Source organism: Synechococcus sp. CC9616, from assembly GCF_000515235.1.
Classification (GTDB): domain Bacteria; phylum Cyanobacteriota; class Cyanobacteriia; order PCC-6307; family Cyanobiaceae; genus Parasynechococcus.
The window spans coordinates 2,557,853-2,614,328 of record NZ_KI911558.1; the positions used below are offsets into that span (position 1 = coordinate 2,557,853).

The following is a 56,476-nucleotide window of genomic DNA, read 5'->3' on the forward strand; positions in this document are numbered from 1 at the left end:
CCGAAGTGTCCGTATGCGGCGGTGTTTTGGTAGAACCGTCCTCCCCGTTGCTGGGGAAGTGTTCGCAGCCCGAAGCTCTCGATAATCGCGCCAGGGCGCAGGTCGAAGTGTTCCTGAACCAGTTCGGTGAGTTCCGCATTGGAGACCTTCCCTGTGCCGAAGGACTCGACCAGGATCGAGACGGGTTGTGCCACTCCAATCGCGTAACTCAACTGCACTTCCGCACGCTCGGCCAGGCCGGAGGCCACCAGGCACTTCGCGACATAACGAGCGGCATAGGCCGCTGAACGGTCAACTTTGGTGGGGTCTTTGCCGGAGAAGGCACCACCGCCATGACGGGCATAGCCCCCGTAGGTGTCGACGATGATCTTGCGGCCTGTCAGGCCTGCGTCGCCCTGAGGCCCACCCACCACAAATTTTCCGGTGGGATTCACGAGGTATTTGGTGGCAGTCCTGTTGGGCTTGAGGGTCAGATCTGCAGTGGCTGGTTCCACCACATGGGTCCAAAGATCCTCTGTAATGCGATCCCTGATTCCTTTCTCGTCAGTGATGCCGGCCACCTCAGCGGTGTGTTGGGTGGAGATCAGGATGGTGTCGATGGCGACGGGTCGGTCGTCCTCGTAGACGACGCTGACCTGGGTTTTTCCGTCCGGCAGCAGATACTCGAGGGTGCCGTCATGGCGGACCTCGGCCAGACGTTTTGAGAGCCTGTGAGCGAGGCTGATCGGCAGCGGCATCAGCTCCGGCGTCTCATTGCAGGCATAGCCGAACATGATCCCCTGGTCTCCAGCACCAACCAGATCGAGGGGATCACCCTCGTGATCATCGGCTTCATCGACCCCCTGGGCAATGTCCGGGGATTGCTGATCAAGGGCCACCAGCACTGCACAACTATTGGCGTCGAACCCGCCTGCTCTGGCGCCGCTGTAGCCAATCTCCCGGATCACATTGCGAACCAGATGGATGAAATCCACCTGGGCTTTGGAGGTCACCTCGCCAGTGATCATGCAGAGACCTGTGTTCACAACGGTCTCGCAGGCGACCCGGCTCGCTGGATCCTGAGCCAGCAGTGCATCCAGCACGGCATCACTGACCTGGTCACAAATCTTGTCCGGATGTCCCTCCGTGACCGACTCAGACGTGAACACGAAGCGGCTCATGGACCAGCAGGAACAGTTCGGCGGACTTTACGCGCAGGGTCTCACGCTCAGATCTGCCCATCGATCAACCAGATGATGGGCGCTTGGCAGTTGTGGAGTCACAGCCCAGCCGCCACGGAACCCGATGACAACGCCGATCCCTGCGGAGCGGGCCATCGTTAGATCCGTTTCCGCATCGCCAACTAGGGCACAGTCGTTTGCTTGGAGCTCAAGCTGCTCGCAGAGGGCATGAACGGCGCCGGGATCAGGTTTCGGCGGGGTGTTGTCGGCACTCCAGAACCCGTTCATCCGCTTGTGAAGGTCGTGGTGAGATAAGAACTGCTCGATCCCATCAGCAGTGTCATTGCTGATCACGGCCATCGTCACCGCTGCGCGATCTAGGGATTTCATCAAGGTATCGACGCCTGGCAGCAGAGCGCTGATCGTGGAAAGCCCTGCAGGGCCTTGATCGCTGGCATCAAAGCTGGCTGAAGCGATCTCGCAGGCTTCCGGCCAGCTGCACCCCTGAAGACAAAACACGGTGGCCATAGACGTGAGATTGTCACGCCGGGCGGCAACTGCCAGGGTGCCAGCTGGATCGAGACCGTTTTCTCGTCGTCCGAAGGCATTTCGCAGTTGTTGGTGAAGCTCAGCTTCAGAGGAAACAGAACGTCCCTGCTCTCTCCAGGTCTGTAGAGCTTGCTCAATCCGTTCGTCAGCGAGCCGCAACAGGTGCGGCTCGCTGTGAGAAAGGGTGCCGTCCTTGTCGAACAGCACCCCCTTCACACGTCCGATGGGCTGCCCCCTCAACAGCAGCTCCGCCATCGACTGATTCTGGTTTGCTCAGACCATCATCGTGCCCAGGGCTTCTTCGCCTTCTTCAGCCTGCTCGAGCAGCATCTTCTTGTAGCGAGCAGCCATTTCCTCGGCGTTGTCGAAGACCTTCTGCGGGTCCGTGAGCATGTCACCTGGTTCGGGTTCCAGTGCTTTGGTGGACAGCGAAATTCGTCCACGTTCCGCATCGAGATCAATGATCATCACCTTCATTTGATCGTTCACATTCAGCACCGAATGAGGTGTTTCGATGTGTTCATGGCTGATCTCAGAGATGTGGAGCAGACCGCTGACGCCGCCGATATCAATGAATGCGCCGTAAGGCTTGATGCCTCGAACGGTGCCGATGACAACTTCTCCAACCTCGAGGCGATTCATCTTGCGTTCAACCAGCGCCCTGCGATGGCTGAGCACCAGGCGGTTGCGCTCTTCGTCCACTTCCAGGAACTTCAGCGGAAGGAAGTCAGCAACCAGTTCTTCTTTGGGCTTTCGGGTGCTGATATGAGAGCCGGGAATGAAGCCTCGAAGTCCTTCAACCCGAACCAGAGCTCCACCTCGGTTGGTGGCGAAGACCTCTGAATAAATGGTGGCGTCCTCCTTCTGAAGTTGTCGTACCCGCTCCCAGGCACGTTGGTATTCGATTCGACGAACCGACAGGGCTAGCTGCCCATCCTCGTTCTCCTCACTCATGATGAAGAACTCACGGATTTCACCTGGCTGCAGCACGTCGCTAAGACCCTCGACGCGATTGATCGACACTTCCTGCAGGGGCATGAAAGCCGCGGTTTTTGCGCCGATGTCGATCATGGCGCCCTTGGATTCAAGGGCAAACACGGTGCCATTGACGATGTCGCCCGGCTTGAAGTTGTAGTCGTACTTGCTCAGAAGAGCAGCAAATTCATCCAGGGTGAAGCCAGCATCATCAAGGCTTCGGCTCGTGGCTCTGCTGCTCGGGTCATCCGCGCTGGGGACGTCCTCCGGGATGCTCAGATCGTCCTCGGCGAATGCATGTTCAGCCTCTTCAACGGCAGAGCTCTGATCCGCAGTTGTCTCAGCGGTCACTGGGGCGCTGCTGGCTTCAGCTGTTGGAGTTTCCTGAACCTGCTCTTCGGTAGGAGTCGCGGACATGGGGGTATGGCGGTCTGCCTCGGGGGGGCAGTACGAGAATTTCCATGGTCCGCCCGCCGACGATCCACGGAGAATTCACGATCTTACAGAGTGGGCTTCAGCCGACGGCTGCGAGGTGTGTCTCGTCCCGATTCATGGTTTCGAGAGTTGAGATGAAATCGCTGATGCCGCGGAACTGTCGATAAACCGAGGCAAAACGGATGTAGGCCACCTCACTCATGACTTTGAGCTGGGCAAGAACAAGTTCGCCAATTTCGGCGCTGCTCACTTCGCGTCCGCTCCGCTGTTGCAGCTGCAGTTCCAGTTCCTCAACCATGGATTCCAGGCGGGAGGCGTCGAGGCCTGTTTTTTCGCAGGCACGGTTCAGGCCATGCAGAAGTTTGCTGCGACTGAAGATCTCTCGGCTGCCATTGCGTTTGACCACGGTGATTGGAACGGTTTCCACCCGCTCATAGGTCGTGAAACGGAATTCGCAGTTGAGACATTCTCTGCGTCGGCGCACACTGCGTCCGGAGTCAGCCGCGCGTGATTCGAGAACACGGCTATCTGTGTTTTGGCAGGAGGGGCACTGCACGCCCAGTAGATCCTTAAAAGTGCACCAACTGTAGACAGTGTTTTGAGTCTTGAGAAGGGCCTGCACGACATCAGTCTCAGCTTCGATTCGCCGGGATCCTCTCTGCTGTCATGAGACTGGCCGTTTTACGGATCCAGATCGAGATCAATCTGCGACGCAATGTCGGCGAGGCAATCAAAAAGCCCTGCCGTAGCAGGGCTTTTGGTGAAACTCACTTGCCGATCTTTGGGGGATCGCGGAAAGCGATTGCAAAAAACAGAGTGGCAATCGCGAGGGTGAGGATGAGGATGTAAGCGAGGCTATCCATCGGAAGAATCCTGTAGGGAGACTATTTGAGGGGAGTTCCCGCTGGGGGAACGTAACCATCGGGGAGACGGCGTGTGGACTTGTCACCGAGCTTGGCGAAGAGACCGAATTCAACCTGGTCGCCAAGATCCGGATCGATACCCGCGAACACATCTCTGTAAAGGGTGCGAGCACCGTGCCAGATGTGGCCGAAGAAGAACAGCAGCGCGAAAGTGGCGTGTCCAAAGGTGAACCAACCCCTTGGAGAACTCCGGAAGACACCGTCAGAGTTGTAGGTCTCTCTGTCGAAGTCAAATCCTTCGCCAAGCTGGGACTTGCGTGCAAGACGCTTCACGTCTGCAGGGTCACTAAAGGACTGTCCGTTGAGAGCGCCCCCAAACACCTTGGCTGTTACGCCTTGTTGTTCGAAGGAATACTTCGCTTCAGCACGGCGGAAGGGGATGTCTGCGCGAACAATGCCCTGCTCGTCTTCGAGAACAACGGGGAAGTTCTCAAAGAAGTTGGGAAGACGACGAACCTGAAGCTCTCTGCCTTCTCCATCGGTGAACACGATGTGGCCCACCCATGAGGTTGCCAGACCATCGCCGTTCACCATTGGACCTACTCGGAACAAACCACCTTTGGCGGGGCTGTTGCCGACGTAGTCATAGAAGGCAAGTTTTTCAGGAATCGTTGCGTAAGCCTCTTCACGGGTGGCGCCGTCATCCATTGCCGTTTGAACACGGCGATTGATCTCTGTCTTGAAGTAGCTCTGATCCCACTGATAACGAGTGGGGCCAAACAACTCAACAGGGGTGGCTGCCGAGCCGTACCACATCGTTCCAGCAACGATGAAGGCTGCAAAGAAAACAGCCGCAATTGCACTCGCCAGAACAGTCTCGATATTTCCCATTCGAAGTGCTTTGTAGAGCCGTTCCGGAGGACGTGTCGTGATGTGAAAAATGCCGGCAATGATGCCAACGATGCCGGCTGCAATGTGGTGGGCAACAATTCCGCCTGGATTGAATGGATTGAACCCTTCAGGTCCCCAGGACGGTTGTACGGCTTCGAGATGGCCCGTAATTCCGTATGGGTCAGATATCCACATACCTGGACCGAACACACCTGTGAGGTGAAACGCTCCAAATCCGAAGCAACCCAGACCCGCAAGAAGCAAGTGGATTCCAAAAATCTTGGGTAGATCCAGTGCAGGCTCACCAGTACGAGGGTCCTGCCAGATTTCAAGATCCCAGTAGGTCCAGTGCCAGATCGCCGCGAGCATCAAAAGGCCGCTGAAGATGATGTGGGCAGCGGCGACTCCTTCAAAGCTCCAGAAGCCTGGGTCAACACCCGTTTCTCCGGTGATGCTCCAGCCTCCCCAGCTACCGGTGACCCCAAGGCGAGACATGAAGGGCATCACAAACATCCCCTGACGCCACATCGGGTTCAGAACCGGATCAGAGGGGTCGAAAATGGCCAGTTCGTAGAGAGCCATGGAGCCGGCCCAGCCGGCAACCAGGGCTGTATGCATGAGGTGCACGGCCAGGAGTCGACCTGGATCGTTAATAACGACTGTGTGCACCCGATACCAGGGCAATCCCATGGGACAGGTTCGAGGAACAAGGCTGCATCGGCAGCCAGACTCGGCGATGGTAAGGGTTATCAGCTGTGCTTCGTCGGCTTAGGCAAAGGGACGAAACGTGCCGTGACACGGATCCCAGCAGGCTGTATTCACAAAACGCAATCCTTCCTCCCATAGTGGTGCCCCTTTCGCGAATCCTTTATGCCCGTCATTCGATTTGTGCGTGAGGGTCGCGATGTTGATTGCTACCCGGGAGAGAACCTCAGGGACGTTGCGCTGCGGGAAGGGATTCAGCTGTACGGGCTGAAAGGTCAACTGGGCAACTGCGGGGGTTGCGGACAATGCGTTACCTGCTTTGTGTCCGTTGTCGATGAGGGCGACTCCGATGCCCTAACGGCCCGGACGGGTGTTGAAGAAACCAGGCTGCGTCGTCGACCCCAGGACTGGCGTTTGGCTTGTCAGGCCCTCGTTGAGCGCTCGTTGTTGATCCTCACCCGTCCGCAGGTCCGTCTTCCCAATGCAGATGCGCGATTGACAGCAGCGCGTCAAGCCGCTCTCCCCGAGGGGCCGACGGCCTGGCCAGCTGTGGCTGTCGCTGATCAGGATGAAGATGCTGAAGCTGCTACTGCCGATGAAGAGGACTGACCCCGGTGGGCTGATCGACACGTGTCGGTGATACCTTCTCGAGGCTCGTCCCAGCGGCCATGGAAACCAACGATCTCGGATTCGTCGCCAGCCTTTTGTTCATTCTGGTCCCAGGGATCTTTTTGCTGATTCTCTATATTCAGACCAACAGCAAGCAGCAGGGCTGATTTCAGCCCTTTTCTGCCTCGCGAACAAGAAGAACGGGAGCCGGGGCATGGACTCTGATGTAATCGCTCACCGACCCCCCCAGTAACTTGTCGAGGTCGACAAGACCTCTGGCAACGAGTGGGCGACGGTCTTGAGATGCGATTACGACCAGATCAGCCTGTGTCTGCTTCGCTGCTTGGCAGACCTCACGGCCGATGTCAGCACCGGTTGCATGCAGCGGTTTCAGGTCGATTCCATAGCTCCGAGCCCGTTGCACGGCGGAATCAAGCACGTCGTCTGCCTTGGTTCGCCCCCCGCGTGTTGGTGTGATGTCCTGACGACTGACGTGGACGCCGGTCAAGGTTCCTCCTGGGATGTCCCGAACCAGTTCACAGGCCGTACGCACGGCCTCATCGCCAACACCCGTTCCGTCGACGGTGACCATGACTCGATTGACGTGGCGGACATAAAGGTCATCCCGCACTAGCAGCATCGGTCGTGTGGACAGCTGAAACACGTACTGACTGGTGCTGTTGGAGAGGATGGATTGGAGTCTGCCCAGCCCTCGTGAACCCATCACGATGAGATCGCAGCTGAGTTCTTCGGCAACTTTCAGCACGGTCTGCTTGGGATCTCCCTCGCGAACCAACGTGTTCACCCCGTCTGGATTCAGGGCCATCTTTTGGATGGCGGCTTTCAGCAGCTGTTCAGCATTGCTGCGGTGGTCATCCGCCTGTGATTTGTTCTGTTCCTGCACGACGTGCAGGAGATTCACCTTGGCTCGTCCAAAGCTCGGGATGTCTTGAAGCATTCGGACCATTTCCTCGACATGCCCTGTCCCTGAGTCGGCGATCAACAGGTTTCTGAACACGGTGGTGCGGCAGTCTTTGCGAAAGCCTATGGGCGTGATCCCCAATGAACAGCAAGCTGAGGGAGAGCGTTACGCCCCAGCCCTGGCGCCTCCAGAAACGTGTTTTGCCGCAGCACACGGATCATGCTGGCGTGGTTTGGCATGGCACCTACATCGCCTGGCTTGAGGAAGCACGTGTTGAAGCCCTGGCCTTGGCCGGAGCCCGTTATGACCAGATCGCTGCGGCTGGAATTGAGATGCCGGTGGTGTCGCTCCAGATCGATTACAGACGCAGCCTCAAACATGGCGACGTTGTAGAGCTTGAAAGTGTTTGTGGCCCTCAGCGCGGTGTCCGCTGGCCCTGGTCCTTCCATCTGTTTCACAACCGCGACTTGGTCGCGGTTGCGGTCGTTGAGCTGGTGATGCTGGCTGCCGAGGGTCGCGTTCTCAGGCGAGCCCCAGACGAGTTGATGCCGGTGATGGAGCGATTGATCCTTGGCCCGCAGAGAGAGGCGTTAAGTTAGTTGGTACATTTGTACTGATTCGATGCGAGCCTGGTGGTGGCTGTGGAGTCGTTGCCCGGGCATCGGTGCGGCGCGAATGCGGATGCTTGAGGCCGTGGCTGTTGAGCATGGCGTCGGTCTCGAGGATCTCTGGGCGTGGCCGATCGATCGGTTGCAGCGGGCACTGGCCTGGCCAAATTCACTGGTGCAGCAGGTCGATTACTTTCGCCGGATCTCTGGGGCTGCTCCTGATCTCAACGTTCCTGGCGACGTCATCCTTCCGGGGGATCCAAGCTGGCCAGTGCTGCTGAATGAATTACAGAGGCCGCCTCTGGCCCTGTTCCATCGGGGTCGTTCGGAGCTCCTGGCGGTCATTGCCCAGCAACGCTGTGTTGCCGTGGTCGGCACCCGATCGGCATCCCCCCATGGCCTTCACGCAGCTGCTGAACTCAGTAGCGCGCTGGCGCTGGCGGGCTGGCCTGTACTGAGTGGCCTTGCCGAGGGCATCGATGCTGCGGCCCTTCGCGCCTGTCTGAACGCAGGCGGGTCTCCCATCGCGGTGCTTGGAACCCCCCTCAACCGTGCGTATCCCAGCCATCACCGCAGGCTGCAAGCAGCGATTGGTGAGAAGGGCTTGCTGCTGACTGAGCAGGCCCATGCGGCACCGGTCCGTCGAGGTCATTTCGCAGCTCGTAACCGTTTGCTTGTTATCCTGTCCTGTGCCGTGGTGGTGGTGGAGTGCCCTGAGCGAAGCGGTGCCCTGATCACGGCTCGCTGCGCTGTTGATCAGCAATGTCCTGTCTGGGTTGTTCCCGGTGATGCCGGACGCGGGTCCGCAAGGGGGAGCAACGCATTGCTTCTCGACAAGGCGGCTCCGCTGCTCTCGCCACAGCAGCTCATTCACCATCTCGGTGAAGGCCCCTTGCCGGCCCAATCGCCAGTGGTATCGGTCCGAACGGAGTGGAGCCACTCTGATCAGAGGCTCCTTGAGGCCCTGGAACATGGAGCATCGCTCGAGGAGCTCAGTCGTGTTCTGAACCGGCCATCGGCACGTCTGGCCAAGGACTTGCTGGCCCTGGAATTGCAAGGACGTGTGCTGTGTGAATCTGGACATCGCTGGCGTCCGATCCCGGGATGAGGGCTGTCCAGACCACAGAGGGCGGGCAGCTTCTCGCATGGCGACGTCGTCAGCTCCAGCGAGGTGGACAGCCAGTCGATCTCGACTGGCTGCTCGATCTTGCCGGAGGCCTGGCCTGGTCGGATCTGCAAAAACTGCTTGTGGACAGTGAGCGGTCTGTTGCTTTGCGGGTCCCCCTTTCGCAGCTGGAGGCGATTTGGCAACGTCACCTCAGCGAACAGGTACCACTGCAATATCTGGTGGGTCTCTGTCCATGGAGGGATTTGCTTCTGGAGGTGAGCGCGGCTGCTCTTATCCCCCGGCAAGAGACGGAACAATTGCTGGATCTCGCCATCAGCCTCTGCGGGGAGGGGGCGGTCAAGCGTTGGGCGGACCTTGGCACCGGGTCCGGTGCCATCGCCGTCAGCTTGTCCCGTGCCTATCCAACTGCGGTAGGACATGCCGTTGATGCCAGCGATGCGGCACTGGGTTTGGCTCGTCGCAACCTGATGCGCCTTTCTCCAGAACACATCTGCCACTTGCACCACGGCCAGTGGTGGGATCCGCTGAAGCCCTGGTGGGGTCGCTTCGATCTGGTGTTGAGCAACCCCCCGTATATCCCCAACAGCGTCATCGACACCCTTTCCCCAACGGTGCGCGACCAAGAGCCCAGGTTGGCTCTGGATGGAGGTGCGGATGGCCTGGACTGCATCCGCAGCATTGTTGGTTCGGCCGAAGACGCTCTGGCCCCTGGCGGTTGGTTGCTGCTCGAACATCACCATGACCAAAGCGAGGCAGTGCTCCAGCTGATGCGGAATGCCGGTCTTGAGCGGCTTTCCGCATCAGCAGATCTTGGAGGCATCCAGCGCTTTGCCATCGGTCAACGTTCATGTCAGGAGGGATTGGGATGACACCATCCCCCCCAGTGCTGGATGCTGTTTCGCTGGCGTCGCTGCTTCGGAACGGACAAGCTGCCGCGATTCCAACCGACACGGTTGTAGGCCTGGCCGTGCGGCCGGAACATTCACGTCAGATCTGGTTGTTGAAGCGGCGTCCTGCCGACAAGCCCTTGATCCTGATGGGAGGTGATGTGGATGTCTTGCTCGAGGGTGTGGAGGAGTGTTGTCATGTCGACGCAAGGTCGCTGGCCGAGCGCTTTTGGCCCGGGGCCCTCACGCTCGTACTGCCTGCCAGGGGTCCCATCGTCGACCTGTTGAATCCAGGGGGCTGCAGCCTGGGCATCAGGATTCCCGCTTGTCCGCCCACCTGCGCTCTGCTGAAGACCGTTGGTCCGCTCGCCACCAGCAGTGCCAACCTCTCCGGCCAGCCGGCCGCAGGATCAGCGAAGGAGGCAGCTTTGATGTTTCCGGCCCTTCCGCAACTGGGTCCTCAGCCCTGGCCAAAGCCGTCCGGTCTGGCCAGCACGGTGGCGCAATGGTGTGGATCAGGTTCCTGGCAGGTCTTACGGCAGGGTGCTGTGATGCTTCCAGAACGGTTCTGAAGCGTGATCACCCTTATCGGTCTCTGTCTTCTCTTTATGACCCTTCTTCACTGGATCGTTAAACCACTGGAGATGTTGCTCACTCCGTTTCTGGAGCTGCAGCACATCGGTGTGGCTGGCCTTCTGCTCCTGGCATGGATCTTCGCCACCTCAACGGGGGAGAGATCTGGTGTCTGATTCATCAAGCCGGCTAACGGATTTGAACCGATGACCTTCGCTTTACAAAAGCGCTGCTCTACCGCTGAGCTAAGCCGGCGTTGAACGCATCGTAAGCATCCACAGCGCCAGCTCCACCCTGTTTTTGCAGCCTGTCTTGGCCAGGGCTCTGCTGATGTGAGTCTCCACCGTGCGATGGCTTATTACCAGTCGAGTCGCGATCGAACGGTTGGTCAAACCTTCCAGCAGAAGTGCGCTGACACGTTCCTCAGCCGCCGTGAGTGGAAAACTTGAAGGCATCTCTGAACATCGACTGCTCAGAGTGTTCCCCTTAGGAGGAGCTGCCGATCGTTCGGCGAATCGGAAGGTTGGCGACAAGAGCTGTCACCCGGTCCTCAGTTTCCAGGCTCACGTCCCCTTCCTGAACGTCGATCTCCACATAGCGGGCGACCACCTCAAGAATCTCCTTCCTCATCTGCTCCAGCAGTTCGGGGTTGAGATCACTTCGGTCGTGAGCCAGCACCAGCTGGAGGCGCTCCTTGGCAGTGCTGGCACTGCTGGGCTGGCGGCCGAGCACTTTGTCGATCAGATCCTTCAACGTCATCGGTTCAGAAGATCTTGGTTTGCATCAGCTGGCGCACCTTGGCACGCAGTCCACGACGGGCTTTGGCCGGATCCATGAGTGGGATGTCTTCCCCCTGAAGCCGCCTGGCAACGTTGTTGTAGGCCTGCGCAGCCGGTGATGAGCTACCCCCAAGTGTGAGAGGTTCCCCCCGGTTGGTGCTCACGATCACCTGCTCATCTTCAAACACCAGGCCCAGAAGAGGCAGCGCGAGGATGTCCGTGACGTCGTCCACGGAGAGCATCTCCTGAGTGGACATCATCTTGGGCCGAACGCGGTTGAGCACCAGCTGAACCGGGGTGACCCCTTGCGTGTTCAGCAAGCCGATCACACGGTCAGCGTCTCGGACAGCAGCCACCTCCGGCGTTGTGACAACCACGGCTTCTTTGGCTGCGGAGGCTGCGTTCTTGAAGCCATCCTCAATTCCTGCCGGGCAGTCGATCAGCACGTAGTCGAATTTCGACTCAAGAAGCGAGACGATCGCTTGCATGTCCTTGGGTGTCAGCCACTCGAGCATGCGGGGGTTTCCAGCTGGCAGGAGAGCGAGATTCGGCTCCTGTTTGTGCTTCACGAGAGCTTGTTCGAGTCGGCAGGATTCAGCCAGGACCTCCTGAGCTGTGTAGACGATTCGATTCTCGAGACCAAGCAAGAGATCGAGGTTGCGAAGGCCGAAGTCGGCATCAAGAACCACCGTGCTGCAGCCGAGTCGCGCCAGAGCGATGCCGAGATTGGCTGTGGTGGTGGTTTTGCCGACGCCGCCCTTGCCGGAACAGATCAGGATTGTTCGGGACGTCGACAACGGAGTCTCACCTCGGTCTGGCCAGAATAATCAGACCCTTTCCACTGACAAGCACGGAGATAGCCGTCTCGAATGCCGTACTCAGTGGTCGCAGAGTCGATCAGCCGGTGCCGGCTCGATCACGATGGCATCACCTTCGAGGCGGGCTTGTTCCGCCAATCCCACCTGGGGAAGGTCGTTCGGCCCTCGGGCGACGACATCAGCAATGCGCAGCTGGAGTGGGCGCAGCTGGAGCGCAACAATTCTTGCCTTGCGGTCGCCTTCCCTGCCGGCATGGGCAACCCCCCTAAGGCGACCCCACACCATCACATGCCCTGTGGCGGAGATCGTGGCGCCAGGATTCACATCTCCCAGCACCATCACATTGCCATCACTCTGCACGTGATCCCCGGATCGCAGGGTGCCTTGATGAAACAGCAGCCCCTGGGGCAACGCGCCCTCGTTATTCCGTGTCGTCGGGGGCAGAGACGACACACTGTTCAACCGGGCCGGCAACCCCAGGGCATTGGCGCTGACGACAGTCTCCGGAACCAGGCCCGAGAGCAGTTCCAGGCTGATCCCATGGTCGGACAGGGCCGTGAGAAGACGTTGAACATCACTGCAGGTCAGCCGCCAGTCACCACAGTCGATGTGAATTGTTCCCGATTCGAGGTTCTGCAACAGTCCTGGCAGGGCGTCGAGCCAGTGCTGAACGTGCCGATCAGGCAGTCGGAGGATCTGCATCGGCCTCGTCAACAGTGCACTCCATTGAAGGGTCAGAGACCCTCACGGTCCATTGCAAGCAGCAGGTCCCCATGGATCTCGCCGGGATGAATCAGCCATGAGGTTTCCGCTGGCGTCACAAGACTGCTCACGAGGGGTGAGACTTTCTCTAAGGCCAGGAGATGGCGGCCATCCCAAATTCTGAGGCCACCGCGATAGGGGTGGTAGCCCCTCAGTTCTTGATGCCGCAGGCCGCAGCAGAGGGTTGCGTCGTAACCGATGGTCTCGGCCAGCCGGCTGGCGATGGCCAGAGCTGCGAGCTGTTTTTCGCGACTGAGGTGCTCCACGGCGATGGCTTTCAACAGGCGGCGATCCAGGAAGCGGCTGCAGAGATCAGCCAGTGGTTCCGGCCCCTCCTCCTGCCAGCGTTGGAGGTGATAGCCCGTGCGCAAATCATCGTTGGCCAGAAAGACGTTCAACGTCATCTCAGCTGGCGCCCAAAGCCACTGATGCATGACGTCATCCGTCCAGACCTGTCCCGGTCCGAGATTGCGGGCCGTCTGCACCAGGCGTTCAAGGAGCCAGTTGCACACCACGTTGAGTCGGTGGTTGTAGACGCTCCGATACATCAGGTTGCGCACGACCAGGTAATGCTCCACGGCCATCAGACCTTTGGGGTGAATGGCCAGATCGCCGTCGGGCGCCAGGGTGATGCCGGCAAGGATCCGGTCGAGGTCCAGCTGCCCGTAGCGAGTCCCGGTGCTGTAGCTGTCCCGAACCAGGTAATCGAGTCGGTCACAGTCCAACTGGCTGCTCACCAGCCTCTTGATCACTGGGCGATCGGTCAGTCCGTGCTCGAGCAGATCCGCGACGCGATCTGCCGTTCCTTCGGCGTAGTCCTCCAGAGGGTCCCGAATGCTTGGCTGCTCACGGATCACCCGGGCTGACCAGGCTTCATGGTGATAGCCGAACATGTCCTCCCCGGTATGGCTGAGAGGGCCATGGCCGATGTCATGGAGCAGGGCCGCGGCGTAAAGAATCCCTCGGTGTTGCGCCAGGTCAGGATCACCGCTGTGCAGGTGCCGGAAGGCACGCCTGGCGAGATGGAACACCCCCAGGGAATGGGTGAAGCGACTGGATTCGGCTCCATGAAAGGTGAGGAAGGCTGGGCCGAGTTGACGGATTCGCCGCAGTCGTTGGAAGGCGGCTGAATCCACGAGGGCAATCACCATGCACTCCGCCGGGTCCTCGGCGTTCATGCCGATTCCGCCGTGGAGTGGATCGTGATACGTGCGCTGGCTCATGCCTCGCTGGTGTTTTGCTCCGTCTCCAGCAGCGACTCCATCTCCAGCTGCGAACCCATCCAGTTCATGGCTTCCGTGATCCAGCGATCGCCCTCGGCTCCTGGGTTGAGTGGCTCTGGTCCATCGAGAATGCGCTCCGGCTCAATTCCCTCGCCCTGGATATCCCGGCCACTGGGTGTGACATACCCAGCCACAGTGACGGCAAGACCACTGCCATCGCTGAGGTTTGTCAGGGTCTGGATCAGCCCTTTCCCAAAGGTGCGGCTGCCCATCAGCGACGAGCGATCGTTGTCCTGAAGGGCACCAGCAAGGATTTCACTGGCGCTTGCTGTCCCACCGTTGACAAGGGTCAGCATCGGACCGTCGAAAACAGTTCCGACGTTGGCTCGGATGGTGTCGTTGATGCCCTCCCGATCACGGGTTTCGACGATCGCCGCACCACTCAGGAAGTCATCGGCCACCGCCAGCCCTGAGCTGACAAGCCCACCGGAATTGTTGCGGAGATCTAGGACGAGCCCCTCGACGTCTTTTGCCTGAAGCTCCTGGAGAGCTTCCAGGACCTGCTCTGGAACCCCTTCGGTGAATTGGGTGATCCGGATGTAACCCAGTGTGTGCGAGTCATTGCGCAAGCGTCTCGTGCGGACCGGTCGCAGATCGACATGGCGGCGTTCGAGATCAAGCTCCCGTTCCAGTCCATCGGCTCCCTGGATCGTCAGCACGACCTGTGTGCCGACATCACCGCGCAGGGCCTCAGCTGTTCCCTCAAGGCCCAACGGTTCCACCGATTGGTGGTCCACCGCAAGGATCTTGGTCCCGCTGCTCATATCCGCGTCGGCTGCCGGTGAGCCATCGAGGGCGGAAATCACAACCACCTCCCCTGTCTCCTCTCCAGGACCCAGCTGCAAGCCAACCCCGCTGAGGTTGCCGCTGGTGCTGTCCTTCAGCGCTGCGTAGTCCTCAGGTCTGAGCAGGCGTGTGTATGGGTCGTCCAGGACGGCGAGCATCGTTTCAATGGCTCCGTAGGCGTCATCACTGCTGACGATCGTTTTCTCGAGAGCTTTCTGTCGTTGTCGCCGCCAGCGCACGCGATCCAGTTGCTCCGGATCGAAATACCCCTGGTTGACCAAACGCCAACTGTCGACCACAAGTTGCTGGGCATCGCTGAGGGCGTCGACGGACTGGACCCCAGGCGTGAGGCTGACGATCAGAAGCAATGTGATCGCAACGAGCGTTCGGCCAGCCGCACACCCCAGGCGGCGCAGTGGATTTGAATATTCGTTAATAAACGGATACATAGCGTTCCTCCTGGCGCGGTGTCAGAAACGTGCTCAGTAGACTTTCGCAACTCGAGCCCGCTTGTGCATGGCGAACTCATCTCCGGTTTACGACTGGTTTCAGGAACGTCTTGAAATTCAAGACATTGCTGACGACATCAGCTCCAAATACGTGCCCCCCCACGTCAACATTTTCTATTGCTTGGGAGGAATCACGCTTGTTTGCTTCCTGATCCAGTTCGCGACCGGGTTCGCGATGACCTTCTACTACAAACCGACGGTGGCTGAGGCCTACACGTCGGTTCAGTACCTGATGACCGATGTCAGCTTCGGCTGGCTGATCCGTTCTGTGCACCGCTGGAGTGCATCGATGATGGTGTTGATGCTGATCCTGCATGTGTTCAGGGTCTATCTCACGGGTGGTTTCAAGCGTCCGCGTGAGCTCACCTGGGTAACAGGCGTCACCATGGCCGTGATCACGGTTTCTTTCGGGGTGACCGGTTATTCCCTCCCCTGGGACCAGGTTGGCTATTGGGCTGTGAAAATCGTGTCTGGAGTCCCCGCCGCCATCCCTGTTGTCGGCGATTTCATGGTTGAACTCCTTCGTGGTGGTGAAAGCGTTGGACAGTCCACCCTCACTCGCTTCTACAGCCTCCACACCTTCGTGATGCCTTGGTTGCTCGCGGTGTTCATGCTCATGCACTTCCTGATGATCCGGAAGCAAGGCATTTCTGGCCCGTTGTGATCAGCGCTTCTACTGTTCTTTCAACACCCGATTAACCGATGCACATCCTTAAAAAGCCAGATCTGTCCGATCCCAAGATGCGGGCCAAGCTCGCCAAGGGCATGGGTCACAACTATTACGGTGAACCCGCTTGGCCTAACGATCTTCTTTACATTTTCCCTGTCGTCATTCTCGGCACGATTGCTTGCATCGTTGGACTTGCAGTTCTTGATCCGGCCATGCTGGGTGATAAGGCCGATCCCTTTGCAACTCCTCTGGAAATTCTCCCTGAGTGGTACCTCTATCCCGTTTTCCAGATTCTGAGGGTCGTTCCCAACAAGCTTCTCGGTATTGCTCTGCAGACCCTTGTGCCTCTTGGTTTGATGTTGGTTCCCTTCATCGAAAGCTTCAACAAGTTCCAGAATCCGTTCCGTCGTCCTGTCGCCATGGTCGTGTTTCTGTTCGGAACCATCACCACCATTTACCTGGGAATTGGAGCTGCCCTTCCCATCGACAAATCTCTAACCCTCGGACTGTTTTGATCGCCTAGTTTTCAACGTCTGAAGTTGATCAAATTAAGCTTCCTGCAGACCTTCGGGCTTTGAGTCCGAGGGTTTTTTATGTCAGATCAATGAATCGCTTCCCGGATCAAGATGCAACATCAGCACATCATCCGGATTGACCCTCAGAAAATGATGCATCAGCAGAAAACCGACGATCGTCCAGGTTTGATAAGTCCTTGACTGCTGTCCCACCCAGGTGCCTGTTGGCCCATCGAAATATTCGGCCCACTGCTGACGGGGCAATTGGTTGAGATGGCTCCAGTAGCACTCCTCGATCAATGTGTTCATCTGGCTCATCAGGAGAACATCGGCATTTGGATTCAGCCGTTCATGCAGCAGGACTGAGGCCCCAAAGAACCAGAGCAGGCTCGGCCAGTGGCCTCCGTTGTGATAACTCCATGGCCAGTTTTTTGGGTCGGAGCCTGTTTTGTTCTGCCATTCAATGTTGTCCATCGGTGGGTGACAGATCCGCATCGGCATTTCAGCCATGAGGTCGTCGCGGTTGTGTTGAACGAGGCGAAAGAGAGCCCTCTGCTGGGGAGCGGTGAGTAAACCGAACAGGGAGGCCAAAGAGTTCCCCAGGCTGTAGAAGCGGAAGTCAGGCCGACCAGTTCGCATGTTGCCGATCATGTAACCGCCTCGGTTGTCCAACCAGTCCTGAAGCCAGTCGGGAATCACCTGGGGTTGGACGTTGAATTCGTTTTGGTACTGGTTGTCTCCGTACTGTTCCGTCGGTCGTCGCCTCAGCACCTGCATGGTCTTACTGGTAACCCAGTAGTGCTTGAGCAGGTACTGGCGCAGGTCGTGCATCCACTGGCGGCTGAGTCTGAGACGCTGATCGAGCAGGGCACTGTTCTCCTGGCGGCGATGCAGTTCCATAAGTTCGATGCAACTGCGCAGCGCGGCGAAGAGGAGAACCTCCACTTCCAAAGGCGCCCCCCAGACGTCCATCGGGCGATCGATCATGAAGGCGCAGTCCGGCACAAACAGCACCGGAGTGCCTTCAAAGCTGGGGTTCAAGACAAGATCCAGCAGGAGCTGTAAGCCCCGCTGAACCCGCTGACTGCTGCCGAACGCTTTATCCCCGCTGCGTTTGACGTAGATCCAGCAGAGGATCGGCCACCACAGGCTGGCGTCCACAGAGGTGATCCGTCCAATGGAGCGTTGGCCATAGTCCGCGATCAGTTCGCCTTCCTCTTCCACGAAGCTGGTTGGGAACACACCTCTCGTCTGAACGGTGGTGCTCTGAAGATCGAGGCAAACACTGAGAAACTGCTTCACCACCGGGAAGCGGTTCTGCAGAAGCAAATAGATCATGACGGGAACGTTGTCCCGCAGAAAGATTTCGCCGTAATTGAGGGCTTCGTCGTGGTTGGGATGCTCAAGCGCTGCGACGCTGCCGGCTAACTCGCCTCGGATCGCAACAAGGGTTCGTTCGAAGTGTTCCTTCGCCTTGTCCACCACCTGGTCTTCCTTGGAACTGGGGCGGAACCTCTGGTTGTGCTGCGTGAACCGTGCCGGCATGCACCCCTTCCAAGGCCTGATCTGCCGAACCTAGTCATGGCAATGGTTTTCGCCAGTGGAAGCAAGTCTTCAGGTTTGGCAATCGCTGCACCAGTGGGTGCTTCGTCCGGAGAGCTTGTCCCTTCGCAACGGCGTACCGCAGCGACGGCAGGGCTCTCCACCGCGGCGGTAAACCCATGCCTGGCCGCCGTAGTTGCCGTTGACGCCCTCAAGATCACGGAAATCGCTGAAGGTTGTCCCTCCGGCACCAATGCTGGCGTTCAGCACCTCAACAAGGCACTGCTTGAGGGTCTCGAGCCGTGCCAGAGAGAGGCGACCGGCAGGGGTAAGCGGGCGGATTCCAGCCATGAAAAGGCTTTCGTCGGCGTAGATGTTGCCGACACCGGCCACCAGGCTTTGATCCAGAAGTGCACTTTTGATCGGCCGAACCGATCCCTTCAGTTTTCGTTTGAGATAAGGGGCGGTGAACGCCTCACTGAAGGGTTCCGGCCCCAGTTGTTTCAGGCCCTTGATCACGGTTTCGACGGCTTCCCCTGGCGGTACCCACCACATCTCACCAAAACTTCGAACGTCCACGAAACGCAGTTCGGCTCCATCGGGATTCCAGAAGCGCACGCGGGTATGCGGACAGGCTTCGCGCGCTTGCTCGTGCCATTGGAACTGACCGGTCATCCTGAGATGCACGCCCCAGACGCCGCGATCCGGCTGAAGTTCTGCCATTAAATATTTGCCCCGTCGGGTCCAGTCCCCGATCACGGACCCTTTAAGGGCATGCCTGAAGTGTTCGGGGTCATCCGGACTGGCGATCGCTCGCGCCCTGCAGATCTCAACCTCGGAAACAACAAAGGATTGGAGACGGTCCGCCAGTCCCCGGCGGACCGTCTCGACTTCAGGAAGTTCGGGCAAAAGCCTCAGGCCTGCTCCAGCTCGGCTTCGGCGAAGTTGTTGGTGTTGACACCACCATCTGTACCGTCGAGGCCGTTGTAGTTGACTTTCTCGAATCGCACGACCACCGGATAGCGGATGCCGGAGGTGTCGACGGAAGCCACTGTTCCGACTTCGTTGAACCAGTAGGACTCAGGGCGCTTGATGCGCACCTTGGCGCCGCGGGAGATCGCCATTGCTGGGCAAGGAAGGTTGCAATTGGGAGCGTATCGCTCCGCCATCGCCAGAAACAGACAGCGTCACAGAATGTCGTCCCTGTCCTTGCCGTTAAGCCTGTTGACCAGCTCTGTTGCACCAGACCAACCCACGTTGCAGCTGGATCTGCCCGATCCGGAACGGGATGACATCAGCACGATGGAATTCCTGGCCAGGCTGGAACAGGCCTGGGCCGTGTGCGACCGCTTCGATCTCCAGACTGAGATCTGGCGGGGTCGCATTCTCCGAGCGGTTCGTGATCGCGAAAAACGCGGCGGTGAAGGGCGTGGCGCAGGGTTCCTGCAGTGGTTGCGGGAACGTGAGATCAGCAAAACCCGCGCCTATGGGCTGATTCAGCTGGCGGAGTCCGCTGATGATTTGGTGGGTGGCGGCATGCTTGAGGAGAGCAGCGTCAATCACTTCTCGAAGCGAGCTTTCCTGGAAACGGCTCAGGCTGCGCCGGAAGTTCAGGTGATGATTTCCGAGGCAGCCAATGAGGGACAGGAGATCACCCGTAAACAGGTGCGTCGTCTCTCCGACGAATTCACCGCTGCAACAAGTCCGCTGCTGCCGGAGGAGATTCGTCAGCGCACCCAGGAGAATCTGCTGCCGCCTCGGGCCGTGGCCCCGTTGGTCCGGGAGCTGGCGAAACTGCCCGAACCCCAGCAGGACGACTTCCGCAAGTTGCTGAAGGAGGAGCCGGAGCTGGATCGGATCAAAGATGTCACCAGCACGGCACGTTGGATCACAAAGGCCACTGAGGCCGGAGTGGCCGTTCGTGCCTTCCAGCAAGGGGAGCTGGACCTGGAGAAGGCGATGCAAGAAGCGCAGCGACTGGATGCTCTCGGACTCCTGGCGGATGCGGTGGGTCAGGCCCAGGCTCTGGAGGCCGCCGTGCTCAAGCTGCACACGTCCTGGCGACGGCTTGGGGGCCTGCAGGAACGGTTGTGGGTGGAGAGCGGGAGCAGCACGCCCTATCTGCGCGATGTTCTGGATGCGTTGCAGTCACTCAGCGGATCCACGATGCGGGTGTCCCTCGGTGAATTGGCTGGAGGCAAGCGGGTGCGGCTGCAACTTGTCGAGGAATCTCCCGACCAGCTGGAACCACCCCCCTTGCCCTGACTCCACATCTGGTGTTCGGTAGGATCACTCCGCTAGTGGTGGTGGATCGTGGATCCCCTCGAACAGTCCCTCCATCGCCATTTCGGCTGGTCTGAATTTCGTCCGGGTCAGCGTCCGGTTGTTGAGGCTGTTCTCAGCGGCCGTGATGCCCTTGCCGTTTTGCCGACGGGTGGAGGCAAGTCCCTCTGCTATCAGCTCCCCGCCTTGATCCGAGAGGGTCTGGTTGTGGTGATCTCACCTTTGGTGGCTCTGATGGAAGATCAGGTCATGCAGCTGCAGCGCCGCGGCATTGCCGCCGCCTGTCTTCATTCAGGGCTGGATCCGCAACGCCGTCAGCAGGCCCGGAGGGACCTTCAGGAAGACCGTCTGCGCCTTCTCTATCTGGCACCGGAGCGCTTGCAGGGTGAAGCGACCCGCGGAGTTCTCGAAGATCGCGCCCGTTCAGGCCGGTTGGTGGCTCTTGCTGTGGATGAAGCCCACTGCATCAGCGCCTGGGGACATGATTTCAGGCCCGACTACCGCCGCCTTGGGCAGATCCGGGGCCTCTGTCCAGGCGTGCCGATGCTCGCCCTCAGTGCGACCGCTGCTCCACGGGTTCGGGCCGACATCATTCGATTACTCGATCTGCGGGCTCCTCTGGTTCAGGTCAGTTCCGCACGGCGGAACAACCTCACCTATTCCATGCGTCGGCGTCCACGGGATCCGATGCCCGCTGTTCTCGAGGCCCTCGAATCCTCACGGGGAGCCTCTCTCATCTATGCCCGAACCCGTCGATCTGTGGAGCGCTGGGCGGAGCGTCTGCAGGAGCTCAAGGTCCCGGCCACGCCGTATCACGCCGGTCTGGAACCCGCGGAACGTCAGTCGGCACTTACCCATTTCCTGGAGGAGGACCGCCCTGTCTTGGTGGCCACGGTGGCTTTCGGGATGGGGGTTGATCGCGGAGATGTCGGGCTTGTTCTGCACCTGGATCTTCCGGCAACACCTGAGGGCTACCTGCAGGAATCAGGTCGAGCTGGACGTGATGGACACCCGGCGTCTTGCCTGGTGCTCTTCTCACCCGGCGATCGCACCAGCCTGGGATGGGCCATGCAGGCGGCCAGTCGCCGTTGTGATTCCACAGATGAACGTCGACGTCTGGATTTGTCTCAACAGCAATTGCGCCGCATGGAAGCGGTCGCGGAAGGGGAGATGTGTCGCGAACAAGCGTTGCTTCTGGCCGTGGGAGAACTGGTCGGTCCTTGCGGCCGTTGTGATCGCTGCCTGACAAGCCCCAAGCGCCGTGATTGGTCGGCGCAGGTTCATACCTTGCTCTCCCATCTGGCTGACCAGGATGGAACGGACATCCGCCGCCTCGGAGAACAGCTGCAGATCACAGAACCTGGCCGAAGCGATCGCTGGACCTGGTTGGCTCGGCGTCTTGTTCAGGACGAGCTGATCAGGGAAAGCAATGACGGCGTCCAGCGGTTGTACCTGCGGGACAGCGGACGTCGCTACATCGATGATCCATGGCCCCTTGATTACGCCGCCTGATGCTCAGGCTTTGGCCTGACAGCGATCCTTCATCAGGTCTTTTTCAAAGCCGGACTGCGGCGCTGACCAGCTCTTCCAAGCTCCGTCCGCTCCTGTGGCATTCATCTTTCCCGCCGAACAGTTGATGGCGACGTACAGAGCCTGGCCCTGCGCGTTGAGTGTGGGTGCAACATGGGCGCCATCCATCGAAAGCCAGTTCGCCCAGTCGATTTGGAGGGGCCCATATGACCTCCAATCGGCTTTTTTGGCGATCACGGTCACGGAAGAGCCAGAGGATGCCTTGGTCTTTGGAGTCGCTTTGGGCTCGGATGTCGGCTCGGCTTTCACCACCGCCTTCACGTCGGCTTTGGGCTTGGTTTGCGCTGCCGGTGCGCTGGCGGTGGTCTGGGCAGGCTCAACGGGTGCGCTGGTTGCGCTGGCAGGCGCTTTCAGATACAGCCGAGTGCCGATCTCGACTTTGTTCGGGTCCACCAGCTGATTGATGCTGATCAGGCTGGTGACCGGGATTTTGTAGGCGCGTGCGATTTGCGTCAGCGTCTGACCTTTGGCCACCGTGTGCTCACTGGCACCGGTTACCACGGTGATCGGTGCGGCTTTGGGGCGCTTTGTCGGTTGAACAGCGCTGGATGGCAATTTCAGGGTTTGACCAAGCTCCACATGGTCGGCATCAGCCAAACCGTTCAGTGCCATCAGATCCCGGGGGCTGACGTTGTATTGGCTTGCAATGCCGGAGAGGGTTTCCCCCGAGGCCACCTGATGGCGGCCGGAACCGGCCTGAACGTTGGAACCGGGGACGGTGAGCCGGCTGCCGATTTCCACATGGTCTGGATTGCTGATGTCGTTCATCCGCATCAGCTTCGTCAGGGAAATGTTGTATCTCGCGGCGATATCAGAAAGCGTTTCACCCGGTTTGACGGTGATGCTTCCAGCAACGCTTTGAAGCGGGAACAGAGCCGTCAGAGCAAGGACGGCGAGACTGGGTAGACGCATTCTTGTCCGATTGCTATGTCGAATGTAAGGCCTATTTCAGGATGTGCCAGTGATCTAGACCGCCTGCTGCGGCAGGGAAGTAATGGGTCTTGATGAATTCAGCCCGCCAGGCGCCGCAGAACATTCAGATCAAGTTTGTAAGGGGGATATCTCACTTTGAAATCAAATCGGAAAGGACGTCGCAGCACGGCTTTGCGATGGCTGAACGTGTCAAAGCCACTCCGACCGTGATAACTCCCCATTCCGCTGCCACCGACTCCTCCGAAGGGCATGTCGGGGATTCCCGCTTGCATCACCACATCGTTGATGCAAACACCACCCGAGCTGGTGCATCCCAGAACCCTCCGCTGCTGGTCATCATTTCCTCCGAAAACGTAAAGGGCAAGGGGTTTCGGATCTTTCCGGATCGCAGCGAGGGCATCATCGAGTTGACCGAGGTTCAACAGCGGCAACAGCGGCCCAAACAGCTCATCTGACATCAGTGGATCATCTCGATCATCGACCTGAATCACGGTGGGGGCGATACGCCGCTGTTCACGATCGAGCTCGCCACCGAGCAGGATCCTCCCCTGAGACCGTGCTCCCTCGAGCAATGCCTCCAGCCTTGAGAACTGGCGGTCGTTCACGATCTTGCCCAGCTGATCCGACTTCAGCGGCTCGTTGCCGTACATCTCCGTACGTGCTGCTTGCAGAGCTGTCAGCAACCCCTCGCGTTGATCTGAAGAAACGAGCAGGTGGTCGGGGGCAATGCAGGTTTGGCCGGCATTGAGACCCTTCCCCCAGATCAAGCGTCTGGCGGTCACCGCCAGGTCGGCTCCCGACAGAACGATTGCGGGACTTTTGCCCCCCAGTTCCAGGGTGACTGGTGTGAGATTGGCGGCGGCCCCTTCAAGAACTTTGCGGCCGATGGCACCGCCGCCTGTGAAGAAGATGTGGTCAAAGGGCATGGACACCAGCTCGGATGCCACCCGGCCATCTCCAAGCTCCACGCTCACCACATCCGACGCGAAGTGAAGCGGTATCAGCTTGGCGATCAATGCCGCCACTGCAGGGGCATGTTCGGAGGGTTTGAGAACCGCCGTGTTGCCTGCTGCCAAAGCGCTGATCAGTGGTTGCAGCGTTAAGGAGAAGGGATAGTTCCACGGTCCGATGATCAGCACACAGCCCAGGGGCTCTGGAACAACGGAGGCTTGCCCCGGCCTCTGTGCCAGGGGCACTGGAACGGATGTTGGACGCATCCAGCGGCGCAGGTTCTTGTCGGTCAGCTTCAGCTCCTGAAGCAGGGCCACCACCTCGAAGAAGGCTTCTGTGGAGGGCTTGCCAAGGTCCGATGCAAGGGCTTCGAGAACGTCCTGCTCATGGGATTCCACCAGCTCTCTCAGCCGCTTCAGCTGCTCGACACGCCAGGCGTGTGAGCGGGTCTGACCACGACCAACCAGATCACGCATCTGCTCCAGATGGGAGGCGGACAGGGACACAGGGCTGACGAAAAGGTCTGACGGGTCTAGCAGTGGTGCAGCAGTCTCCGGGTGATGGCCGCTGCCCAGCCCTGGTGGTCAGGAACAGTTATCTACCAGCTGATCGTGCGCAGCTACGCCGACGGCAATGGAGATGGTGTCGGCGATTTCAAGGGTCTCAGCGGACGTTTGCCCTATCTGCGCTGGCTGGGGGTGAAGACGATTTGGCTGACGCCGGTTTACCCATCGCCACTGCGGGATGGGGGATATGACATCACCGATTTCACAGGTATTCATCCGGATCTTGGTGATCTGGCATCGTTCCATCGCTTCCTGACGGCTGCTCACGGCCAGGGGATGCGCGTCATCCTCGATCTGGTGCTGAACCACACCAGTGACCTTCATCCATGGTTTCAGCGAGCACGCTGGGCCCCGAAGGACAGCCCTGAGCGCAATGTCTATGTCTGGAGTGATGATCCCCAGCGCTATGGCGATGCTCCAGTTCTGTTCCGCCATTTCGAGTCGTCCAACTGGGAGTGGGATCCGGTTGCGGAGCAGTACTACCTGCACCGTTTTCTGCGTCATCAACCCGATCTCAATTACGCCAATCAGTGGGTGCAGGAGACGATGCTGGAGGTTGTCGACTTCTGGCTGGACCGTGGGGTGGACGGCTTCCGACTTGATGCTGTTCCCTTCCTCTGCGAACAGGAGGGGACCCGCTGTGAGGGGTTACCGGACACCCATGCCTTCCTGAAACGTCTGCGCCAGCGGGTTGATGCCCATGGTCGAGACGTGTTGCTGCTTGGGGAGGCGATTCAGCCGGTGCAGGAGGCAGCGCCCTATCTGGCGGAGGATGAATTGCATGGGGCCTTCAATTTCGTGCTCACCGCCCACTTGTTTGCGGCGGTGGCCAGCGGCAGTGCACGCGGCCTTGGTCACTGTCTGCAGGACGCGCAGGAAGCCGTTGAGGGCTGCGGTTGGGCGCTACCGCTTCGCAACCATGACGAGCTCTGGCTTGGTGATGGACACCTGATCCCGCAGGAGGTGATTCAGACCATTCGGGTTGGCCTGCCTCAGGGTCAGGGGCACTGGCTGAACTGGGGAATCAATCGCCGGCTCGCGCCTTTGCTCAACGGCGATCCCCGCGCCAACCGGCTTCTGCATGGTCTTCTCTACAGCTTGCCGGGGATGCCATGTCTGTATTACGGCGACGAACTCGGGATGGGGGACTGGCCTGGACTTCGGGATCGCGACCCCAACCGCACCCCCATGGCTTGGACGCCGGCTCGTAACGGCGGTTTCTCCACAGCCCCCGACCCGTTGCTGGTGCTGCCGCCGATCACAGCCCCGGGATACGACTACCGCGTGCTCAACGTTGAAGTGCAGAAGCAGTTGCCCGGTTCATTGCTCAACTGGCATCGCCGCATGCTCATTTGCCGGAGACTGCTGCCGGCCCTGCAGTCCGGCAGTTTCCGGTTGCTTTCCTGCTCGCATCCCGGGGTGATCGTTTATGTGCGTTCCACCGAGGCGATGACCGTGCTCGTAGCAGGAAATTTCACAGCGGCGGGCGCCGCAGTCAGCCTTGACTTATCGGATTGGCATGGCAAGCGCACCCGAGAAGTGATGTGGGGCTGCGAATTCCCCATTGCCAATGACGACTGGTACGTGTATCTGCAGCCCTATGGCTTCAACTGGTGGTTGATCGGCGAGGTGGAGGTGGAGGGTTCGGAGACGTCTGCTCAGTCGCCGGCGGCAACGGCCGTGGATCCATCCGCCTGATCGAGAACCTGATCAACAAGCGGTTGCAGTCGCCTCGCCTCATCGGTATCGACCATGGCGAGCCGGCAACGACGGGCGAGCACGTCCTCCCAGCTGCGGGCATGCTCGTGCTGCACGGCATGACGCACCTCTGCCAAGCAAACAGGAATCACGTCGCTAAGAGGTTCGCGCTCCGATGCAGGAGATGATGCGATCAGAGACAGGGCATTCAGACCGTGATTGCCCTGGAGATGCTGGATCTGCTGGTCTTGAAGCTGGCCATCCGGAAGCACCTCTTTGAGTTGTTGGCGTTGCTCCTCCAGTCCGGCAACCGTGCCGGCGTGATCGCTGGCAGCGCCCTGAAGCGGCAATGCACGGGGCGCTGGCAGGGGGCGACCGAGTTGTGCTTCAACAGCGGAGAGTGTGTCGAGTGCCATCGGACGGCAGGTGGTCCATTTGCCTCCCATCACGCTGACCAGGCCACAGGGCAGGGTCTCCACGTCGTGTTCCCGCACCACGCGGCTGCTGTCGAGTCCCTCACCGGCTGGCTTCAGCAAGGGGCGCCCGCCTGCCCATCGACTCGTCACGCTGACGGGTGAAGCGTTGGGAAACCATCGCTTCACGTAAGCGAGCAGGTAGCTCTCCTCGCTCTCCGATGGCGTGGTGGCTTCCTGTTGCGCGCAGGCTTCATCCGTTGTCCCCACAAGAGTTCTGCCGAAGAAGGGCAGCATGAAGAGCACCCGGCCGTCATCGGTGGAGGGCACCAGCAAACCAAGACCACCGGGGCAGAGTTGCTCCTTCACCACGAGGTGACTGCCACGGCTGGTGAGCATCCTTGGCGTGACGGCGGGATCCGCCATCTGACGGATGTCATCGGCGTGGATGCCGGTGGCATTGACAATCACCCGTGCCGCCCAGCGGCGTTGCTGACCGCTTTGGTCTTCGCTCACGGCAGCGCACAGACGTCCCTCTGGGGTCGTCTCAAGGCCGACAACACGGCAGTGGTTCTGCAGAACAACCCCAGCCCGCTCGGCGGTCAGCGCCAACAGCAGATTGAGTCTTGCGTCGTTGAACTGTCCATCGCTGTAGGCGACGGCGCCAGAACAGGGTCGCAGCTGCGGCATGACCTGCTGCAACTTGGCCTGCGACAGCAGGCGGCTCGAGCCGATGCCCTGGCGTCCGGAGAGGGCGTCATAAAGGCCGAGCCCAAGGCGGTAGTAGGCCTGCCCCAAAACATTGTCTGTGGGCAAGGCCAGTTCCAGGCGATGGGCCAGAAATGGAGCCTGCTGCAGCCAATGACCACGTTCCAGCAGCGCTTCTCGCACCAGCTTGAGCTGCGCCAGGTCCAGGGTCTTGAAGGCCAGTTCCAGGTAGCGGACCCCGCCGTGCAGCAGCTTCGTGCTCCTGCAGCTGGTCCCACCACTGATGTCACCTCCCTCCAGCAGGGCCACCGAAAGACCTCGACGAGACGCTTCGTAGGCCACGCTGGCGCCGCTGGCTCCAGCGCCGATCACCAGCAGATCAAATGGTTGCTCAGCCATGCCATCCCAGACTGCGGGTCACGGCGTCATTCCAGCGATTACGCCAACGTGCGCGATGGCTTGTGTCGATCTGCGGCTCAAACAGGCTTGCGCCATCGCCCCGCCGCCGCACCAGATCATCGATATCTGTCACCACACCAGCCTGAACGCCGGCGAAGAGGGCGACGCCGCGGGCGGTGCTTTCCAGATTGGCCGCTCGTCTGACGGTCAGCCCTGTGCAGTCGGCCTGAGCCTGCAGGAGAGGGTCTGAGGCCGCAGCACCGCCATCGACCGCCAGCTCACCGAGCTCTGCTCCGATCGCACTCTCCGCCAGCTCAACCAGTGTTGCCACCGAGAGCGCGATCCCCTCCAGGGCTGCCCTGGCGATGTGGCTGCTGCTGCTGTCCCGGGTCAAACCAATCATCATTCCGCGGGCCAGCGGATCCCAGTGAGGCGTGCCCCAACCGGTGAACGCGGGCACCAGCATCACGCCGCCGGAATCCGATACCTGCCCTGCCAGGCGATTCACGTCATCGGCCGTGTCGATGATTCCCAGTCCATCCCGCAGCCATTGCACGACGGTGCCGGCATTGAACAAGCTGCCCTCGAGGCAATAGGTGGGCGTGCCCCGCTCATCGGTCCAACCGAGTGTGCTGAGCAGCCCTGAATCGCATCGGCGGATGTTGTCGCCGGTGTTGATCACAAGAAAGGCTCCGGTGCCGTAGGTGCACTTCGCTTCGCCTGGTTTCAGGCAAAGCTGCCCGAGGGTTGCGGCCTGCTGGTCACCCAGCAGTGCCTGGATCGGCAAGCCGGCGAAGGGAAGTCCCTCGCTGATCCGGCCGAAATCACCGCGACACGGCAGCAACTCCGGCAGTGCACTGACCGGGAGCCCGGTCCGGTCGCAGAACGTCTCCACCCAGCAGCGCTGCTCGAGATCCATCAGCAAGGTGCGGCTTGCATTGCTCACGTCCGATCCATGACGTTGCCCTCCTGTGAGCTGCCACAGCAACCAGCTCTCCACCGTTCCGAAGCAGAGGTCGTCAACGGCTGCCGCGGCGGCAGCATCGTCGTAGTGCGACAGCATCCAGTGGATCTTGCTGGCGCTGAAGTAGGGGTCGAGCAGCAGGCCGGTGCGCTCCCGCCAGTCCTTTTCGAATCCCGCCTCCTTCCATTGGCGGCAGATCTCGGTGGTGCGCCCGTCCTGCCAGACCAATGCCGGACCGCAGGGCCGACCGTTGCTGCGTCTCCACAGCACCGTCGTCTCGCGTTGATTCGTGATGCCACAGCTCACAACCGCCCGTCGTTGGTCGTTGTTCAGGCCGTTGTGTAGATCGATCAGAGCCTGGCGTTGGCTGTTCCAGATCGCTTCCGGTTGCTGTTCCACCCAGCCGTCCGCCGGGTACTGGATCGGCAGCGGGGAACAAGCGCTGGCCACAAGCTCGCCAGCCGCAGTGAAGACAGCGGCTCGGGAACTGCTGGTTCCCTGGTCGAGTGCGAGGAGGAGAGGCTGATCCGCCATGGCCGGTTGTTTTCTTCCCTGCTAGCGAGAGGGCTGCAGAGTGGAAAGGTGTATTGGCGATGACGGCCTTCAGCGATCCGCCGACCTGGGTGTCGGAAGCTGTGATTTATCAGATCTTCCCGGACCGTTTTCGCCGCAGCGGAAAGGTGTCCGCTCAGCGCGATCTCCCGCTTCAGCCCTGGGGCAGTGATCCACGCGAAGAAGGCTTTCAAGGGGGGGATCTTTACGGGGTGATCGAGGCGCTGGAATCTCTGCAGGAGATGGGAGTGAACTGCCTTTACCTCACTCCGATCTTCAGTTCAGCTGCGAACCATCGCTACCACGCCTACGACTACTTCGAGGTGGATCCGCTGCTTGGAGGCAATGCAGCACTGGATGCCTTGATCGCCGCCGTTCATGAACGGGGAATGCGACTTGTGCTGGATGGCGTCTTCAATCACTGTGGCCGCGGCTTCTGGGCGTTCCACCATCTGGTTGAAAACGGTGCCCTTTCGCCCTATCGGGATTGGTTTCATGTCAATCAGCTTCCGCTGAAGCCCTATCCAGCTGAGGGAGAGGCCTGCGGCTACGAGTGTTGGTGGTCGCTGCCGGATCTGCCGAAGTTCAACCATGCCAATCCCGCCGTCCGTGAGCATCTGCTGTCGGTGGGCCGCCATTGGTTGGAACGGGGAATTGATGGTTGGCGTCTCGATGTGCCAGCCGAGGTACCCGCAGATTTTTGGGTGGCATTCAGGGAGGTGGTTCGGGAGGTCAACCCTGATGCCTGGATCGTTGGAGAGATCTGGGGAGACGCCCGTGCCTGGCTCAACGGAGAGCACTTTGACGGTGTGATGAACTACCGACTCGGTTGGAGCAGCTTGTGCTGGGCCGCTGGTGAGCGCTTACGTCAGGGATATCGCAATCGTGAATATCCCCTGAACCCTCTTGCCAGCGAGGAGCTGATTTCAATCTGGAACACCACGGCGGGCTGGTATCGGCCGCAGGTGAACAAGGCCCAGATGAATCTGCTGGACAGCCACGACGTCCCCAGGGCGCTGCATACCCTCAATGGCGACGTCGAGGCACTCAAGCTGGCGCTCCTGATGCTGTTTCTGCAACCCGGTGCGCCCTGTGTTTATTACGGCACGGAAACGGGCTTGGCCGGAGGTCCGATGAGCGAGCAGTCCAGTGGACCGGAACCTGGCTGCCGCGAGGCCTATCCGTGGGGTCAGCCCTGGGCAGCGGACCTGCGCTCATACCTGAGCGGTCTGGCAGCACTCCGACGGGACCATCCATCGCTATGCGATGGGTCCATGCAGTGGGAGAGCCGCGGGGACGACGGAATGCTTGGTCGTTCCGGTTCCTTTCAGGTGTGGATCAACCGCAGCCGCAATCAAGACCTTCCAATCGACTTGAGCGATACCCAAACCCGGGTTTTTTGGTCATCGGCATCACCCCTGTCGCCCTCTGGGGCTGTTGGAACTCAATCTGCGGTGCTGCTGATGAGTGATGAAGCCCTTGACGAGAATTGAACTCGTGACCTCTCCCTTACCAAGGGAGTGCTCTACCGCTGAGCTACAAGGGCATGTGGAGGATGGGCCGGGTTGGATTTGAACCAACGTAGGCAGAGCCAGCGGATTTACAGTCCGCCCCCATTAACCACTCGGGCACCGACCCGAACCACACCGCAAGAACTTACCAGCCGACGAGAACAGAATGATTGAGACGACAATTGATGTGATCCGGGAAACGGTCCGTGCAACTGCTGCTTCTCAATGGCCCCAATCTGAATCTGTTGGGGCAACGGGAACCTGACATCTACGGACAGACCACCCTGGCCTCGATTGAGTCGGCCCTGCAGGCAGAGGCGGAGCGTGAAGGGGCTCAGCTGGACTGTTTTCAGAGCAACTTCGAGGGTGCTCTCGTGGAACGGCTCCAGGCGGCGATGGGGGTGACCCAGGGAATCCTGATCAATGCAGGGGCCTACACCCACACCTCCATTGCCCTGCGTGATGCCCTCTCAGGGGTGGCGATTCCCTATGTGGAGCTGCACCTGAGCAACACCCATGCCCGAGAAACCTTTCGCCATCAATCGTTTTTGGCTGCCGGTGCTGTCGGGGTGGTGAGCGGTTTCGGCGCCCAGAGTTATTCCCTGGCTCTGCAGGGGCTGTTGAACCATCTCCGCTGCGGCAGATCATGACAACCACAACAGCGCCAGAGAAGTCCACTGCCTCCATTCGCTGGCTTGCATCCGCCACAAGTCAGACCTGGCTGGATCAGGCCAACGCCCATCCCATGGAAGTGCTGATTGATCATGCTCATTGCGAGCGCAAAGCAGCCGGGGCAGCTGTTCAGATGATGTTTCGCTATCTCTGCGAACCCGGGCTGGGCGAAGCACTCAGCCCCCTTGCGCGTGAGGAATTGGAGCATTTCGAGCAGGTTTTAGCGGTGCTTCAATCCAAAGGCCGCTACCTGGAGCCCCTCCCGGCGCCGGCTTATGGAGGAGAACTGGCGCGCCGAATCCGCAAAGGAGAACCGGAGCGGATGCTCGATTCTTTTCTCGTTTCCGGCCTAATTGAAGCGCGCAGTCATGAGCGCATGGCCTTGTTGGCGGAACACAGTTCTGATCCGGAACTCAGAGCGCTCTACGGCAATCTTCTGGCCAGCGAAGCTCGACATTTCGGGCTCTATTGGACGTTGGCGGAAAACCGTTGGCCGCGAGATCAGATTGTTAGTCGCTTAAAAGAACTTGCCGAGCTTGAGACATGGGCGTTGACCGGGGAGCTCAACAGACCTGAAGATGTCAGGATGCATTCGGTAGGAATCGTCGTTCCAGACTGATTTCTTATTAAGAACTTTGGCAAGGTTGTGAATCATCTCGATCCCGATTTCAAAACTCTGACGTTCAGGCAGAGAGAGCTAGTCCTTAGAAGCCTTTATCTTCTTACCCGGCATTCGGATTTAGAACGTCCTTCCGGGTTGACTCAATTGGCGTTGATCCATGCCATTGGCAGCTCATTGCTTGGCATCGAAATGCAACTTGATGATGCCCATATTGACGAGTCTTCACTCGAGTCTCTTCAGGGTGAGATTCGGGATGTACCGGTTTCAATCCGTCAACGTTTATTTCAGCTTTTCACCTTGGTTGAGCTGGTTTTAGACCCGTTACCTCCGAAAGCAACGGCGACACTGCGTTTTGCAGCAGCAGTTTTAAATGTTGAGGATAAATTCATACAAATTGCCAGGGATTACAGCCAAGGGGCGTATGCAATTGCGGCTTCAGATCTTCACCGTAAGGGTTATCTCGGCAATCCAGCGTTGGTTCGTAAGGGTGGTGAAATGATGCGCTGCAACAAATCGTTGTTAGACCCTTTTGAAGAAAACAACGACGATCCACAGCTCTTGGCCCAATGGCAGGGTTTAGAGCACTGCTCAGCAGGAACGTTGGGACGTGAAATCTGGGAGTACTACATGGGTCGCGGCTTCGTGTTCACTGGGCAGCAGGGCAGTGTGAATCCCACCATCGCTCAGCACGATTGGATTCATCTTCTGGCGGACTACAGCACAACGATCGAGGGAGAGCTGGAGGTCTTTTCCTTCATCGGCTCAGCCATCCCAGATGTCAATGGTTTTTCTTTCCTTGTGGCCATTGTCAGCCTGTTTGAAACAGGACGGCTGGAGTCTTGGGGTGGTGGGGTGCTGAATGCAGATTGTGGGCACCTCGAGATCCCTGGAATGCCAGAGCGTCTTGCTGATGCGATTCGTCGTGGACGAATTTGCAATCGCGATGTGATGTATGGCATTGATTATTTCGATTACAAGGATCTCCCGATCGATGAAGTTCGTGAGTTAATGAATATTCCAGTCAAAGACAAAAAACTGGATTCCCCTGGGGTCTGGCATCCTGAAGGCATTACTTCTTACCAGAGAGAACATGGCAATCCAAAGTTTCAACCGGCGTTTAACTGAATACCCCGTTCATATGTATAGAAAGTGCGTCTGATTCTCCAGGGATGCTGCCCTGTTCAGTTTCGGCAGGATGGTCTAGATTGAATCAACAACAATGATTCTGATGGATCTGCACGAAAACGCTGTTACCGGAGATCGTGATCTTATTGATGCCTTGTCCGGTGTTAACCCTGCGTTCGGAGATTTTTGCGTTCGTGTCGCGGCTGAGGCATGGGGGAAGCCTTTAATTGATCAAAAAACAAAGGCTTTGCTTGCAGTCGCTTTGGATGTTGACAATCAATCATTCCATGGCGCGGGCGTTCCTTTTGAGGCCCATGTCACCATGGCGCTCAAACAGGGAACCACGTTTGCAGAGCTTGAAGAACTGTTGCTTTGGACATGTGTCTACTGCGGTTTCAATAAAGCTGCCGGAGCCTTTGGGAGGCTGAATGAACTCAAGGAAAAGTACAAAGATACATTCCCTTCTGCATAAGTTCATTCAGCCGATACGCTAAATCAGGATTTTTCAATCTCCTTAAGGTAAATATCAATCAGCTCGTCTGTAAAAGCAGGATGTTTGGCGCTGATGAGGTCGCCATCTACCACACTACCAACCGTGCCGTCATCACCATACTGAACAAGGCCACCTGCGTTTTCAACATCGCAGAGAATGTTGTGAGCGCAAGTGACCTTCTTGCCTTCCAATAAGGTACGGTCGGCACATAACAGCCAGAGCGAGTGGCAAATTGTTCCAACCTTCACGCCTGGCGTCGCAAAGATCTTTCTCATCAATTCAACAGCAGGAGCATCATTTGGTTTGCCCTTCTCTGGTTTAACGGTGTAACGAAGACGATCGGTGGCATAGGCCCCAATTAATAAAAATCCAACATATTCACTGGGGGTTACATCTTTTACGTCTTTGGATACGGTCAAATGTTCTTCAACCCAACCATTGTCTGGATTGGAACCAAATTGAAGTGTGGGATTTCCCCAAAGGTTAGATATATATTGAACATCGTATCCGGCAGCAGGGAATCTCCTGTTGAAAAGTCGATATTCAGTCATATCGAAGTGGTCTTCAATGAAGACGCCGATTTTTCCCTTCGAATTACCGTGTGCGCTGAGCAACATGAGAGTCGAATTGCGAGAGATGCTGCATCGGCCTTTGAATGACAAGACCCCTGCCTAAGAATGCTAAAGCGACCTGATATGAGTTCCAGATTAGGTCGTCTTTTTTTTATTTTCTCGTCAATTTTTTTGTTTTCTCCTGCCGGATTCTTAGGGCTCTTTTTTATGGCTTCTTAATTGGTATTCCGGCAGCTGTGGCTACGCTGTTTAAGACGAGGTTCTTGGTAGCAAATGTTGCCTTGACCGACGTTCTGTCAACGCTTCGATCACGGCCAAGGTTGTTGGCTGTTCAATTTGCACCTTTTCTCAACGCACAATGGCACGTCAAAACTACTACGAAGGGCTGTCGGCGGATTATTCCCGGCCCGGTCTTGTCGAAAAAGATCACCAGGTCAAACTAATCCAGCAGTCTGAAGAGATTGGCAATCTCCAAGAAGCTGAACTGCCAGCCATTGGCCCGGATTACACATTGGAACAGATCGAAGCTGAGAACCGTGAATTCTGGCCAACCCACTGCGAAGCCCTTCGCCAGGGACGAGGCGATCTTCTAACAAAAGAATATCGCCCTGATCTGGTGTATCACTGCCAGGATGGTCCATACCATGGTATTAAAGAGCAGGCCCAGCGCGAAAAACATTGGTGGGCCATCATTGCGCAGCCTGGTGTCACGATGTGTTGGCCAATTGTTCAATTCTGGGGTGAGTTCACTCACTTCGAGTGGATCTGCTTCGATGATGCGACCCATGAGCAGATTGCGAAGGGTAGTGTTTGCTGGGTGCGTCGTGGACATCGCGGTGGTTGCTATTACAAGAGCGAGCAACTCACCTTTACTCGTGATGTATTCGCATCAGATGAACTGTTGAAACTAATCCTAACCAACACCTGAACTCAAGACAGACTAAATTAAATGGTTTAAAATACCAAGAAAATATGATTTCAAGGGGCCTCATAGAAAAAGGCTCCTTGTCATATTATGTCAGGAAAAATTAAAAGCGATACAGATGCGTTCTTCAGATGCACTGGTCTGGGGAATCGTTTCGTGGGGAAGAAAGCTCGGAAACAACACAACCCTGCCAGCCTTCGGCGTGATCTTCAATGGAGATGGTGTTGAGAACATCAGGTTGCCATCAGGACAGTCATCCGATGATGTGATCTTGTCGACGCAGAGATAAAGCACACCACTGATCTTGGCTTCCGGGTGGATATGGCGTTTCTGATATCCCCCTTGTTTCAGGATCACAGCCCAGCCACTGATCGATTCAGGATCCGGTTCGAGTGGGATTGGTAAGGACAGCTGTTTTGACAAATAGCCGTCAAGAGCCATTTTCAAGGTTTTGTTCAGTGTCAGTACGCACGCGGTTTGAGAGCCGGCAAGCATTTCGTGGGTTTGAAACCCGTCTCGGGTTGGTTTCCCTGCCCGGTTCCAAACCAAGCTGTCGAGTGTTCGGATCTCTTCGACCAAGGTTTTCAACACCACATCATGCTGATCGAAAAGTTGTGATGTTTGAACCAAATGGGTTGGGCTAAAGCCTGCTGGATCACCAAATTCAGCTTGCCATTTTGACGGCAATTCACAGATGGCTGCCGTCCAACGAATGTGATCAATCTTGTTTCGATGTTGCTTCAGTCGATCAGAGGCGAGCTGCCAATGCTGGGATTCGATCGCCGCGTAGCAGGCCTCCAAAGGATTCAGGGTTGCTGACGCGCCATGTTGAGAACTGGCATCGAGTTCTTGCAGTGCCTTTTTTGCCTCTGGCGCGTGGGGTACAAGTTGCTGGCAGACAAGAAAGGCTTGGCGTGCTTCATCAACTCGCCCCAGGGTTTGAAAAAAGCGCCCGAGGTTGTAGTGACCCAGAAATTGCTGAGGATGTTGTTGGATCACTCGTTGATACAGCGTTTCGGCTGCTTCGTAATCGCCCTGCTCCATCTGCACAATGGCCAGATTTGTGATCAGGGATGGGTCATTGGGGTTGGCAAGAAGCGCTTGCTGAAGCAGTGTTTTGGCATCCGAGAGTTTCCCTGCCCGGAGGTAGGCCTCGCTGAGGGGAAGCGAGACGTCGGGCCGTTGCAATTGGCTGGTTTCGAGATCCTTCAGCAATCGAATCACCAAGCGGTAATCATAGATCCGGAAGGCTGATTGAGCCAACATGCATTTCAACGGATCAGGGAGAATCGCTGGATCGCGTTTCGAAAAACTTGTTTCAAACAGCTGGATCAATTCACGGTGGCGTTTCTGCATCTGCAGAAGCCTGGTGAGATTGAGAAAAACACCAGGATTGTTCGGTGCCTGCTGAAGAGCACGACGAAAGGCTTGTTCCGCAGCGCCAAGATCTCCTCTCATGGCCGCTTCGACGCCTGCGCGGTTGTGGTCTCGATCAGGCGTTGACATTCCCGAATGGCAAAAAAATGGGCCAACTACCGGAGGTAGCTGGCCCTGAGCAGTTGCTGTAAATCAGCCAATCACACCAAACTCTTCGTCGAGCTCAGCATCTTTGAGCCCCTGGCTGATCTCAGGGTTCAGTCCCTTGAGTTGCAGGCTGAAATCGGCACCCCGTTGCTGCTTGGTAAACAGCAGATAGTTCCAGCCGGTGTCATCAACGGACTTGAGATTCGACATGTCCAGGATCATGCCCTTCATGCCAGGAACTCTTTCAACCGCACGCTTCAGGAAGTGAAGCTTGCACTTGGTGAGATCGCCATCCAAGGTGAAAGTACCAATGGCGTTATCGAAGTTGGTGAGTCCGGCACTGAATCCAAGCCCTGCTGGTTCAATTCGAACGCGCACTCTGACGGCTTTGTCAGATTCGGGCAGGTTGACGATGAGCTTTTCACGATCGAAATCGGTGTAATTCTTGTCGTCAATCCAAACTTCAGCCAGCTCAATGCTGCCCGGGGGCAGCAGGTCTGGAGCCACGCGCAACTTGTTGTCAGGCCAGGCATGGGGCTCGGGCTTGAAGAAGAAGTCCATTGGAATCTTGTTCACCAGCAGATTCGAGTAAATCGCTGCGAGGAAACAGAGTTCAAAGGAGTGATAACCAGCCATGGAGTGGCTGCCTTTGCCGCGCTCAGATCCCAAGGCATAGGGCTGACCGTTGGCAAGAACGTTGAAATAAACGCCACCTTGCTCATAGTCAAGGAACCAGCCGTTATAGAAAGCGCTGCCTTCACGGGCGAAGCGCAGATACTCAGGCTTGTCGTCATAAACGCCAGCCATGATGTAGTAAGCCAGGATGCCTTGTTCCTGCTGCCACCAGGCCTTGCGGTCGTGCCAAACGCGGCGATAGTGCTCTTCGCCATCCTTCAGCGTCCGCTCCATCATGTCGTACCAGCCACCACGCTGGTTATCACATCCGGCAGGGGGAATGGCGTCAGCGATCTGGTGGGCGAAGGTCTTATAGCTCTCCTTTGGCGTCAGGCTCTGCATCCGCGTCAGGTTCCAGGCAACTTTGAGGTTGTGGCCGACGACGCAACGGGCCTGGTGAATGCCCCACTTCAAATCACGGGACCAGTCGTCGAAGAACTTCTCGTTCATGAACGGGCTGTATCCGTAATCCGGGAAGTGATCACAGATGGTGTCGAAGGTGTCTTCGAGGAACGTGGCGTAGCCCTGCTCGCCTGTCGCCAGATAGAGGTTGATCAGATAGGCAGGGGCGTGATCTCCTACAGAGTTCCAGTTCTTCTTGGCCTTGTTCACTCCCAGTGAATCTGCTTTCGGGTCGAAGGTGACCGGATCCACGTGAGAGTAGTAACCGCCGTAGGGACCGTGGTCCTTGTAGAAGCGGTTCAGGAAGGTAATGGTGTCATCAATATCGGTTCGGATTGTTGGTGATCCGGTCAGGCGATAAGTCTGTGTGGGACCAGCCAGTGCATAAATCTGCTCGTAACAGGGGATGGCGTTACCTCCTTCATCACCACCAGCGGTGGAGCCCATGTACTTACGAAGTGAACCGTCACTCTGAACATCAATTTGGCTGTACCAGTAGCAGATTCCTTCGGATTTATTCTGATGACGGAAATGGCGCTGCATGTATTCCGTGCCGTTGATGGATGCCTCTAGAGCACGCTCATCACCTGTGACCATGTAGGCCGTTGCAAAGCCATAAATCAGGCGTGAAATGGTATCCAGGTTCTGGACACCATCCTGGTGCATGCCTTCGGCGCTGAGATCGGTGCGGAAATTTTTGAAGTCGATCTTTTCCCCTTCCTCAACACTGAACTGAGATTCAAGGTAGAAATTGAGCAGTTGCTGGATCTGGTGAGTCCACCAATTCTGATCCTCAAAACGCAGGTCGTTCGATGTACGACCAAAAAGAAGGAGATGCTTGGCTTCAAATTTCAGGCCAGTGTCTTCTGGATAGAAGATTCCGTAGGCATGCATAAAACGACCCTCAGAGAGGATCTGGCTCATGTCTGGAGCAACCTGGAAAGGTTCGCCGAGGTTCCTGACGATCTCGGCGTAGCAAGCATCCGTGATCTTGACCGTGTAGGTTCGCCCGTCGGATGTCTCCAACTCGACCATACCTTTGCAATCAAAGATCTCTGGATAAGAGACGCTGCGGATATAACCAGCGACGAGATCTGAGAAAGGAAAGTTGAGCTGATTAGAGGAGGTCATTGGATGTGGTGAGGAATGAGAGAAATATCAGAGAAAAGTTTTTGAAAATCAGGATGAAGTCATGTGGTTTCTCGGGACAGGAGAACCACAATGCTTCGACCAGTAACAACATAACGTTGATCGTTGATTTTGACCTGCTGGTCATAGTCAACGATGTCTTCTGGTGAACGTAATGATGTATCGATTGACCGATACCAGTCGAGTCCATCGAATTGAGGAATCTCAAAGTCGATGGCGTCCCAATACATATTCATCATCACGTGAATGTTATTGACGCCGTCAGTGTCGTCGGCTGTATCTCCAAGTGTGAAGGCAAGGCAGCGGGCTTGGGGATCATCCCAGCCTGGTTGATTAACTATAGGACCATGCCAGTGAATATCACTGATGTTAAACCTGTTGGTTCTGCCAGCAAAATAACGACCACTGAAATGATTCTTAAATTTCAAACGTTTGTTGATGAGCTTCGACCAGAAGCGAATCATCTCCTGGCTATCTGAGGAGTTGATCTTATCCCAGTTAAACCAGTTGATTTCATTGTCGTGGCAGTAAGTATTGTTGTTGCCGCCTTGGCTTCGTTTGAATTCATCCCCTGCAACAATCATTGGCACACCCATCGAAATCATCATGATGGTGGCAAAGTTTTTGACTTGCCGTGCTCTTAGATCATTAATCCATTGATCGTCGGTTTCACCTTCAACGCCGCAATTCCAACTCACATTGTCGTTGATTCCGTCATTATTTCCTTCGCCATTGGCCCAGTTATGTTTTTCGTTGTAAGCGGTTAGGTCGTAGAGAGTGAAGCCATCATGGGCTGTGATGAAGTTAATGCTGTTCACCGGCTCTTCACGGTGCCATTGATAGAGATCAGAGCTTCCAGTGATTCTTGACGCCACTTCACTGATCAGACCAGGATCACCTTTGATGAAACCGCGAATCGCGTCGCGATATTTTCCATTCCACTCTGCCCAGCGTGCTCCAGGGAAGTAACCAATCTGATAGAGCCCTGCTGCGTCCCAGGCTTCAGCGATCACTTTGCTTTTTGCCAGCACATCATCCAGCTCGATGGCCCAGACCACCGGTGGATGCTCCATGGGTGCGCCCGACTCTCCACGGCTAAGAACGGATCCTTCATCAAAACGGAAGCCATCGACATGCATCTCTTCAACCCAGAAGCGAAGAGAGTCCAGAATCAGTTTTTCGCCAACAGGATGATTGCAATTAAAGGTGTTTCCGCAGCCTGTGTAGTCGTAATAAAATTCTTTTGAGCCATCGGCTCCAGTTAGATAGTAATAAGTTGAATTGTCAATTCCTTTGAAACAGAAGGTTGGGCCTTGATGGTTCCCTTCGTCGGTGTGATTGAAGACCACATCCAGAATGACTTCAATACCCTCTTTGTGCAGGGCTTTGACCATATCTCTGAATTCTCTGATGTGTTGTCCGTCGTTGTCGGAGACGCAGTAGGCCTGGTGAGGGGCGAAATAACCAACTGTGCTGTAGCCCCAGTAATTCACCAGTTTTTTACCGTCATGCTCGCGCAGCACATCAGTGTGGTCGAAGCAGAGAGGCGGAAGCAGTTCAACTGCCGTAACACCCAATTGCTTGAGATAGGGGATTTTTTCAATCAGCCCTAGAAATGTTCCTGGGTTTTTAACGCCGCTGGTTGGACTTTTGGTGAACCCACCCACGTGCATCTCGTAGATCACCGACTGCGCCATGGGCGTTTGCAGTGGTCGATCACCTTCCCAGTCGTAGTCATCGGTATCGATGATCACGCTGCGCATGCTGGTGTGCAGGTTGTCTCCTGGGAAGCAGGCGTCACCTCGCTTCCAACGCGACAGGTTGTTGGCTTTGGCGTATGGATCGATCAGAACCTTGTCTGGGTCAAACCGATGTCCATTCCATGGTTCGTGCGGTCCATCAACGCGATAGGCGTAACCCATGCCATGGCGGACACCTTCGATGAACACGTGCCAGATATTGAAGCTGCGATTTTTCTGGGAATCGAGTTCTATCACTCGAACCGGGTCAGCATCTTCTGGACTGTTGAACAGCAATAAGGTCACTGCCGTTGCGTTTGCGCTGTAAAGCGCAAAGTTCACCCCCGATTCCGTCACTGATGCTCCAAACGGATGGGAGGAGCCAGACCAACGCCGCAACGCCGTTCCAGTCGGTTCGAGTGGATATCCGCTCAACGTCTTTGAAAGAGGTGCGGTCGCAAGTGACGTCATTTCTGATCAAGAATTGTTTGAGCTGTGGCAGTCTTTGGCTGGTTAGTCAAGTTGTTGCTTAACAGTGCGCTACGCAAAATATTAGCAACTCTAAATTTTTAATAGCACTGAAATGACATAGAAGGTTTTAAAAAATCTTCTCTGTCACGGTTCCCTGACGAGTCGTCTGATTCAGCTGACTTGGATCGCTTCGCTGCTCTCTAATGTTTCGGAATCAATGCCAACGATTAAAGTTGTTTCACCGGATTTCAATGTTAAAAGACTGTCGTTTCCTTGAGTAATAATTGTGAACTGGTCATTGGGCACTTCAATAACATCGCGGTCAATATTTAAGTCAACAATCGTATTACGTCCTCCTTTTACAACAAACGTGTCATGACCGCCACCTCCTTTGAGAGTGTTCTCACCAGCTCGTCCGATAAGACGGTCATCATCTTTCCCTCCGAGTAGCTCATCATCGCCAGAGCCTCCAAACAGTTGATCATCGCCTTGGCGACCCTTCAGTTTGTCGTTAGCTTGATAGCCAGTCATGGTGTCATTACCAAGAGTTCCAGTTAAGTCATCTGATTTTTTAGTTCCTAAAACTTCATCGCCAGGAGTGAGCGACTTGCGACGATGTTTAAAGATTTTATTATCGCCTTTTTGTATCGTATCGGTCTCAATGTAAAAAGCAAATTCCCGTCCATCTTTCATATTTCCGTAAAGTGTTCCGTACCCTCTGTCTTCAGGATTTTTTGTAAGGTCAAAGAATGTTCCGTTTATATTTGAAGTCTTCTGCTTGATATTAAGAGAGGATTCAAGTGTTGGGATATCAGCCTCTGTCTTCATCTCCGGCATGTGGTGTTGGTGATTGCCAGTATGAGATTCGTGACCACTGCCCCCTGTGTAATAGTAGCTTTTAATTGAAGGATCTTTTCTTCTCGATTTAGTGTTTACCTTCAATGCAATTAAATTCGCGAAGCTGGATTGAATAACTTGCTCAAGTTCGTCTTTGGTTTGTTGATATTCAGGCCTTGGATTAATGTAGCCAGACGCCACATCAACTGCGCCAGAGTAATCTCCGAAAGGTTGGAAATCATCTGTGAACAGTTCCGTCGCTTTTCTCATCACATTCCCGTCCAAAGGATTCAAGCTTTGAATTGATTCGAAAATAGATCGTCCATCAAATGCATGAACAAGCCCTTGGCCACCTTCGCCTTGGCCAACAAGAATATCGACAAAGTTATCACTATTGATGTCACCAGCTGCGAGGTTGATGCTGGTTTTATCATTCCCTTGGAAAGGATTGATTTTTGCCATCAGTGAGTAATCTGACCCGCTATAAACCTCAATGACTGGCTTTAAATTTCCTCCGCCAAGTCCTGCAATGATGTCGGAATAGCCGTCGCCGTCGATATCGCCAACGGCTATGGAGCTCTCACTATCACTTGTAAAATCAACATCCTTGAATGGGGTAATGTCCTTCAGGATGTAACTGTCGTCAGTGCCATCGATCAATTCCTGTGGGTTGGCTTGAATCGTTGATTCGGGAGTCGTCGCCAACGTGATGTCTGCTCCACCCCAGAAATTCTCGGAACCCATGATTTCTCCACTTGTCACACCTTCAAATCGTCCTGTTCCATCTGTGATGGTGTAGTGCTCCTCGGCATAGCCATCGCTATCCTTATCACCGGCGTTGTAATATTCAGATGCAGAAAGTGAATCTGATCCGTCCGCTGATGAGAAAGTAAAGCCCCCTATAGGGTACGAACTTGGGATTGTGTCGCCATTTGTAGCAGTCAGCTCGCTTGGATCTGTATTTGCATTCCAATCATATGAGCCATCGTCGTAGTAAACATCCTGGATGTAAGTTGTTCCTTCAAAGCGAGATATACCCCAGGTGCCAGGTCCACCGGTTCCTTCATGATTATCAGGATTTGAAGATTTTTTCTTCAGGTAGATATCACTCTCTACGCCAAGTTGTTTTAATCCAGCATCTTCATTAATCACCACACTTGTCAGATTATCTGGGCTCACAGGGGCAAAGCCTGAAAATTTGTAGACTCCAGTTGCTGCCTGTTTGACGGCATCGCCATCGAAAATACGGATTGTAAAATCTTCTCCTGAATCCTTTGATTTTTGAATGGTTGCCACATCTGTAATATTGTCACTGAAACCCTTTGTACCGCTGTGGTAATTAGCGTTGTTGTTTAAGTCATCGCTCCCAAAAAACTTCCCGTAATTAATATCACCGATCGCGAGATTAAAGTTGGCATTATCATCGTCATTTTGGTAAGGCTTGAGTTGGAAGCTTTTGCTCGCCTCGTTCCCTAATGTCAAATTAGTAGTGCCGCTTGCTTGATCGGGACCAAGAATTGTTGAATCAGTGTTCAGAATTACTTTCACGGCCTGCATCATGCCGGCGTCTTCGTGGAAGAGGATGTGACAGTGATTGACATATGCACCAGGAAAATCCTCGAAGCGCATCCTGATTTTTGTAGAGAATGACTGAGCGTTCTTCGTATCGGGTCCTGCTGCCTGACCGTAGGGGTTGTCAGCATTCTGTGTGCCGTCGATGAATGTACCTCCAAGCACTACGGTATCGGCAAGTTGATTACTCGGATAAGCTGAAATTTCGTCTGTTGATAAGCCATTGATTTCCGTGACGATGAAATCATTCTGGTGAATGTGGAACGGATGCCATTCTCCCCATATCCCTGTTCCTGACTCGGATGTATTCTCAATAGTCCATTCCTCTGTTGTACCGAGCATCGGCATTGCCACGACCGATTGCTCTTGAGGAGTATGACCAAAATATCGTCCATTGATTCTATAGGCACCCTCAAATGTTTGCGGATCGTTATCGTTAAATTGGCTAAAAAATGCACCTGGATCGTCGAAATAACTCGTGTCCATAGCGCTCCACACAAATTCTCTCTGTTTCAACTTCCCCTTCGAAAGTTTTTTATCAGAACTCTTCATCCATTGGTCGATTTCAGCCTGTTCCTTTTTGATATAGTCCCAAGGTTCAGGAGAATCTGGCTGTTTTGAAATTTTCTCTCCTGTAACGTTGACAGTCGCTAAGACCTGCGGTCCCCAGACAAGGTGTCCATCATTGACCCCGTAGTACGTATCGCCAGAAGTGGCGGATGATTTGGAGTCAGTATTGGCGACATCGGGGGCAAGATTTTCTCCCAGGATTTCATCGGTTCCGTTACTCAAAAAGTAATAGTTGCCAGGTTTGGTGAAGGCATGCTGCACTGTCATGCGTGCACCAGGTGCAATCAATGGTGTCTCAGTTTGCTTCTGCAGACCATCCTTTGCCGCTCCTGCTACATCTCCATCAACAGCAACGAGCTCAAATTCCTCAAGACTGATTTTTCCCTCATGTTCGCGGACGAGTTGAATAACATGGTGTGAATTAACAGCAAAATTCAGAAATCCAAACAGATTCCATTCTCCTACCTTGGCTTCAATCGTTGGATTGAGTTGGCCATTAACTGTATGGATGATGTTTTCAATAGGAGTGCCGTTAAGTCCATAACCATATGGTGAAGAGCCTTCGTCGTTGGGTCCGGGACTCTCCGGGCTGTAGCCATTCGGCATAAAGTTATAAGCGATGTATTCAGCTTCAGATACGTGGTATGTCCTCTGTCCGTCCGCATCAACACTGAATTCTGGTGGTGTTGCAATGCGATATGCAGTACCAGATGGTTCTTGGTTGACGGGATCAGTACTGGATGCCGAACGTTGTTCCTGATTCAGTCCCCAGGTTTGTAGACTCATCCAATACACAGGATCTGTGACTGGGTTGAAATTATCTAAATCGTCTGTTTCTTCAGTGGAGGGTTGAATCAGCAGGGGCCCTGCAAGACCTTTGGAAACTTGGACATTTGTGGCACCGTGTAGATGTGGATGGTACCAATCTGGCCCTACAAAGTGATCATCTGGTACTTTTATTTCAGTTTCCCAGGTTTCTCCAGAATCAATCGTAACTAGAACATTATCGCTGTTTCCTGTTGCTGATACATGAAGCCCGTGGGTGTGCAGATTTGTATCGTCATAATAAATTGATGCATCATCCTCTGGAAGATTATTGACCAGTTTTATTTTGATCGTATCGCCGGGATCAACAACAATTAGAGGACCATGTGAGCTTCCTGTCTCACCATTGTAAAACTGAAAGTCATCATCGTAGGATGTTTCATTTGATGTGTTATTTGCAATTAATTTTCCTAAGCCTGGAATCTCTAATTCGTTGAATGCTGCGAGTTCCAGTTCTAATTCAACAACGTCAGAGTCTGGGCCCCAGGATGAATAGTACAGGCCATTGGGGTCTTTATATGTGTACTTCCCTTTTTTGTAATCAGCCTGACCTTTCTGCCATTCTTGCCACGCACTTTTGTATGGGAGGGTGATATTGGGGTTTGGCAGTACTTTTAAAAATTCCTCTGCGTCATACCCAGGACTCCATTCGGCGTGATGTTCTTGGCCAATGATGTAGAAATCCTTTAGAGCCATTGGGACTGATGTGCAGGCACTCTCTCTAAGTTATTCATGCAACCCTGGCCGTACCGTTATGTTTTGCTCTGCTGATGAAAATAAGCAATTCGACGTAATTTATGGAAAAAGATTGTTAAATTCTGGCGGTTCCTCGGGCTTTTGCGCCACTCGCTGCGCGACATAAAAAAGGTGGGACTAACCCACCTCATGGAATAAACGGATGCTTTTTTCAGCTATTTGATATTGACTGACTCCTGTTGTTCTCAGCCTGCTGGCCAGGTATGGGAGGTTTTGTTGAGCTTGTTGTACTGCTCCATGGCCTTGATAAAGTTTTCGCGACAGACAGATCGCACCTGGTTGAACTCCAGTTGTTCGCCATTAGGTCCTTTGGCATAGATCAACGCCCAGCCTTCAAAAGATCCGGGGAATTCAGTCATCGCGTAGCTTGTCGGAGCCTTATCGAGGTCTTCACGTGATTCAACATCAATTTTGCGGTTGATTGCAACTTCGGTTAAACCTTTTTTATGAGATTCTTCAACCAACTTATTCGCGAATTCTGTCATATCGACGTCTGATTTAACGTGAAATGACAAGTGTGGAACATTGCCAAAACCAACACATGAAGTAATTGACTTAAAGATGTTGGGTGCATATGGACCACCTTCCGCTTCTGCGCCGCGGAAATGAAGTAGCTCCAGATTGGTGTTGCCGAATTGAATGAAACGAACGTCGAGATTATCTTTACCGCTGCGGAGATCAGGAACTCCGTAGTATTCAGGCGAGTGTTCTCCCTCTTTGCTGTTCATTTCATCCAACTGGAAGAGGAGATTATGCATTTCTGAACCGTAGAAACCATCTCCACCTACAGCGAGACGACCCCCAAGAATATCGATGTAAAAGGTAAGTGACTTTTTCAAGTCGGGAGTCGTCATCCCAAAGTGCTGAATTCCCTGCAGCATGTGCCCTAATGCTGAAGGAGTTTCAGTGGTGTCCGGAGAGTAAAGCTCCATGGTGTTTGAACCGCTTTTTACCATCCCCAATCTGGCTAAAACATTAGGAACTCACCACGACCCAACCGGCATGTCAGTGAATCAATACATAATTGCGAAGTTTGATTCGATTAGCCTTCTTTAAGGATTTTGACAGCTTCATCTAGCATCTTTGAAACACCAACAGGCCAGATTGATGTGTAGCGATAAAGTTTTGCGAGTGAGTTGTTGTACGTAAATATTGACTTGGTATAAGACTCTGATGCTATCGAAACAGCATTAGCAGCTGCCGTGAATGCTGTAGCGTCGATCAGGTTTTGTTGGTACAGTATTTTACTGGTATCTCTTGCCCTCTTTGCGTTCGTAAGTGCTGCCTTTGAAGTGTTTAAGCTCATTTTGGCGGTTGTATATTCAGCGAAAGCCGTCGCTGTTTGAGTGGCAACCATATCTCTCGATGCCTGTGCTTTTGCGAGTGACTGTTTAGACGCATACTTGGCACTGCGTGACTTTGCATCATTAACTGTTCCGTCAAAATTCCAACTAAAGATCAATCCAATGTTTGCACTGGGGCCCCAGCTCCAGGTCTTATTATTCTTTTTGGCATCCGATGCACCGTAGATGCCGTTCTGAGCATTGTAATCAAAGTAGCCATAGAGTGATAGTTTTGGGAGGTAAGAGTAACTGTATGATGTTGCCAGATAACTTTGAGATTTAGCTAGTGTTTGAGCACTCAGAATTTCTTCTCGATGAGCAAGGGCATGTTCAATTGTTGGCATCAATTCCATGTTCCAGCTACCAAGAGGTCGCATCTGAAAATCATCAGATGGTTTGATTAATGTTCCAATCGGAAGTCCCATGGCCCTTGCCATATTTGCTCCTTCTTGAATCAGTTTAACGTGCATGTCGATGAGTTGTTCTAGCTGAGCGTATAAAGTTGCTTTCGATTGTTGAACAGCATTTAGGTTGATCAACGTTGGTGCCGCACTATATTTTGCTTCCGCTTGGGAAAGTTGGTCAACGTTTTCACGATAATCAAGTTCTAATCCATTTAGAAACTTGATTTCACTGTAGAGGGCAAAATAACCTTCCTGAACTGCAAGGACCGTGTCTCGTACGGTCATGTTAAATAGTAATTCTTCGGCTTTCGCCGCCTCTGTTGAGCTTTTGATGACAGCTCCTCGTGGCATATCAAAAAATGTCCAACGGCCATGCACTGCAGGGACAAAAGTATCGATAATTGTGTATGAATTCGAGTTTGTTTTTTCTAAGTATGTTTTGCCATCTGTTGATTCAACTGTCGTATATGCACGTCCTTGTGTGGATGTGTACCGTTGGCCGATCGTCGGCCAAGTTGGAACAATGTTGACGTCTCCATACGGGCCTGCGCCTGATGCAGTGGGCCACCATAAACGCTTATCACTGATGGCACTCCATTGTTTTGACTGAACCGAGCGATAAGCGGCCTGAATTGTGGGGTTATTGGCGATTGCATAGGCGATGGCTTCATCCAAGGTATAGGCTTGTGAGCGACCATCGAAGTCACGTCTGATCGCTGCAAGTTCCTCACTTGTTTCCTGAAATGTGTCATTTCCATAATCTAATGAATCAAATGAAGTTTGATCTACAGGTCCAGACGAAGTTTGGGAGAATGAGTCTGTTGGAGTTGGGTTGGCAAAACTCTGGGGAATGGCGACTAGTCCTAAAAGCTGCGCAGTTGAAATGAACGCAATTAAACGTTTCATTGCAGTTGGGACCTCAATAATTTATAAAATCTAGAGAGTTTTAATTAAATCGCAGCACTTTTGTCATGAATCGCACTTATTGTTGTGCCTGTCAATTGCTCATGTTTTTAAACCCGAATTATCATGGTCGTGTGTTACTTCACGACCATGGCATTTGCAGACGCACGCGAAGAGGTGGTTTTCTACGTCCCCCTCTGGATCCGCAATGGTATTTCTATAGAGCAGTTTGATAATTATTGGCGTGATGTCCATGGTCCTGTGTGTGCACGTCTGCCAGGGCAGATGGAGTATTGGCAATATCATTTGTCTGCTTATGATGGAGGAATTTTTCCAGAAATAAAGAACATCAGAATCAACACCGATCCCGCTGATCAATTTCTAGGGATTGCGGAGTTAACCTTTTCGTCTGTTGAGGATCGGGCTACATGGTTTACGGCTTCAGCCATTTTGATGGATGATGAGCACAATATTTTCAGTAAAGCCATTGGCTACACAACATCTATGGGGAACACGCGAACTGTTTCCAGTCGATTATCTGAGCCTTATCCAAATGGGCCCTTGTCTGAAATGCGTTATCACGTTCTCATTCGTAAGGAGGATGCTGTTTCTGTTGAGGATTTCAGAGATTATATGAAGGATGTCTTGATGCACGCAATTACAAAGCGTTCTGAAGTAGTTCAATTGCGATATCACTTGTTTGACGCAATTGATCTGTCTCGTCCTGATGCTCAAGGCGTCGAGCATGTTGAGAAAGACGGTAAGGAATATCATGCCGCTTTCGAGATTTCTTTTGCTAATGGTTTGGATCGTGAAAGCTTCTTTGCTTCCAGGGAATTCACTCAGGCTCTCACGGATGGTGCACTGATGATCGATATGATTAAGCCCTGCGCTGAGCGATTTGCTGCCACGTTTGTGCGCGACCATCAAATGACCCTCGCAGGTCAACGTGGATCTTCTGTTGCTCAGTTGGTCAACGATCTTGGAGCACTTAATCAAATCCGTGAGGATATCGGTTCCTTAATGCTGACGAATAAGCTTGAAAGTTAGTTTTCATTTGATTGTTTTCAGTCTGGCTCTTGCTGCTGAGTGCTTTTGCACCAGCAGCTTCTTATTTGTTAAACCAGCTGGTAAAACCTGTTTGTGATGCATCGGGATAAACTCGCCATTCAACAATTTTTCCGTTTTCAAATCGGTAGATATCTGTACACGGAACCTGCACGAATTTTTCAGTCAATTTGTTGACGTAATTAGCATCCATTTCGATGATTACGGTATCATCGTCGGCCTTCCAAAGGCCGCGTTGATTGTGAGTCGTTAATTTTAGTATTTTGTAGATATACTGAAGCGTTCTTGATATTTTGTCTGGGCCGACGACCGGATCATTCGCGCCTACTTTGTACACCACGTCTTCGTGAAAAAAGCTTTCAAACAGTTTCCAGTCTTCTTTTTTGAGCGCGGCATACATTTCGGAAACCTTTTTTTTGATGTCTTCGTGCCCTAGACTTATTTCTGTATTTTCTTGTTTGTGTGATGGTAGTGGCTCGTTGTAAACGGGGCTGATGTCCATAAAGATTCTGAGCTCTTTTACTTTGCCTTTTTCGTCAAACTCCAGTGCGTCGCAGCATGGCAGCGTGTGTTGTGCTCCATTGGCGCATGTATAGCTGATTTCCATCTGAAGGTATAGGCGCCCTCCCGATTCATGATGGTTGACGATGTTGTGCTCTACAGATGTTACGCGTTGCAGGAACTCTTCAGAGCCGTTGATTATTTCCTGGGGTGAATGTGCAGCTGAATTATTTGCGAATTTATAGAGGCATTCATCAGAAAAGTGTTCTGCAAAGCGTTCTATCTGCATCGTTTCCCCTGCTGCAAACAGTCGCTTGGCTTGCTCCAGGTTTTTGGACATGAGGCTTTGAGTTTGCTTTCTTCTAAATGCTAGCCATGATGATGCAAAATCACATCATGAGATTATTATTGAAAAATCTCCGAATTATGCGCCGTTACTCTTGGCCGTTGTTGATCAAAAGATTGGCCTGATGGAGTGCTTCAAGGCGATTTGGTAGAAGGTTGCCCACGCCGAATTGTTTTAGTCTTTTTTCTACTTTTCCAGTTGCACCCGTAACATAGGCTTGGCGATCATTGGTTTTGGCTTCTTGTACCATTCTCTCGATTGCGAGTGTTGCTGTTACACCTAAATGTGGGACATTGCTGATGTCTAAAATCAACACTTTATAGTTTTCGACTAATCCCATTCTGTCTGAAATTCCCTTAGCTGCTCCGAAGCTGAGGGGGCCTCTTAGGCTAAACAGCATCACGCCGCCATGGCATTGATCGAACTGATCTTGTTCTTCCTCGTTGAGATCACTTGTATGCTGATTTGGTCTGTCGTGATCCAAGGGATTGTCGGCTTCGATGTTTTCAAGCTGAACTTGAGTGATGGAATCAACTGTGAGGAGGTTGGCAATGAACATGCCAATCAAAACGCCCCAAATCAAGTCCCAAAATACAGTCATTAACAACACGCTGTACATCAGGAATGCTGTTTTTCCAGATAATCGGTGAGCGCGAAACAGGAATCCCCAATCGATAATGTCGAGCCCTACTTTGATCAATATTCCAGCCAGTAATGCCGTCGGAATCTTGCTGGCTAGCGGTCCTGCGCCCAGCAGTACAACCAGTAGCGCGAGTGAATGGGTCATCCCTGAAATGGGTGTTTGCCCCCCTGAATTGATGTTGATAACAGTGCGCATCGTGGCTCCCGCGCCGGGCAGTCCTGTAAAAAATCCCGCTGCAGCATTGGCCAGTCCCTGGCCAATCAGTTCGCGGTTGGAGTTATGGCGGGTTTGTGTGATGTTGTCGGCTACGAGGGATGTGAGCAGGGAGTCGATGGCTCCAAGTAGGGCCAACACCACTCCGGCGCGAAGCAGTTCAGGAAGGTATTGGGTGAAGTTTGGAACTTGAATGCGTAGCCCTGCTTCGGGTATGTCCCCAATCCTGGTGATGGCTTCTAGACCCATCGATTGCAGACGTTCATCGTTGAACAGCACCAACGAAAGAGGGGTTACCAGCAACAACGCCAGCAGCGGTGATGGCACCCACTGTCTGATGCGAGCCGGAGTTAAAAAAACCACGGCCAAGGTCATCAAGCCCACAGCTATGGCGGCCGGGTTGGGTTGAAACCCTGCGATCAAACCGTCCAGAGACGACAGCACTCCTCCTCGGGTACTGATGCCAAGAAATGGTCCGATCTGTAGGACGAGAATGATGAAGCCGATGCCAGACATGAATCCCGACACAACCGAATACGGCACAAGGGTGATGTAACGGCCCAGCCTCAAAACCCCAAGAAGCGCTTCAAACAGTCCACCCAAGACAACGGCTGCCATCACCAACGGCAGCAGTTCACCTGCATTCAGGTCTGTTGATACCCCAACGGCAGCCAGACTGGAGACGACCCCAGCAACGGTGACACTCATTGGGCCAGTAGGGCCGCTCACCTGGGCGGGGGTTCCTCCGAACAAAGCCGCCAGAAATCCGGCAACGATGGCGCCGTACAAGCCATAGATGGCTCCACCTGGTCCAAGGGCTGCGTTGCCGAATGCAAGGGCGAGCGGCAAGGCCACCACAGCTGCTGTGATGCCCCCCAGCAAGTCGCCACGAAGATTGCGTCTGTGAAGGCCGTGGATCAGCGGCATCTCAACGCATGCCGCTCCAACTGGCGAGGTCCGCCAAGGATTGGATTCCTTCCCGACGTGATCCATCCGGCATCACCCAGGTGGGGTAGGCACGAATGTTTGCCGTTGTGCATTCAGCAGCTTGTTTGGGCAGCTGCTTGGGCTTGCGGCATTCGACGTAGGGGACGTCGGCACCGGCCTGCTTCCCAAACAGATTCATTTGTCGGAAACATGCGGGGCAGGTCCAGGACCCGTAAAACCTCGCGCCGATGCTGCGTAAATGGTCCGCTAACGCAATCGCCTCGCTGTTCGACTCGCGCAGGGGCTCACCGATCGTTCCCTTCCAGCCAGCGGAAACGGACATTGCGCTGCCCAGGCTGAGGCCGATGAGCAGGACTGCTGGACCGATCGGCTTCATGCCGCCTCTTGCGTTATGGACCGAAACTAGGTGGGAGATTCACGTTCGGGCTTCCCTCCATGGCGAATCCACACGGGTGAGCAATGGACTGGGACACTGCAAGACGAACGCCGAGTGGTTGAACGGAGGCCATGGCCGGCAGCGGATACAAGGACTATTTCCAGGTTCTCGGCGTTGATCGCAGCGCCGATGCAGGAGCGATCAAGCGCGCTTTCCGAAAGCTGGCAAGGCAGTATCACCCCGATGTGAATCCTGGTGATCAGGCTGCCGAGGCCAAGTTCAAGGAAGTGAGTGAGGCTTATGAGGTGCTTTCCGATCCGGAGAAGCGCCGTAAATATGAACAGTTCGGCCAGTACTGGAATCAGGCCGGTGGCATGGGCGGTGGTGGTGTTCCCGGAATGGACGTTGACTTCGGGCGTTACGGCAATTTCGACGATTTCATCAATGATCTACTGGGGCGCTTCGGAGGCCCAGGCGCCGCTTCTGGCTTCCAGGGAGGGGGCTTCCCACGCGGTGCACAGGCGACTCGTGCGCCAGTGAATCTCGATGCAGAAGCCACGGTGAGTGTGAGTTTCTCCGAAGCCTTCCGCGGTACAGAACGCACCTTGTCTGTGAATGACGAACGGGTGCAGGTTCGAATTCCAGCGGGAGTTCGCAATGGTTCAAAACTTCGCCTCAAGGAGAAGGGGAACCTTCAGCCAGGGACCGGCCGTCGCGGCGACCTCTATCTCAATCTCAACGTTCAGGCCCATCCTGTGTGGCGACTCGATGGCGATCAGCTGCGGGCCGATCTACCGGTGAGTGTCGATGAGCTGGCGCTGGGTGGCACCGTCAGCGTGATGACGCCTGATGGTGAGGCCCAGGTGAATGTCCCTGCCGGAACAGCGCCTGGCCGCAGTCTCCGTCTGAAAGGGAAGGGCTGGCCTGGTCGTGGCGGGCGTGGTGACCTGCTGCTCACGCTCACTCTCGAATTCCCCAAGAGTTGGTCGGCAGCTGAACAGCAGCTACTGGACCAGCTGCGTCAGAGCCGTTCCCAGGACCCCCGTCAGGCGTGGATGCGGTCCGCCGCACTCTGAATTGAGGCCCATGGGGCCAGATCTACGATCGACGGCTGGTTCTCGGGACTGATGGAACTCACTTACCGCCCCCGCCGCCTGCGCCGCACCCCTGCCCTAAGGGCCATGGTGCGCGAAACCAGTCTTTCGGCTGCCGACTTCATCTACCCCTTGTTTGTGCATGAGGGAGCTGAAGTGGAGCCCATTGGTGCCATGCCCGGCGCCAACCGTTGGAGTCTTGCGGCGCTCACCGGAGAGGTTCAGCGCGCCTGGGATCTGGGTGTGCGTTGCGTGGTGCTGTTCCCGAAGGTGGCAGAGGGCCTCAAGACGGAAGACGGTGCCGAATGCTTCAACGAAAACGGTTTGATTCCCCGTGCCATTCGGCAACTCAAGAGCCAGCTTCCGGAGATGGCGATCATGACGGATGTGGCTTTGGATCCTTACTCCTGCGATGGCCACGATGGAATCGTGAGTGAACAGGGGGTTGTTCTCAACGATGAAACGATCGATCAACTCTGCAAACAGGCCGTTGTTCAGGCCGGAGCAGGTGCCGACCTGATCGGGCCGAGCGACATGATGGACGGTCGGGTGGGTGCCTTACGGGAAGCCCTGGACGACGAGGGTTTCGAGCATGTGGGGATTATCAGTTACACCGCCAAGTACTCCTCCGCTTATTACGGACCGTTCCGTGAGGCCTTGGATTCAGCCCCACGAGTTGCTGGCAGCAAGCCAATCCCGAAGAACAAGGACACCTATCAGATGGATCCGGCCAATGCCCGTGAAGCCATCACCGAAGCCCAGCTCGATGAGCAGGAGGGCGCCGACATCATGATGGTGAAGCCAGGTCTGGCGTATCTCGACATCATTCACCGACTGCGGCAGGAATCGGAGCTCCCAATCGCTGCCTACAACGTGAGTGGTGAGTACTCAATGGTGAAGGCGGCTGCCGAGCGGGGCTGGATTGATGAGCGGGCTGTGGTTCTTGAAACCTTGCTGAGTTTCAAGCGCGCTGGTGCAGATCTGATCCTCACGTATCACGCCTGTGATGCAGCTACATGGCTGCGCGGCGGCTGAGCGATTTCGCATCGCAGATCCCCAGAATGGAGACCGATTCGCATCTCCTCATGCTCGATGGCAACGGTTGATCGTTTAGGCCACGTCGCCATTCGCGTCGAGGACGTTTCCCGCGCGGTGGAGTTCTACACCGGCCTGGGGATGCGCCTGGTCTGGGAAGCGGAGGATTGGTGTTACCTGGAAGCCGGTCCGGGCCGCGATGGACTCGCCCTGCTAGGGCCGGGATACAAAGCTGCCGGTCCACACTTCGCCTTCCATTTCCGCGATCGCGACGAGGTGGATGTGGTGCACGCGCGCCTCAAGGCAGCAGGTGTGTTCGTGGGTGCCGTCCACGATCACCGCGACGGAACAGCCTCCTTCTATCTCAAGGATCCCGACGGCAATTGGTTGGAAATGCTTTATGAACCTCCCGGTGGCATCCCTTCCAACTGCAGCTGAACCCGCCGTCATTCCGGACCGGGCGCTGCGGGAAACCCTTGAGCTCCTGGAATGGCCGCTGCTCTGTGAGCACCTGTCGACCTTCGCTGCCACAACGATGGGGCGAGATGCTGCGCGCAAACTGCACCTCCCCGACGATCTGACGAGCAGTCGCACGGCGTTGTCCGAAACCGTGGAACTGCTGACGTTGGATGAACTCCAGGAGGGAGGCCTCAGTTTCCGTGGGGTGCGGGATCTGCGTCCTGTCGTGCTGCGATGCAGCAAGGGAGGAGTCGCCTCTGGAGAGGATCTGCTTTCTGTGGCTGAGACCCTCGCCACGGCAAGGCGTCTACGCAGACAGATTGTGGACCCTGACTTGCGTCCGGCCTGCACAACGCTGGTTGGAACGATGGTGACCCTGCCGGAGCTGGAACAGCGCCTCAAGTCCGTCTTGGAGGAGGGAGGTCGTGTAGCGGATCGAGCCAGTGCCCATCTGGCCGGGTTACGCCGGCAATGGAACGAGGGGCGTCAGGAGCGTCGTGACAAACTGCAGGAGCTGATGCGGCAGCTGGCTCCGGTTCTGCAGGACACGGTGATTGCGCAACGCCATGGTCGGCCTGTGCTGGCGGTGAAGGCCGGCGCTGTCGGTCGGGTTCCGGGTCAGGTTCACGACAGCTCGGCCTCCGGCAGCACCCTGTTTGTCGAACCGCGCTCCGTGCTCAACATCGGCAACAGGCTGGTGGATCTCGAGGGGCGCATCCGAGATGAAGAGCAGCGTGTGCTGACGGAGCTGAGTCAGGAGGTCGCCCTATACCAGGAGCCGCTCAGCGTTCTGAGCGCGGTGCTGCAACGTCTCGATCTGGCTCTCGCGCGAGGTCGTTACGGCCGTTGGCTCGGTGCAGCCGTGCCGATCCTGGATGAGCAGCCTGAGGCACCGTTCCGACTCGATCATTTGCGTCATCCGCTGCTGGTTTGGCAGGAGAAGAGGTCGGAAGGACCGTCGGTTGTGCCGATTTCAATCGAGGTCAGCCAGAGCATGCGCGTGGTGGCGATCACTGGCCCCAACACGGGTGGCAAAACCGTCACCTTGAAAAGCATCGGCCTGGCAGCCCTGATGGCCCGTGCAGGAATGCTGCTGCCCTGTTCCGGTCAGCCCACCCTGCCCTGGTGTGCGCAGGTGCTGGCGGACATCGGTGATGAGCAGTCCTTGCAGCAGAGCTTGTCCACCTTCAGTGGCCACGTGAAGCGAATCGGTCGCATTCTCGATGCCCTGCAGAAGGGACCGGCACCGGCTCTCGTTCTCCTCGATGAGGTCGGTGCAGGGACAGATCCCAGTGAAGGGACCGCCCTGGCCACGGCCCTGCTCAAGGCTTTAGCGGATCGAGCTCGGCTCACGGTGGCGACCACCCACTTCGGTGAGCTGAAGGCGCTCAAATACAGCGACAGCCGCTTCGAAAACGCCTCCGTAGCCTTCGATGTCGAAACCTTGTCGCCCACCTATGAGTTGCTGTGGGGCATCCCTGGGCGAAGTAACGCGCTTGCGATTGCCAGCCGACTGGGCCTCGATCAGCAGGTGCTGAATCAGGCCCAAGAGCTGTTGGCTCCCGCTGGTGACGGTGAGGTGAACAGCGTGATTCGTGGTTTGGAGGAGCAGAGGATGCGGCAGCAGTCGGCTGCGGAGGATGCCGCGGCACTGCTGGCGCGCACCGAACTTCTTC

At 55.5% G+C, this 56,476-nt stretch carries 53 protein-coding genes, 3 tRNA genes and 1 pseudogene (2 of these 57 cut by a window edge); 24 read left to right on the plus strand and 33 right to left on the minus strand.

Features of this window, described 5'->3' with window-relative positions:
• The 6 genes from metK to psbB all read right to left on the minus strand — a co-directional run.
• A protein-coding gene (gene metK / locus SYN9616_RS0114325) for a methionine adenosyltransferase (protein ID WP_028953710.1) crosses the window boundary here: on the minus strand, window positions 1-1,160 show its 5' portion. The gene continues 100 nt to the left of window position 1, outside the view; only the first 1,160 of its 1,260 coding nucleotides appear in the window; it begins with the start codon at window positions 1,158-1,160; the stop codon falls past the left edge of the window.
• A 27-nt stretch (window positions 1,161-1,187) separates the two neighbouring features.
• Window positions 1,188-1,964, minus strand: coding sequence for an HAD family hydrolase (locus SYN9616_RS0114330; protein WP_028953711.1), 777 nt, complete (start codon window positions 1,962-1,964; stop codon window positions 1,188-1,190).
• 18 nt (window positions 1,965-1,982) lie between these two features.
• Window positions 1,983-3,101, minus strand: coding sequence for a 30S ribosomal protein S1 (locus tag SYN9616_RS0114335; protein ID WP_028953712.1), 1,119 nt, complete (start codon window positions 3,099-3,101; stop codon window positions 1,983-1,985).
• A 97-nt stretch (window positions 3,102-3,198) separates the two neighbouring features.
• The gene (nrdR, locus tag SYN9616_RS0114340; protein ID WP_028953713.1) at window positions 3,199-3,675 is read right to left on the minus strand and encodes a transcriptional regulator NrdR; all 477 of its coding nucleotides are present in this window, start codon (window positions 3,673-3,675) and stop codon (window positions 3,199-3,201) included.
• A 211-nt stretch (window positions 3,676-3,886) separates the two neighbouring features.
• Window positions 3,887-3,982 carry a photosystem II reaction center protein T gene (locus tag SYN9616_RS0114350; RefSeq protein ID WP_028953714.1) on the minus strand — a complete coding sequence of 32 codons (96 nt, stop codon included), beginning with the start codon at window positions 3,980-3,982 and terminating at the stop codon, window positions 3,887-3,889.
• A gap of 21 nt (window positions 3,983-4,003) precedes the next feature.
• Window positions 4,004-5,563: a photosystem II chlorophyll-binding protein CP47 gene (gene psbB / locus SYN9616_RS0114355; protein WP_028953715.1), complete on the minus strand. Its 1,560-nt coding sequence runs from the start codon at window positions 5,561-5,563 to the stop codon at window positions 4,004-4,006.
• A gap of 180 nt (window positions 5,564-5,743) precedes the next feature.
• On the opposite strand from psbB, the gene SYN9616_RS0114360 reads away from it, so the two are divergent.
• Together SYN9616_RS0114360 and psbM are read left to right on the plus strand one after the other, a co-directional pair.
• Entirely contained in the window at window positions 5,744-6,187 is a 444-nt protein-coding gene (locus SYN9616_RS0114360) for a 2Fe-2S iron-sulfur cluster-binding protein (RefSeq protein ID WP_028953716.1), read from the plus strand.
• A gap of 59 nt (window positions 6,188-6,246) precedes the next feature.
• Entirely contained in the window at window positions 6,247-6,354 is a 108-nt protein-coding gene (psbM, locus tag SYN9616_RS0114365) for a photosystem II reaction center protein PsbM (protein WP_028953717.1), read from the plus strand.
• 2 nt (window positions 6,355-6,356) lie between these two features.
• On the opposite strand, the gene SYN9616_RS0114370 is transcribed toward psbM, so the two are convergent.
• A complete protein-coding gene (locus SYN9616_RS0114370; protein WP_028953718.1) occupies window positions 6,357-7,205 on the minus strand; it encodes a universal stress protein in 849 nt (282 codons plus the stop codon).
• 44 nt (window positions 7,206-7,249) lie between these two features.
• Here SYN9616_RS0114370 and SYN9616_RS0114375 point away from each other — a divergent pair, with 44 nt between their 5' ends.
• Genes SYN9616_RS0114375 through SYN9616_RS17500 form a run of 5 tightly spaced genes read left to right on the plus strand, consistent with a single transcriptional unit; the run spans window position 7,250 to window position 10,482 of the window.
• Window positions 7,250-7,708, plus strand: a complete 459-nt coding sequence (locus tag SYN9616_RS0114375; RefSeq protein ID WP_037991100.1) for an acyl-CoA thioesterase — start codon at window positions 7,250-7,252, stop codon at window positions 7,706-7,708.
• A 22-nt stretch (window positions 7,709-7,730) separates the two neighbouring features.
• Entirely contained in the window at window positions 7,731-8,825 is a 1,095-nt protein-coding gene (locus tag SYN9616_RS0114380) for a DNA-processing protein DprA (protein WP_028953720.1), read from the plus strand.
• Complete coding sequence (gene prmC / locus SYN9616_RS0114385; protein ID WP_028953721.1) at window positions 8,822-9,715, plus strand: peptide chain release factor N(5)-glutamine methyltransferase; 894 nt, start codon at window positions 8,822-8,824, stop codon at window positions 9,713-9,715. The genes SYN9616_RS0114380 and prmC overlap by 4 nt, the downstream gene beginning before the upstream one ends.
• Window positions 9,712-10,305 (plus strand): L-threonylcarbamoyladenylate synthase, encoded by a 594-nt coding sequence (locus tag SYN9616_RS0114390; protein WP_028953722.1) that lies wholly within the window; start codon window positions 9,712-9,714, stop codon window positions 10,303-10,305. The genes prmC and SYN9616_RS0114390 overlap by 4 nt, the downstream gene beginning before the upstream one ends.
• Window positions 10,306-10,308: 3 nt before the next feature.
• Window positions 10,309-10,482, plus strand: a complete 174-nt coding sequence (locus tag SYN9616_RS17500) for a hypothetical protein (RefSeq protein WP_232200540.1) — start codon at window positions 10,309-10,311, stop codon at window positions 10,480-10,482.
• A 7-nt stretch (window positions 10,483-10,489) separates the two neighbouring features.
• Here SYN9616_RS17500 and SYN9616_RS0114400 read toward each other — a convergent pair.
• From SYN9616_RS0114400 to ctpZ, 7 genes and pseudogenes are all read right to left on the minus strand, one after another.
• A tRNA-Thr gene (locus SYN9616_RS0114400) sits at window positions 10,490-10,561 on the minus strand.
• A complete protein-coding gene (locus SYN9616_RS16760) occupies window positions 10,552-10,761 on the minus strand; it encodes a response regulator transcription factor (protein ID WP_028953723.1) in 210 nt (69 codons plus the stop codon). Before SYN9616_RS16760 ends, SYN9616_RS0114400 begins: the two co-directional genes overlap by 10 nt.
• An 18-nt stretch (window positions 10,762-10,779) precedes the next feature.
• Window positions 10,780-11,065 (minus strand): annotated as a pseudogene (gene minE / locus SYN9616_RS0114410) (cell division topological specificity factor MinE); the annotation flags it as partial.
• A gap of 4 nt (window positions 11,066-11,069) precedes the next feature.
• A complete protein-coding gene (minD, locus tag SYN9616_RS0114415; protein ID WP_028953725.1) occupies window positions 11,070-11,882 on the minus strand; it encodes a septum site-determining protein MinD in 813 nt (270 codons plus the stop codon).
• Window positions 11,883-11,963: 81 nt separating this feature from the next.
• Complete coding sequence (minC, locus tag SYN9616_RS0114420; protein ID WP_037991103.1) at window positions 11,964-12,605, minus strand: septum site-determining protein MinC; 642 nt, start codon at window positions 12,603-12,605, stop codon at window positions 11,964-11,966.
• 32 nt (window positions 12,606-12,637) lie between these two features.
• Window positions 12,638-13,888 carry an HD domain-containing protein gene (locus SYN9616_RS0114425; protein ID WP_028953727.1) on the minus strand — a complete coding sequence of 417 codons (1,251 nt, stop codon included), beginning with the start codon at window positions 13,886-13,888 and terminating at the stop codon, window positions 12,638-12,640.
• Window positions 13,885-15,183, minus strand: a complete 1,299-nt coding sequence (gene ctpZ / locus SYN9616_RS0114430) for a carboxyl-terminal processing protease CtpZ (RefSeq protein WP_028953728.1) — start codon at window positions 15,181-15,183, stop codon at window positions 13,885-13,887. The genes SYN9616_RS0114425 and ctpZ overlap by 4 nt, the downstream gene beginning before the upstream one ends.
• Window positions 15,184-15,250: 67 nt before the next feature.
• Here ctpZ and petB point away from each other — a divergent pair, with 67 nt between their 5' ends.
• Together petB and petD are read left to right on the plus strand one after the other, a co-directional pair.
• Entirely contained in the window at window positions 15,251-15,907 is a 657-nt protein-coding gene (petB, locus tag SYN9616_RS0114435) for a cytochrome b6 (protein ID WP_007100534.1), read from the plus strand.
• A gap of 38 nt (window positions 15,908-15,945) precedes the next feature.
• The gene (petD, locus tag SYN9616_RS0114440) at window positions 15,946-16,428 is read left to right on the plus strand and encodes a cytochrome b6-f complex subunit IV (RefSeq protein WP_028953729.1); all 483 of its coding nucleotides are present in this window, start codon (window positions 15,946-15,948) and stop codon (window positions 16,426-16,428) included.
• A gap of 81 nt (window positions 16,429-16,509) precedes the next feature.
• On the opposite strand, the gene SYN9616_RS0114445 is transcribed toward petD, so the two are convergent.
• The 3 genes from SYN9616_RS0114445 to SYN9616_RS0114455 form a co-directional block, all read right to left on the minus strand.
• Window positions 16,510-17,973 (minus strand): glycoside hydrolase 100 family protein, encoded by a 1,464-nt coding sequence (locus SYN9616_RS0114445; RefSeq protein ID WP_028953730.1) that lies wholly within the window; start codon window positions 17,971-17,973, stop codon window positions 16,510-16,512.
• Between the two features lie 69 nt (window positions 17,974-18,042).
• On the minus strand, window positions 18,043-18,879 hold the full coding sequence (locus SYN9616_RS0114450; protein ID WP_028953731.1) for a DNA-formamidopyrimidine glycosylase: 837 nt from the start codon (window positions 18,877-18,879) through the stop codon (window positions 18,043-18,045).
• 5 nt (window positions 18,880-18,884) lie between these two features.
• Entirely contained in the window at window positions 18,885-19,094 is a 210-nt protein-coding gene (locus tag SYN9616_RS0114455; RefSeq protein WP_028953732.1) for a photosystem I reaction center subunit IV, read from the minus strand.
• Window positions 19,095-19,194: 100 nt separating this feature from the next.
• On the opposite strand from SYN9616_RS0114455, the gene SYN9616_RS0114460 reads away from it, so the two are divergent.
• Both SYN9616_RS0114460 and SYN9616_RS0114465 read left to right on the plus strand, forming a co-directional pair.
• A complete protein-coding gene (locus SYN9616_RS0114460) occupies window positions 19,195-20,235 on the plus strand; it encodes a hypothetical protein (RefSeq protein WP_028953733.1) in 1,041 nt (346 codons plus the stop codon).
• A gap of 48 nt (window positions 20,236-20,283) precedes the next feature.
• Entirely contained in the window at window positions 20,284-21,765 is a 1,482-nt protein-coding gene (locus SYN9616_RS0114465) for an ATP-dependent DNA helicase RecQ (RefSeq protein ID WP_028953734.1), read from the plus strand.
• A 3-nt stretch (window positions 21,766-21,768) separates the two neighbouring features.
• On the opposite strand, the gene SYN9616_RS0114470 is transcribed toward SYN9616_RS0114465, so the two are convergent.
• Window positions 21,769-22,755, minus strand: coding sequence for a LysM peptidoglycan-binding domain-containing protein (locus tag SYN9616_RS0114470; protein WP_028953735.1), 987 nt, complete (start codon window positions 22,753-22,755; stop codon window positions 21,769-21,771).
• Window positions 22,756-22,853: 98 nt separating this feature from the next.
• A complete protein-coding gene (locus SYN9616_RS0114475) occupies window positions 22,854-24,203 on the minus strand; it encodes an aldehyde dehydrogenase family protein (RefSeq protein ID WP_198015217.1) in 1,350 nt (449 codons plus the stop codon).
• A gap of 84 nt (window positions 24,204-24,287) precedes the next feature.
• Here SYN9616_RS0114475 and SYN9616_RS15950 point away from each other — a divergent pair, with 84 nt between their 5' ends.
• Window positions 24,288-25,991, plus strand: coding sequence for an alpha-amylase family protein (locus SYN9616_RS15950; RefSeq protein ID WP_037991107.1), 1,704 nt, complete (start codon window positions 24,288-24,290; stop codon window positions 25,989-25,991).
• Here SYN9616_RS15950 and SYN9616_RS0114485 read toward each other — a convergent pair.
• On the minus strand, window positions 25,952-27,511 hold the full coding sequence (locus SYN9616_RS0114485) for a glycerol-3-phosphate dehydrogenase/oxidase (RefSeq protein ID WP_028953737.1): 1,560 nt from the start codon (window positions 27,509-27,511) through the stop codon (window positions 25,952-25,954). The genes SYN9616_RS15950 and SYN9616_RS0114485 overlap by 40 nt on opposite strands.
• Entirely contained in the window at window positions 27,504-29,009 is a 1,506-nt protein-coding gene (glpK, locus tag SYN9616_RS0114490; RefSeq protein ID WP_028953738.1) for a glycerol kinase GlpK, read from the minus strand. Before glpK ends, SYN9616_RS0114485 begins: the two co-directional genes overlap by 8 nt.
• Window positions 29,010-29,068: 59 nt before the next feature.
• On the opposite strand from glpK, the gene SYN9616_RS16765 reads away from it, so the two are divergent.
• Entirely contained in the window at window positions 29,069-30,520 is a 1,452-nt protein-coding gene (locus tag SYN9616_RS16765) for a glycoside hydrolase family 13 protein (RefSeq protein ID WP_071991491.1), read from the plus strand.
• Here SYN9616_RS16765 and SYN9616_RS0114500 read toward each other — a convergent pair.
• Both SYN9616_RS0114500 and SYN9616_RS0114505 read right to left on the minus strand, forming a co-directional pair.
• Window positions 30,502-30,573: transfer RNA gene (locus SYN9616_RS0114500), tRNA-Thr, on the minus strand. The genes SYN9616_RS16765 and SYN9616_RS0114500 overlap by 19 nt on opposite strands.
• Before the next feature lie 10 nt (window positions 30,574-30,583).
• Window positions 30,584-30,665, minus strand: a tRNA-Tyr gene (locus SYN9616_RS0114505).
• 79 nt (window positions 30,666-30,744) lie between these two features.
• Here SYN9616_RS0114505 and aroQ point away from each other — a divergent pair.
• From aroQ to SYN9616_RS0114525, 4 genes are all read left to right on the plus strand, one after another.
• Window positions 30,745-31,188 carry a type II 3-dehydroquinate dehydratase gene (gene aroQ / locus SYN9616_RS0114510; RefSeq protein ID WP_028953739.1) on the plus strand — a complete coding sequence of 148 codons (444 nt, stop codon included), beginning with the start codon at window positions 30,745-30,747 and terminating at the stop codon, window positions 31,186-31,188.
• Entirely contained in the window at window positions 31,185-31,829 is a 645-nt protein-coding gene (locus SYN9616_RS0114515) for a tRNA-(ms[2]io[6]A)-hydroxylase (RefSeq protein WP_028953740.1), read from the plus strand. The genes aroQ and SYN9616_RS0114515 overlap by 4 nt, the downstream gene beginning before the upstream one ends.
• A 27-nt stretch (window positions 31,830-31,856) precedes the next feature.
• Window positions 31,857-32,957: a hypothetical protein gene (locus SYN9616_RS0114520; RefSeq protein WP_156918846.1), complete on the plus strand. Its 1,101-nt coding sequence runs from the start codon at window positions 31,857-31,859 to the stop codon at window positions 32,955-32,957.
• Window positions 32,958-33,060: 103 nt separating this feature from the next.
• Entirely contained in the window at window positions 33,061-33,429 is a 369-nt protein-coding gene (locus SYN9616_RS0114525; protein ID WP_028953742.1) for a carboxymuconolactone decarboxylase family protein, read from the plus strand.
• Between the two features lie 23 nt (window positions 33,430-33,452).
• On the opposite strand, the gene SYN9616_RS0114530 is transcribed toward SYN9616_RS0114525, so the two are convergent.
• On the minus strand, window positions 33,453-34,067 hold the full coding sequence (locus tag SYN9616_RS0114530; protein ID WP_028953743.1) for a DJ-1/PfpI family protein: 615 nt from the start codon (window positions 34,065-34,067) through the stop codon (window positions 33,453-33,455).
• 313 nt (window positions 34,068-34,380) lie between these two features.
• Here SYN9616_RS0114530 and SYN9616_RS0114535 point away from each other — a divergent pair, with 313 nt between their 5' ends.
• Window positions 34,381-34,950 carry a hypothetical protein gene (locus tag SYN9616_RS0114535; RefSeq protein ID WP_028953744.1) on the plus strand — a complete coding sequence of 190 codons (570 nt, stop codon included), beginning with the start codon at window positions 34,381-34,383 and terminating at the stop codon, window positions 34,948-34,950.
• A 90-nt stretch (window positions 34,951-35,040) separates the two neighbouring features.
• Here SYN9616_RS0114535 and SYN9616_RS0114540 read toward each other — a convergent pair whose 3' ends face one another.
• Both SYN9616_RS0114540 and SYN9616_RS0114545 read right to left on the minus strand, forming a co-directional pair.
• Window positions 35,041-36,453 (minus strand): tetratricopeptide repeat protein, encoded by a 1,413-nt coding sequence (locus SYN9616_RS0114540; RefSeq protein WP_084218367.1) that lies wholly within the window; start codon window positions 36,451-36,453, stop codon window positions 35,041-35,043.
• 63 nt (window positions 36,454-36,516) lie between these two features.
• Window positions 36,517-38,214, minus strand: coding sequence for an AGE family epimerase/isomerase (locus SYN9616_RS0114545; RefSeq protein ID WP_232200545.1), 1,698 nt, complete (start codon window positions 38,212-38,214; stop codon window positions 36,517-36,519).
• Between SYN9616_RS0114545 and SYN9616_RS18030 the strand changes: the two genes are divergently transcribed.
• Entirely contained in the window at window positions 38,209-38,646 is a 438-nt protein-coding gene (locus SYN9616_RS18030; protein ID WP_232200549.1) for a hypothetical protein, read from the plus strand. The genes SYN9616_RS0114545 and SYN9616_RS18030 overlap by 6 nt on opposite strands.
• 92 nt (window positions 38,647-38,738) lie before the next feature.
• Here the strand turns inward: SYN9616_RS18030 and glgX are convergent, their stop codons facing one another.
• From glgX to SYN9616_RS0114565, 4 genes are all read right to left on the minus strand, one after another.
• Window positions 38,739-40,907, minus strand: coding sequence for a glycogen debranching protein GlgX (glgX, locus tag SYN9616_RS0114550; protein ID WP_084218368.1), 2,169 nt, complete (start codon window positions 40,905-40,907; stop codon window positions 38,739-38,741).
• Window positions 40,908-41,078: 171 nt separating this feature from the next.
• Entirely contained in the window at window positions 41,079-45,407 is a 4,329-nt protein-coding gene (locus SYN9616_RS16205; protein ID WP_028953748.1) for a multicopper oxidase domain-containing protein, read from the minus strand.
• A 245-nt stretch (window positions 45,408-45,652) separates the two neighbouring features.
• On the minus strand, window positions 45,653-46,423 hold the full coding sequence (locus SYN9616_RS0114560) for a VOC family protein (protein WP_084218369.1): 771 nt from the start codon (window positions 46,421-46,423) through the stop codon (window positions 45,653-45,655).
• A gap of 86 nt (window positions 46,424-46,509) precedes the next feature.
• Entirely contained in the window at window positions 46,510-48,120 is a 1,611-nt protein-coding gene (locus tag SYN9616_RS0114565; RefSeq protein WP_084218370.1) for a TolC family protein, read from the minus strand.
• 147 nt (window positions 48,121-48,267) lie between these two features.
• On the opposite strand from SYN9616_RS0114565, the gene SYN9616_RS0114575 reads away from it, so the two are divergent.
• Entirely contained in the window at window positions 48,268-49,167 is a 900-nt protein-coding gene (locus SYN9616_RS0114575; protein ID WP_037991597.1) for an EthD domain-containing protein, read from the plus strand.
• A gap of 61 nt (window positions 49,168-49,228) precedes the next feature.
• Here the strand turns inward: SYN9616_RS0114575 and SYN9616_RS16210 are convergent, their stop codons facing one another.
• From SYN9616_RS16210 to SYN9616_RS0114590, 3 genes are all read right to left on the minus strand, one after another.
• Window positions 49,229-50,026, minus strand: a complete 798-nt coding sequence (locus SYN9616_RS16210) for a nuclear transport factor 2 family protein (protein WP_051411058.1) — start codon at window positions 50,024-50,026, stop codon at window positions 49,229-49,231.
• Between the two features lie 94 nt (window positions 50,027-50,120).
• Window positions 50,121-51,815: a SulP family inorganic anion transporter gene (locus tag SYN9616_RS0114585; protein WP_028953752.1), complete on the minus strand. Its 1,695-nt coding sequence runs from the start codon at window positions 51,813-51,815 to the stop codon at window positions 50,121-50,123.
• Window position 51,816: 1 nt separating this feature from the next.
• On the minus strand, window positions 51,817-52,212 hold the full coding sequence (locus SYN9616_RS0114590) for a vitamin K epoxide reductase (RefSeq protein ID WP_028953753.1): 396 nt from the start codon (window positions 52,210-52,212) through the stop codon (window positions 51,817-51,819).
• Between the two features lie 131 nt (window positions 52,213-52,343).
• On the opposite strand from SYN9616_RS0114590, the gene SYN9616_RS0114595 reads away from it, so the two are divergent.
• The 4 genes in view from SYN9616_RS0114595 to SYN9616_RS0114610 are tightly spaced (at most 57 nt apart) and all read left to right on the plus strand, a layout consistent with a single transcriptional unit that may run on beyond the window.
• Complete coding sequence (locus SYN9616_RS0114595; protein ID WP_028953754.1) at window positions 52,344-53,288, plus strand: DnaJ C-terminal domain-containing protein; 945 nt, start codon at window positions 52,344-52,346, stop codon at window positions 53,286-53,288.
• A gap of 51 nt (window positions 53,289-53,339) precedes the next feature.
• A complete protein-coding gene (gene hemB, locus SYN9616_RS0114600) occupies window positions 53,340-54,341 on the plus strand; it encodes a porphobilinogen synthase (RefSeq protein WP_028953755.1) in 1,002 nt (333 codons plus the stop codon).
• A gap of 57 nt (window positions 54,342-54,398) precedes the next feature.
• Window positions 54,399-54,779, plus strand: a complete 381-nt coding sequence (locus SYN9616_RS0114605) for a VOC family protein (RefSeq protein WP_028953756.1) — start codon at window positions 54,399-54,401, stop codon at window positions 54,777-54,779.
• Window positions 54,742-56,476: the 5' portion of an endonuclease MutS2 gene (locus SYN9616_RS0114610; protein WP_051411059.1), read on the plus strand. It continues 707 nt past the right edge of the window; only the first 1,735 of its 2,442 coding nucleotides appear in the window; the start codon lies at window positions 54,742-54,744; its stop codon lies beyond the right edge, outside the window. Before SYN9616_RS0114605 ends, SYN9616_RS0114610 begins: the two co-directional genes overlap by 38 nt.

What these genes read in the sequence shown, in the direction of transcription:
- SYN9616_RS0114330 (WP_028953711.1), bottom strand. Translation starts at nt 1,964, where the DNA reads ATGGCGGAGCTGCTGTTGAGGGGGCAGCCCATCGGACGTGTGAAGGGG.
- SYN9616_RS0114335 (WP_028953712.1), bottom strand. Translation starts at nt 3,101, where the DNA reads ATGTCCGCGACTCCTACCGAAGAGCAGGTTCAGGAAACTCCAACAGCT.
- SYN9616_RS0114350 (WP_028953714.1), bottom strand. Translation starts at nt 3,982, where the DNA reads ATGGATAGCCTCGCTTACATCCTCATCCTCACCCTCGCGATTGCCACT.
- psbB (WP_028953715.1), bottom strand. Translation starts at nt 5,563, where the DNA reads ATGGGATTGCCCTGGTATCGGGTGCACACAGTCGTTATTAACGATCCA.
- SYN9616_RS0114360 (WP_028953716.1), top strand. Translation starts at nt 5,744, where the DNA reads ATGCCCGTCATTCGATTTGTGCGTGAGGGTCGCGATGTTGATTGCTAC.
- psbM (WP_028953717.1), top strand. Translation starts at nt 6,247, where the DNA reads ATGGAAACCAACGATCTCGGATTCGTCGCCAGCCTTTTGTTCATTCTG.
- SYN9616_RS0114375 (WP_037991100.1), top strand. Translation starts at nt 7,250, where the DNA reads ATGAACAGCAAGCTGAGGGAGAGCGTTACGCCCCAGCCCTGGCGCCTC.
- SYN9616_RS0114380 (WP_028953720.1), top strand. Translation starts at nt 7,731, where the DNA reads ATGCGAGCCTGGTGGTGGCTGTGGAGTCGTTGCCCGGGCATCGGTGCG.
- prmC (WP_028953721.1), top strand. Translation starts at nt 8,822, where the DNA reads ATGAGGGCTGTCCAGACCACAGAGGGCGGGCAGCTTCTCGCATGGCGA.
- SYN9616_RS0114390 (WP_028953722.1), top strand. Translation starts at nt 9,712, where the DNA reads ATGACACCATCCCCCCCAGTGCTGGATGCTGTTTCGCTGGCGTCGCTG.
- SYN9616_RS16760 (WP_028953723.1), bottom strand. Translation starts at nt 10,761, where the DNA reads ATGCCTTCAAGTTTTCCACTCACGGCGGCTGAGGAACGTGTCAGCGCA.
- minC (WP_037991103.1), bottom strand. Translation starts at nt 12,605, where the DNA reads ATGCAGATCCTCCGACTGCCTGATCGGCACGTTCAGCACTGGCTCGAC.
- SYN9616_RS0114425 (WP_028953727.1), bottom strand. Translation starts at nt 13,888, where the DNA reads ATGAGCCAGCGCACGTATCACGATCCACTCCACGGCGGAATCGGCATG.
- ctpZ (WP_028953728.1), bottom strand. Translation starts at nt 15,183, where the DNA reads ATGTATCCGTTTATTAACGAATATTCAAATCCACTGCGCCGCCTGGGG.
- petB (WP_007100534.1), top strand. Translation starts at nt 15,251, where the DNA reads ATGGCGAACTCATCTCCGGTTTACGACTGGTTTCAGGAACGTCTTGAA.
- petD (WP_028953729.1), top strand. Translation starts at nt 15,946, where the DNA reads ATGCACATCCTTAAAAAGCCAGATCTGTCCGATCCCAAGATGCGGGCC.
- SYN9616_RS0114445 (WP_028953730.1), bottom strand. Translation starts at nt 17,973, where the DNA reads ATGCCGGCACGGTTCACGCAGCACAACCAGAGGTTCCGCCCCAGTTCC.
- SYN9616_RS0114455 (WP_028953732.1), bottom strand. Translation starts at nt 19,094, where the DNA reads ATGGCGATCTCCCGCGGCGCCAAGGTGCGCATCAAGCGCCCTGAGTCC.
- SYN9616_RS0114470 (WP_028953735.1), bottom strand. Translation starts at nt 22,755, where the DNA reads ATGCGTCTACCCAGTCTCGCCGTCCTTGCTCTGACGGCTCTGTTCCCG.
- SYN9616_RS0114475 (WP_198015217.1), bottom strand. Translation starts at nt 24,203, where the DNA reads ATGCGTGATCTGGTTGGTCGTGGTCAGACCCGCTCACACGCCTGGCGT.
- SYN9616_RS15950 (WP_037991107.1), top strand. Translation starts at nt 24,288, where the DNA reads ATGGCCGCTGCCCAGCCCTGGTGGTCAGGAACAGTTATCTACCAGCTG.
- SYN9616_RS0114485 (WP_028953737.1), bottom strand. Translation starts at nt 27,511, where the DNA reads ATGGCTGAGCAACCATTTGATCTGCTGGTGATCGGCGCTGGAGCCAGC.
- glpK (WP_028953738.1), bottom strand. Translation starts at nt 29,009, where the DNA reads ATGGCGGATCAGCCTCTCCTCCTCGCACTCGACCAGGGAACCAGCAGT.
- SYN9616_RS16765 (WP_071991491.1), top strand. Translation starts at nt 29,069, where the DNA reads ATGACGGCCTTCAGCGATCCGCCGACCTGGGTGTCGGAAGCTGTGATT.
- SYN9616_RS0114515 (WP_028953740.1), top strand. Translation starts at nt 31,185, where the DNA reads ATGACAACCACAACAGCGCCAGAGAAGTCCACTGCCTCCATTCGCTGG.
- SYN9616_RS0114525 (WP_028953742.1), top strand. Translation starts at nt 33,061, where the DNA reads ATGGATCTGCACGAAAACGCTGTTACCGGAGATCGTGATCTTATTGAT.
- SYN9616_RS0114530 (WP_028953743.1), bottom strand. Translation starts at nt 34,067, where the DNA reads ATGTTGCTCAGCGCACACGGTAATTCGAAGGGAAAAATCGGCGTCTTC.
- SYN9616_RS0114535 (WP_028953744.1), top strand. Translation starts at nt 34,381, where the DNA reads ATGGCACGTCAAAACTACTACGAAGGGCTGTCGGCGGATTATTCCCGG.
- SYN9616_RS0114540 (WP_084218367.1), bottom strand. Translation starts at nt 36,453, where the DNA reads ATGTCAACGCCTGATCGAGACCACAACCGCGCAGGCGTCGAAGCGGCC.
- SYN9616_RS0114545 (WP_232200545.1), bottom strand. Translation starts at nt 38,214, where the DNA reads ATGCACCAGGATGGTGTCCAGAACCTGGATACCATTTCACGCCTGATT.
- glgX (WP_084218368.1), bottom strand. Translation starts at nt 40,907, where the DNA reads ATGACGTCACTTGCGACCGCACCTCTTTCAAAGACGTTGAGCGGATAT.
- SYN9616_RS16205 (WP_028953748.1), bottom strand. Translation starts at nt 45,407, where the DNA reads ATGGCTCTAAAGGATTTCTACATCATTGGCCAAGAACATCACGCCGAA.
- SYN9616_RS0114560 (WP_084218369.1), bottom strand. Translation starts at nt 46,423, where the DNA reads ATGGTAAAAAGCGGTTCAAACACCATGGAGCTTTACTCTCCGGACACC.
- SYN9616_RS0114565 (WP_084218370.1), bottom strand. Translation starts at nt 48,120, where the DNA reads ATGAAACGTTTAATTGCGTTCATTTCAACTGCGCAGCTTTTAGGACTA.
- SYN9616_RS0114575 (WP_037991597.1), top strand. Translation starts at nt 48,268, where the DNA reads ATGGCATTTGCAGACGCACGCGAAGAGGTGGTTTTCTACGTCCCCCTC.
- SYN9616_RS16210 (WP_051411058.1), bottom strand. Translation starts at nt 50,026, where the DNA reads ATGTCCAAAAACCTGGAGCAAGCCAAGCGACTGTTTGCAGCAGGGGAA.
- SYN9616_RS0114585 (WP_028953752.1), bottom strand. Translation starts at nt 51,815, where the DNA reads ATGCCGCTGATCCACGGCCTTCACAGACGCAATCTTCGTGGCGACTTG.
- SYN9616_RS0114590 (WP_028953753.1), bottom strand. Translation starts at nt 52,212, where the DNA reads ATGAAGCCGATCGGTCCAGCAGTCCTGCTCATCGGCCTCAGCCTGGGC.
- SYN9616_RS0114595 (WP_028953754.1), top strand. Translation starts at nt 52,344, where the DNA reads ATGGCCGGCAGCGGATACAAGGACTATTTCCAGGTTCTCGGCGTTGAT.
- hemB (WP_028953755.1), top strand. Translation starts at nt 53,340, where the DNA reads ATGGAACTCACTTACCGCCCCCGCCGCCTGCGCCGCACCCCTGCCCTA.
- SYN9616_RS0114605 (WP_028953756.1), top strand. Translation starts at nt 54,399, where the DNA reads ATGGCAACGGTTGATCGTTTAGGCCACGTCGCCATTCGCGTCGAGGAC.